Origin of the sequence: Alkalibacillus silvisoli (assembly GCF_039521975.1) — a bacterium.
Lineage (GTDB): Bacteria > Bacillota > Bacilli > Bacillales > Alkalibacillaceae > Alkalibacillus > Alkalibacillus silvisoli.
The window spans coordinates 1-57,671 of the sequence record NZ_BAAACZ010000024.1; the positions used below are offsets into that span (position 1 = coordinate 1).

The following is a 57,671-nucleotide window of genomic DNA, read 5'->3' on the forward strand; positions in this document are numbered from 1 at the left end:
GCTTCCTCGGGTTCTTCATCTTCCTTGGCTTCTTCAGAAAAATGAGACCCTTCTTCATTATCTTCTTCTGACTTTTGTTTACCTTCCTCTTCTTCAGTCGAAGCCTCTACTTCTGATTTTTCTGTTACCTGAGCTTGATCTTCATCCTTAACCTCTTCCGCCTTGACTAGATGTGGACTAAAGTAAAACATAGTGAGAAATATAATCGCTAGACTCATAGACTTAAATAGTTTCACCTGTCTCCCCCCTTATTTTATATTTTCACACTTATATATTATCGACAAAATTCTAATATATTTCAATATTAAACTGCATATTTTGTAAAAATATGCAATTCATGAATAATAAAGTATCTAACCCTGAATTTATAGTAATTAGGATTAGATACTTTATTTTTCTATTTATAATTGTTTACATAAAATTCAAGAATTTCCCCAGCCATATCACGTTGCTCACCATAAAGGGGGAATTGTGAAACGGGCGCTGGTGAAAACTCTATTTCACTTACTACATAGTTGTTTCTTGTGGGTTTTGAAGTAACATCGTTGGCAATAATATCCACTCCCCCATATCGCATACCTGGAATTGAGCTTAAAGCATTTATTGCTATTTGTTTATAATCCTTGTGACAAGCATCTGTAACATCAATACTATCTCCACCTGCTGATAGATTCGATTGTCCTCTCAAAGTAACTTCTTCATTTTTTTGCGGTATATCATTAAGAGTGTGTGAATTTATTTGAAGAATTTCTAATTTTTCTTCCTCTTCAGGTATCAAGTAATTCATTAAGTATGGGTTTTTTGCTCTTTTTTTATTCTTTTGTTTAATTAATTCAAGAATAGTTGATTTCCCATCTCCTAAGACATTCGCCCTTTTCCTATGTGTTACTGAAATAACTTTATTATCAATTACAAAAAAACGATAATCTTCACCATTAACAAACTCTTCTATTAGGATTTGATTAGTTTTTTTGTCTTTTCTATATGCAGAGAATGCTTTCTCTATTGAAGCAATTAAGGATTTATCATCGCTTATATTGGTAGTTATCCCTCTCCCTCTCGATAAACTTAATGGTTTAACAACTACAGGGTATCCTAAACTCTTAGCAAATTTAACAGCACTATTTATTTCATTTTTAGAGAAGGTTTTTGATTTGGTTACATTAATTGCATTATCTTCAATAAAGTCCTTAGCAATATCTTTTCTATCACACAACCTTTTACCTACCATGCTTGAAAAAGGTCCGTTCATTTGATTAAAACTTATACCTTTCCCATTTTTTAAATAGACGGTTAGTAAATTTTTTGTATGCCTTTTAACTTCCAGGTTCTTTTTTATTGCTACAAGTTCTAAAAGACCAGATTTAATTGAAATATCATTTTTATTCGCATCTTTTACAAACAAATATGCTTCTTTTTCATCGATTGAAAACTTATTTTTACTAAATGTTTTTTTTAAATTCTTAATCACCTTTTCACCTCATATCAATTACATTCCAACACTTTTCAGTTTAACTTAACGGACATATAGAACTCATTCCTTATTAATTTTTAAGAACTTTAGAATTCTCTTTTTGCTATATTGTTGCTTTAACTTATTTAATTCTTTTCTGTTCTTTTCCAGTTGTTTCTTAAGGTTTTTATTTTCTTTAACTAAAGCTTTAGATTCTTTTAAATTAAAACCTATACTTATTGGTTCATTATAATCTTCTATTTCAAAACTCTCTACAATAATATTTTTAGACTTTTTATTAGTTAATTCCATAATAAATTCATTATAATTTTCCTCATTTGCAGTGATCTTTAGCTCAACAGAAGTTGTTTTGAGAAACTCGACACTCCCATGTAATTTATACCTATTGAATAACTTTTTTAACCAGTTTATTGTTATATCCTCTTTAAAGCTACCAAGTAAATGAATCTTTTTAACTATAAAAGCTCCCGTTGGATGATTAGAAATTAATAATTCTTTAACGTTGTTTTCAAGTACTAATTGTTTTACTGGATCATATTCAAAATAAAATAGTGGTTTATCAGAAACATATCCTTTATTAATAGTTTCAGGGAAATAATAATCAATTAGCTCTTTGGGTATATCAGGTGCCTCACCAATCATTGGGTAAAGGTGGTTACGTATTGATGGTTTTGAATTCATTTCTAAAACCACTCCATAATTTTCATCATGGTTTACAATAAGGTCCACCCCGGCTTGTACTAACCCTGGAACAGCTTTCACTGCATTTACTGCAATATTTTTCATTTCTTCAGTTAACTCATGAGATGCTTCAATAGGGTCGCCACCTGAAGAAACATTATTTTTAGTCTTAAGGGCAACGAACTCACCTTTAGATGGGACACTTTTCATAGTATATCCTTTTGAACGTAACATTTTATGGACTTCTCTGGTAATAGTTATAGGTTTTTTATACATCCCTGGAATCTCAACTCTTTTTGCATTTTTATCAGCTAAGAGTTTCTCAATAGTATCTGTCCCGTTACCTACTACATTTGCTGGTAATCTTCTAAAAGCCCCAACTGCTTTTTCTCCTACAACAAAAACTCTATAATCTTCTCCAGTAATATATTTCTCAATGATGATATTTTCGGAACCTAGATCTTCAATTAAATACTTTATTGATTCGTTAAGGTCATGGTCACTATTAATGTTGCCAAAAACACCTTTTCCACCTTTTCCGTCTACGGGTTTTATCGTTACAGGATACCCGATTTCATGAGCAATTTTATTCAGTTCAGTAAAATCTGTTCCTTTATCAAAAGCTTTTCCTTCTGGTGTTGGGACACCTGCTTTTTTCAAATATTGTTTGGTTAAGTCTTTATCAACACAGATGTTAACTGCTTTGGTTGAAACTTTACTACTTCTAGTATGTCTAAAGCTAACAGAATTGTTTCCGTCACTGAGTGTATATTTCAACACGTATTTTTGGGAACCTTTATGGTAAAGGTTTGAAAAACTTAGTTGTAACCCTCTCCTCCAACCTTCTAGTGCAATACTATATATACTTACGCCGTATCCGTAAGCTGATTTAGGTATTGAATTTTCTAACTGTGGCAACCATTTATAGTTATCTTCCATATAATACACCCTTTCATTTTTAGCGTATTTCAAAACCAACATTTATCTGCTTGTCCCATTTAAGCTCTTTAACTTGTTCAACACTACTCTTTTTAGAACCTTGCCATAACTTTTGCTCGAACTCCATAAGTTTCTCATTACTAGAAGTCCAAGCAATTACTACAACGTTTCCGTTTTTTAAGTTTTTAACATATCCATTAATTCTAGATCTACTAGCTTCTCTTCTGGCCCATTCTCTATATCCTACACCTTGAACTTTTCCACTTATTATATAACGTTTTACATAAGTATTGTTTGAATCTAAATTTGTAATTTCAACAGATTGTACTAGGCGATCTTTTAGTAAATCACTTACCTTTTTATAATTGAAGTAGACTTTACTATTTATTGAAACATCTTTAGTTTCAGGATAATAATGATCTATAATCTTTGCGCAAACATTAATTGGCTCTCCCTTTAATGGGAAGATATGTTGCAAAAAAGAAGCTGTGGTGTTTATTTCTATTACATACGCTTGATTTTCCCTAACAATAATATCTAAACCTGCATGATCTAATTTGGGAAATACACTTATTGCTTTAATAGCTTCGTGTTTCACACTACTTGGAATTTGTTCATCTTTTAAGTTATTTGACTCTCCACCTATAGAAGTATTTGCAACAGTATTTAGGTATATTTTTTTATTCGATTCAAGTAATGAGTCTAAGCTATAATTTATTTTATCTAACTGCTTTTTTAATTGATTATCTATTTTGATTAATTTTCTAGAAAGATGGGGGTTTTGTTTCCTTAATTCATTTTTTTGTTCAATTAAGTTGTTGATTGAATCAGTACCATTACCTATCACATTAGGCGCTTCCTTTAAAGTACAAGCAACAACTTCTTCTCCAACAACATATACACGGTATTCCTCGCCTTCTATATGTTGTTCTACTAAAACATCATTATAGTCTAGCTCATTTCGAATATAATTAACAGCATATTCTAAGTCCTCTTTACTATTTACATCTGTAAATACTCCATTTCCCAGGCTGCCTAAAGTGGGTTTTATCGCTAATGGATAGCCCATGCTAAGTGATTCATTAATTATTTCTTCACTTGTAAAACTTGAATCAAAGTTTTTGCCACTTGGTACGTTTACCCCATTACTCGCTAAATGTTGCTTCGTCTCATCTTTACTACTCGCGATATCAACTGCTTTATTAGGTACCTTATCTCCTCTTGAACGGTAAAAATAATGTTTTTTATCTTCGGAAGATAATGAATAGATTTTACCAATTGGATTAAACCCTATTAGTTTAATGTCTGTGTCATGAGGTGTATCGTAATACCAAGTTAAATTTAATCCTCTTCTCCAACCTTCTAGTGCAAGAAGGTAAGAATCAATATTAAAAGATTTTATCCCCCTGATCATCGGTTTTGTTAACCAATCTGGAAAGTTCTCTCCCATTAAAATCCCCTCTTTATTTAGGTTTAATCATACTTTTCATTCTCACACTTGCATCCCTTAATTTTCCAGTAGTCTTCCACGAAGTACTATTAACAATCTTATCAATCTCTTTCTCAAGCTTATCCTTACGCTTTTGACTCTTATGAAGTTCACGCTCCATATTATAAATGGCCGACCCTAACGAGCTAAAACTTTTAGGATTATATGGCTCATCTATTTCAAATCCTATTTTAATTGGATCCTCAAAACGCTCTGACTCGATCTGACGGATTTTCACTTTCTTTGGTGGGTTGTTTAATAGTTCTCTAAATTCGCGTACTTTTTCTCTATTTGTTCCAGCGACTACGACATCGACTTCATCTTTCAGTGAGCGTTGGACGAAGCCGTGGAGGCCGAGTGCTTGGGCTTGTTCTTTCATCCATTGGTGGAAAGAGTTGCGTCGTACTTTTCCTTTTAACGTATACCTCTTTGCGTATAATTTGCCGTCTGGTGCATCGTTTACATCGACTTCAATTGCTGAACGGTCTGTTAGTGGTTCTAGTACCGCATTTAGATCGAAGTAGACCTTTGATTTACTTGTGTCAATTCCTTTGGTTTCTGGGAAGTAGTAGTCAATAATCGCCTTGGGAATGTCTCGCGCTTTACCTTCTGATGGGTAAAGAATGCCTCCGATTTGTGCTGTTGGGTTTAATTCGATTACAACTGGTGGAATCCCAGTTGTTTCGTCATAAATGATATCAACGCCACCATGGTATAAACCTGGTACTGCTTTTAGTGCTTTGACGGCTACTTCTTTAATCTCTGTTGGGATTGTGTCGGTTACATCAATCGGGTCTCCGCCTGATGATACGTTTGTTTTTTCGCGTAGATAGATGAGTTCACCTTCTTCTGGAATGCTGTCGTAGTTGTAGCCAGCTTTCTCAATGAACTCTGTAATTTCTATATCGACTTCAATTAGGCAACTGTGAAGTCTTGCGTTTTTACGGCGTTCTCTATTTTTACGATTGATCAGCTCTTCGATTGTATGTTCACCATCTCCAACGACGTTAGCTGGTACTCTGTTATATGCTGCAATGACTTCATCTTCAATCACGTAAACACGGTATTCTTCTCCTGTTATATAGCGTTCGACGATGATGTTCTGATACTCTAACTCGCCACGAACATATCTTAAAGCGTGGAAGAATTCCTCATCATTCTGAATATTGGTAATGACCCCGTTACCTAAACTACCATCAACTGGCTTGACAACGAGTGGGTATTGAACTTCAGTTTTCGATTGCTCTACCACTTCTTCATCTGAATGTTCTTCACTAAATAGTTTTCCGATTGGACAAGGTACGCTTTGATTAAGTAAATAACGCTTTGTTTCATCTTTATCTGATCCGATTTCAACGGCTTCGTTCGTTATTTTATCACCACGTGTTCTGAAGAAGTAATGGGTGTGTTCACCGTTGCTTAATGAGAATAAGCGTCCAGGTGGGTTAACACCAAAGATGACCATGTCTTTAAAATGCTCAGAGTCTTTCGTGTACCATTTTAAATTAAGACCACGGCGCCAACCTTCTAAAGCAACAGAGTAAGCGCATAATTTTGTTTTCCTCGCTTGCCTCACGACATCATTAGTTAAATGAGGTAATGTAATCATTTGTTGGTCTTTCATTATTCATAACTCCCTAGTTTTAAATTAAGATCTTCTCGCAAATTTCGTAATCGCACCAAATAACCGAATCGGGTATGATACGCGCCAAGAGAAGCTACTTTTATAGTTTTTATAGTTTTTCTCTAAGGTGTGCAGTTCTTGATTAATTAACTCTAATGACTGTTGTAATTCTTGTGCTCTCTCTAGTTGAAGGTGTTTAGCTGTTCTTATTTCAACTCCGATATTTAAAGGTCCGTTATATGATTCTTCTTTAACATTTTCTATTTCTGAACGCTCTGGGTCTTCATATATGGCATCTTTAAATTCATTTATAGCTTCTTCATCAGTTCCAGAAGCAACAATCTCAATGCTATCATCTTCAAGCATGATTACTCGTCCGAATAAATAACGTTCAAATAATTGCTTGCGTAATCCGAGATGGAATCCGTGGTTTCCGACATCTCCTGTTACAGTATACTTCTTAGCAAGTAATTTCCCTTCAGGAATTGGGGTCATCGCCGCTACTTTAGCTGTTCGTGTTAATAAAGGCTCTAACACGGTCTCAAGGTCGAAGTATAGACGGCTTTGATCGTCAGTTATTGGATCTGTTTCAGGGAAGTAATGATCAATAATCGCTTTTGGAATATCATTTGGCTTCCCTTTCATTGGAAATACAAGTCCACCAATTTGGGCTGTTGGGTTTAACTCAAGTACAACAGCTTTTGGGGTCTCTCCACTTTCATCAATCATTACGTCGACAGCGCCATGTTCTAGTCCAGGAACAGCTTTTACAGCGGCTACAGCTGTGTCTTTTATAGATTGTGGTAATTCATCTGTTACACTAACCGGGTCTCCTCCAATTGATATATTACTTTTATCTGTTAAATATAGCTTGTCTCCTTTAGGTAAAATAGACTGTAGAGAATAGCCTTTCTTCTCGATGAAGTGGCGCATCTCTGGGCTTGGTTTGATTAAACAACTAACGAGTCTAGGGTTTTGTTTCTTTTGTTCATTTTTTGTATCGATTAATTGTCTGATTGTCTTCTCACCATCACCAACGACATTGGCAGGTTCACGTAACATCGCGCCTACAACATCATCACCAACAACATATAAGCGGTGTTCATGCCCAGGAATATATTCTTCAATAATGAGATCACTTGTTTCAAGTTTATTCTGGATATATTGAACGGCATACTCAAGCTCTTCTTCTGAATTAATATTCGTCATAACGCCTCGTCCATAGCTGCCATCAGATGGTTTCACAACAAGTGGATAGCCAACTTTCCCCGCTACTTCCTTTGCTGTGTCAATTGAATCTAGCTGTTCGATTCTTTGACCTTGAGGTGTTCTGACCCCTTTATGTTCTAAGTGGACTTTCGTTTGTTGTTTATCTTTACCTATGTCGACTGCCGCATTAGATACGAGGTCACCTCTTGTTTTAAAGAAGTAATGGGTCTTCTCTTTTGAACTTAATGAGAAGAGGTGTCCTGGCTTTTCGACAAACCAAGTTCTAATATCTTTAAACTTCTCTGAGTCTTTAACGTGCCATTTTAAAGTAAGGCCTCTTCTCCATCCTTCTAAAGCCATTAAATAGGCGTCTAACTGAAACCCTAGTGCATTCTCAATCATATCTGGCTTTAAGTGAGGAAGCCATTCTTCATTAATCTTATCCATCTTGCTCCTCCTTGGGTGTTGCTAGTTGGTTGTTCCATTGGTTAAAGGTCGTGAAGATTTTCCCGTTTAGTAAATCTGCTTTAATTCGTGATTCGGCTTTTAAGTAATACTGACCTAGTTTCAGGTCTGTTTCCAGGTCGAATTCATCATAGTTACCTGGATATGGCGTAAACTCATTAAATATATAGTCGTCGTTTGATTTCATTAAATCAATTCGTATAAACGGTAACGGGATCTGTTTACTGACCGCTTCAACTTTATTGATAATCTCCTGTGTGACACCCTTACCTTCGAATAATCGATCATCATATTTAGCTAAGCTAACCCTCTTCCCATCTTTACTCCACCAACAGTATTTCACTTCTGGCACTCTCGTTATTTCTAATATGAGTGCAACTTCACCATAAAATGTATAGAATTTAAAATCTGTTGATGAATGTTGATCTTCTCCGATCAGCTCTTCTAAGTACCACTCATCTTTCAGTACGTCACCTTTAGATAAGTCTTGCCGGATTGAGGCTTTTAATTGCTCCCAATCATTTAACACTTCGCCTGTTTTAATGTTTAAGATTTGATTTGGACTCATGGCTAAATAGACGCCTCTAGACCCGGCTCCTTCTGTTGGCTTAATGACTGTTGGGTATTGTTCTAATAAAGTCTCATACCCTTTGTAAATGGGGCTTACCCAAGGTCTTTTTAATTGCAGATGATCGGCTAATTGATAGGCGTTCATTTTATCGTCAAGTTGTTTTTCGATTGCTTGTTCATCTTGTTGTGAACGGGCTGCCTGTAAATTAAGTAAGCCTGTAAATGACGCCATCTGACTTAAGTTAACGTCTTTATTTAAATTTCCGTAACGAATAATGTATTCTGGGATCTCTTCAATATTTAATTGATCGACAATCGTTTGGTATAAGGCTTGTCTAAAGTCGTTCTGTTCTTTGTGATAGGACCTAGCTAGTTTATTTAACGTGTCGGTATAGTTACGGTCTGTTTGTTGTTTGTTGTGTAATAATCTATTGGTATAATCAATCGTTTGACCGGTTTGTTTTAATTCTTTAAAGTTTAATGTTTGATTAGCTTCTGGGTGTTCGATTTGTAACCCGGCCACTTCATGTTTTAATGTTTCAATTTCGTTTAAGCTTTGAATGTATGCTTCTTTATAGGCTGTTAACTCTTTAGAGCGGTTGAACAGTTTGGAAGGCCAAGTTAACCATTTGGATATCTTGTACCAACGGCTCTTTTCGATCTGGTTAATTTGCTTTTCGAGTTGTTTGTTTTCATGGTTTAGTTTCTTTAGGTCTAGTTGGTCTTGAATCGGATCTTGACTCATGGCCTTCCCTCCTCTTGATTTAAATCCCTTCAGAGTCTGTCAATGCTCCGGCGATTCGTTTGTGGTGTAATGAATAGCCGAATGTTTTCTCAACATATTGGAATGCGGTTTGAACTTGCCTTTCATACCAGTCAGGGTCGTCCATCAGCTGATGAATCGTCTTCTTGACGTCATACCACTCGACATAAATAGCTGCTTCACCGAAAACGGGCTTATATATTGGCGGTAATATGACCGGTATACCTGCAGACATTGCTTCAAACATGACACGCCCGAATGCTTCCATTAAATCAGGGTGCGTATAATATAAAAACACATCAAGGTCTTTTAAAAACTCTTTGGGATCTTTCTTTCCAAATTGATAAATCGTCCAATTGTCTGGTTGATACCCTAATAATTCGACAGGTGATTTCGCACCACCTAAGATGTGTACTTCAAATGGGTCTGTCTCTGGATAAACGGATAACAGAACTTCTTTGTCAGTTGGCCATTTGACGTAATGATCACGCGAATGTCTACCAATTTTTATTTTATCATGGTTTGGTCTATTTGGGCGTTGCCATTCTGATAAATTGATGATGTTTAACCAATCTTCTTTCGATAAGTTAATATATTTAAGGTCTTCTTGGTGATATTTCTCTAGGCTATCTCGCATGACTGGGCCAATTGGGTACCAAATCCCTTTCTTACCGAAATAATCTTTTGTACGATTAGCGGTTTTCTTAATGTCGTAAAGCGTTCTAGCGCCTTCACTATACTCGTGCTTTGGCGTTTGATTCACGATCACTTTAAGCTGTTTAGCCTCAATCTCTGGTACGTACCTTTGCCATTCTTCTAAGATTGGCGGGTGCCTTACAATGAGTAAATCACAGCTCACTTGCTCTCCATAAACAACCATCGATACGTGCTCACCGTCGATTTGTTTTCTTACTTGTGGGTTCATCTGCTTTGATGAGGTGACATCAAATCGATTCAGTTGAACGAGTCCTGTTGTTAAGCCTAATTGTCTTTGTGCTTTCATTTCTTCGATGTTCGACATGTTCGTTCCACCTAAAAGGCGGAAGTCTGAAGCAATGATGACATCGAAATGACGTCTTTCTTGTTGTTTAGACTCACGCTCCGGTTTCATTGGCTCTGGTACCGGAAATGGGCGTAGTTTCATTGGGTATGGATAGTATAAGTCGTCTTCTTGTTCTTCATGGTATTTCGTTTGGGCTTCTTTATATTCTTTCCTAGCGCCCATGAAAAATCCTGGATACCCGAAGGCAGAACTACCTGTAAGTGAGCCTGATGATTGTCTTTGAAAAGAAAGTGGTCCTGATTTTAAATCAATAACAGCTTCTTTCCCGAATATAAGCTTTAGCCTTGTCTTAAATTCACCATCTGCCCCGAAGCGTACACTGTCCCAATAGCCTAATTGTTCTAATGCTTGTTTTTTAAACATGAGTGATGACATATTCGAAAAGATGTAAGTGCCTGGCTTACCTCTTCTATAAAACGTCATGTCATCTGTTAGCCTTGCTTGTTCTGATGTATTAGCCACAGCATTCGGGTGATCGATTAAATGTCTGACTTGGGTTTCGATCTTCTCAGGGTGTGACCAGTCATCCGCATCATTGATCGTAATAAAGTCACCCTTCGCAAGATTTAACGCTTCGTTTCTTGCGACATATGGTCCGCTGTTTTCCTTCGTTTGAAGCACGCGGACTCTAGAATCTTTCTTCTCGTATTGTTTAGCTACTTCATACGTCTCATCCTGGCTACAGTCATCAACAATAATCACTTCTAAGTTCTCATACGTCTGCTTAAGCATTGATTCGATTGCGACATAGATCGTATCAGCTGAGTTGTATGCTGGAATGATGACAGTTGCGAGCTGGTCATATAATTTCTTAGGTAAGTCTGGTGTAACATCGATTAATGAGTTGTAGTCTTGTTGATCTTGACTCTTTTGTCCGAGTAATGGTTTCATTCCAGTTTGTTTTAACGCTTTATTGATATAGACCATTTGGCGGCTAAAGTTTGGCTGTAAACTCGCTTTTGCTAATAGTAAATCGGCATGAACATTTTCCTTTAAAGCTTCATCTATTAATTGATTGGCTTCATCACGATCACCTAATAGAAATAGTGATTCAGCTTTAAGTACTTTCGCTCGTTCAGCTCGCTTGTTATTTTTATCCTTTTGAATGATTGGATTTAAGTAGTGGATCGCTTGTTTCGCTTGGGACTTATCATATTGATTAGCGTACCACAGCCCTAACTCAAATCCTGCTTGCATTCGAACCGCTTTTATATCGGATTTATTAAACATATATGTCAATTCTTCTAAAGCTTTAGCAGTAAAGCCCATTTCATATAATTGGTACTTTACTTTACGTATCTTTTGATTAGCTTTCTTTTCATTAATATTCGGATTAATGAATTCTCTTGGGCTCCGTTTTCTTGTGGCGTACTTTTTTGCTAGTCGGATATTGCGCTTAATAACAGGTGCTTTTTGAGCTAATAAGTGACTAACCACGTTATGCTTGACTGTGTTGTAATGTTTCTTTTTCGAATAATAGTCAACCGTTAACTGTTCATTTAACCGTCTCGCTTCTTCTAGTTGTTTATTAACATGGTTAGTCTCTTGTTTAGACATCTTCTTTAACACTCCTTTAAGCGCTCGGCATGTTTTTGATAGCCGAAATGTTTCTCAACATATTGAAAGGCGACTTGGGTTTGCTTTTCGTATTGTTCATCATTAGCCATTAAATCATCTACAATCGATAATACGTCATCTGTTTCAGCATAGATCGCCGCTTCTTTAAAGACTGGTTCAAACACTGGCGGTAATATAACGGGTACTCCAACAGCCATCGCTTCAAATATGACACGGCCGAATGCCTCCATTAAGTCTGGATGTGTATAGTAAGCGAACACATCGATGTCTTTTAAGAATTCTTTTGGATGTAATTCACCAAACTCATAAATCGTCCAGTTGTCAGGTTTCTGACCTAATAATTCAACAGGTGCCTTAGCCCCGCCTAAGATCTTCACTTCATATGGATCGTTCTTCGGGTATACTTTGAACAACTCTTCTTCTGTGATTGGCCATTTTACAGCATGGTCTCTTGAGTGGCGGCCGATGACAATTTTATCGTTGTTCGGTCGTTTGTCCCGCTTCCATTCATCTATATTAATAATGTTAATCCAATCTTCTTCTGCAAGATGAATTAAATTCAAGTCTTCTTGGTGGTGTTTCACTAAAGCTTCACGCATAACAGGACCAATAGGAGACCACGTTCCTGCATTTTTGAAATATTCCTTTAATCGTTTTACGCTTGTCTGAATTTCGTAAAGTGTTTCACCTGTTTCACTATAATCACGTTTAGGTGTTTGGTTGACAATAACTTGTACACTTTCAGCTTCAATGTCAGGTAAATACTTCTGAGGTTCTTCTAATATTGGCGGATGTCTTAGTACTAGTACATCACAGCTCACCTTCTCACCGTAAACGACGAGCTGGACTTCCTCACCGTCAATCTGCTCTCTTACTTTCGGGTTCATGTCTTTAAGCGAGTTTAATTCATATCTGGATAATTGGACGAGTCCTGTCTTTAAACCAAGCTCTCTTTGTGCTTTAATTTCTTCGATGTTAGACATGTTCGTCCCACCGAGCAGTCTAAATTCTGAAACGATCAAAACATCAAAGTGTCGTCTTCCATTTTGTTTCAGCTCTCGCATTGGCTTCATTGGCTCTGGTATTGGGAATGGCCTATTTATCATTGGAAAATCATATTTTAATTGGTTAGGGTTTTGTTCATGATATACAGCTTGAGCATCCCGGTATTCCTTCCTCGCTCCCATAAAGTAACCTGGGAAGCCAAATGCAGAATCACCCGTAAGTGAACGGCTTGATTGGCGCTGGAATGATAGTGGTGCTGTCGTTAAATATTTAACTGACTTCTCACCGTAAGTGAGCTTCACTCTCTTAACGAATTCGGCATCACCACCGAAACGGACTTGATCCCAGTAACCTAATTCGCCTAATACTTCTTTTCGAAACATAAACGACGACATATTAGGGAAAATAAACTGTCCAAACTTCCCTCGACGATAAAAGTCGAGTTGTTCTGTCGCGCGCGCTTGCTGTGAGAAGTTCCCCATGATATTAGGATTGTCGATTAAATCACGCACTTGTGTTTCAATCTTCTTCGGGTGTGACCAGTCATCAGCATCATTGATCGTAATAAAGTCGCCTGTTGCGATATTTAATGCCGTGTTACGGGCCGTGTATGCGCCACCGTTTTCGGCTGTTTGAGTGACTTTAATCCTGTCATCAATTGATTCATACCGCTTCGCTAATTCATATGTATCATCTTGACTGCAATCATCGACTATGATGATCTCAAGATTGCGCCACGTTTGTTTACGTAAAGATTCAACCGCTGTTTCGATCATGTTGCCTGCATTATAGACTGGGACAATGATCGTTACTTTCTTGTCCCCCCGAGTGCGTTCTAACTGCTCATCACGAACATCTAGACGGTCGTATAAATCATAGTCAGCTTGGCTGAAGTGGACTGTCTTTTCATCATGTTGCTGATAGAGGCGGTTAACCCAGTTAAGTTTATCCGCTTCTTCAGTATGGGCGTTTGCCATAGCTAAGAAGACATCGGGATTATTTTGCTTTAAAAAGGGCTTTAATATTTCTTTCGCTTGATTATACTCACCTATCCCTCTTAACGATTCGGCTTCTATAATCGCCATTCGTTCACGTTCTGTTTCATCTTTCGTTAATGGCTTAAGCTCTTCTATAATTGAGAGGACTTGTTGATCATCTTCTTCTGTATATTTATTGGCATGCCAAAGAGCCAGCTCAACTCCAGCTAGCTTTTTTAAAAATGGGTTATCATCTTGTTTAAATAATTCGTTTAGTTCATCTATTGCTTTGTCGTAAAAACCAAGCTCGTAAAGTTTGAACTTCGCACGTTCAATTTTACGAACTTGTTGTTGTTTTTTCCCTGGTTTTAATACGGATTTAACGCGTTGTTTTTGTTTGTCTGTTAGTATATTGCTTAGTTTTTCTTTTTGTGACGGTTTGAGCAAGGTGTAAAGTACCCAATCGATTACTTTTGAAATTGCTCGTTTGATCGCACGTATCACGTTAACCACTTCCAACTTAGATTTATATTAACCTTTTTGTTTCACTGATTCTTTATACTCCTCAACAATCTCTATCGCATCGCCGTCAGAAACGATTTGCCCTTGCTCCATCCAGATCGCTCTCGTACAGACTTTCTTTACAAATGTCATACTGTGAGAGACGATGATGACGGCTTTGGCGCTTTCCATCATCTCTTGGATCTTCTCACTCGCCTTTTCCTTAAAGGCCATATCACCTGTTGATAAGGCTTCATCGATAATGAAGATATCTGGCTTTAACTGAGCGGCAATACTAAAGCCTAAGCGCGCTGCCATCCCACTTGAGTAGTGTTTAATCGGCTTATCAATTGACTTACGAATCCCTGAGAAATCGATAATGTTCTCTAATTCTCTGTCAACGACTTCTTTAGGGATATTAAGGAGCATTCCGTTTAGATAAATGTTATCGCGACCTGATAATTGGGTATTGAACCCTGTTCCATATCCAAGTAAAGCTGACGTTTCACCTTTAAGCATGATGCTACCTTGGTCTGGTTTTAAAATATTCGTCAGTACCTTACAAAGCGTACTCTTACCTGCTCCGTTATGTCCGATAATGCCGACGACTTCTCCTTCACGTATCTCGAAGTCTAAATCCTTTAAGGCGTTAAATGGTTGTTTACCGAGCTTGTATTGCACAGTCGCATTGTCTGCTTTTACGATCACATTGTCTTTTACTTTAGCATTTGCTTTGACTAATTCAAAGTCACGCTTCCGCTTCGGACGTTCTGGTACGCTGTCACGATACATTTTCGCTACTTCTTTCGGGTCGCCATCTGCTTTAATAACCCCTTGGTCTAACCAAACTAATCGGTCACAGTTCCGCTTAGCATATCTTAAGCTGTGCGTTACGATGATGACCATCTTCGCATCCTTTACGAGTTCTTTCATTTTAGCGGCTGCTTTTTTACCGAACTGGGCGTCTCCTGTATTTAAAGCTTCATCTAATATTAGGATTTCTGGTTGTAAGTGTGATGTCACACTGAAGCCTAAGCGGGCCTTCATACCACTTGAGTAATACTTCATCGGCTGGTCGATAAAATCACCTAAACCAGAGAATTCATGGATCGTCTCGAGATATTCATCAATTGTATCTTTAGCGATGCCTAACATCATCCCGTTTAGATAAACATTTTCTCTTCCGGTTAATTCTTTATTAAAGCCCATCCCTAAAGAGAATAGGGCTGACACTTCCCCATCCGTATACACACTACCCTCATCAGGCTTTAATATACCAGAAATGAGCTTACATAACGTCGTTTTACCAGAGCCATTTGACCCGATAATCCCAAGAATCTCACCCTTATATCCTTTTAAATTAAGGTCACGAATCGGCCAGAATTCTTTTTGTTTCGGTTCGTCGTCATCACTCTTATTAAAGATGTCAAAGACTTTCGATTTATAGTCATCCTTCGTCCCAGCCCGAAACGAAACACCTAAGTCTTTCACTTCTAAAACGACTTCTTTATTATCTTGTTTTTCTTGTGTTACTTGTTCTTCTACCATAGAACAACCTCATTTACAGTGCTTTAATAATTTTGTGTTCATTCTTGCTGTAGAACTTAACCATGATATTAAATAAAATAAACGAAGCAATTAATATGATGGTTAACCCGAGAAAGTTAGGGTCCGTTTGATACATTAAAACGTTTCTGTAGGAGTCGACAATGATCGCGATTGGATTATAGTCAACGAGAAAATCAAGCACGATGACATTATTACCAATCTCTAATTCAGCGCCTCTTAAGCGACCACCTTCCCAGATAATGGGTGATGCGTAAAATAGTATTCTGGTGAAATGGGTTAACAAATGATCAATATCACGTACAAATACCGTGATGTACGCTAAAAGCATACCAAGGCTTAAAAGAAACACTAATTGGACTAAGATAATTAACGGTAAATAAATGGATTGCCAACCCGGCATGACGCCAAAGAAGGCTAAAAATGTTGCGACAATAATTAATCCAAATGCAAAATTAATCATTTGTGTAAACGTGATTGATATTGGAAATATGGTCTTAGGTAAATAAACTTGGTTAATAATCGAACCATGCTTCATAATTGATTTAGCGGATGAATTAATCGTTGTTTGCATCCAACGCCAAGCAACTAAACCAATGACTAGGAATACGGCAAAATTCTCCCCACCACGACCTAGCACGATTCCAATCAAGAAGTAGTAGACAACGACATTTAATAGTGGGTCTAACAACCACCAAAAGTAGCCTAAATAACTGTTTCGATTGTCTGCTTTTAACCCTGATTTGACGAGGTATATTAACAAGTCTTTACGTTTAAGCATTTCTTGAAAATAGTTTTTCATAAGCGTTCCTCACACATCCCATGACTTTATATCTTGTAATTGCGCTGTTGCTGCATTTTTCTTATATAGAAATAGACGTAATGTAAGAAATACCAGGCACTTTTAATAACATTCATGCCGAAGCGTTCGCGGTAGATCTTCCAGTTTAGTTTCGCTACTTTTAATTTGTTACTGGAGATCGAATTTGATACTTTCCGGTATTTACTTAATACTTCTTGTAATGCGTAAGCTTTAACGCCTTCTCTTGTAATATCTAGCCATAATAAGTAATCTTGTCTATTCCTTATTAAATCCATTTGAACATGACCTACTTTATCACGATCTAACATAACGGTTAAACAGCCGATATGACAAAACTTTAACAAATCCTTGAAATCTAAGTCACTTGGTACTTCATAAGGTGCACCGGACAAATGGCCATCTTCATCAATCAATTTATATTTCGTATAAGAAAAGCCGACACCTCGTCTTTTCATAAATTGATATTGTTTTTCCAGTTTTTCAGGTAGCCATGCATCATCACTATCTAAAAAGGCAATAAACCTTCCTTTAGCTAGATCCATTGCAACGTTTCTTGCATATCCAGCGCCTTTGTTCTCATCAAGCTTGTGTAACTTAATTCGTGAATCTTGTTGCTTTAGCGATTCAACTATTTTGACAGTCCGGTCTTTAGAACAGTCATCGACAATAATCATTTCCCAATTATCGATTGTTTGGGCTTGAACTGATCTTATTGCTTCTTCGATAAATTGTTCTGAATTATAAGCCGGAGTGATCACTGAAATGAATGAATCGACATATTCATATTGTTGTTCCATTTAAGATACACCTTCACTTTTACTTGTGTGGCTTAATTTCTTCATACCACTTAATAAGTTTATTCTCTTCTACTCCCCAATGCAACCCGTTTAAAACAGCAAGACGTCCGTTTTCTGCCATTTGTTTTGCACGTTCTGGTTCATGACGTAGTGTTTCAATGGCTTCTTTTATTTCATTTGCATCATCAGGGTTAACGGTAATCCCGCATTGATGTTCTGTTATAAATTGTTCCCACTTCTTAAAGTTTGAACAAATAATTGGCAAACCTGCTGCCATATACTCGAAGAATTTCGTCAGTTCCTTCTTTAAGTAATGATCCGTTGGTGGGAAGATTGCAACTCCTGCTAGCCATCCGTCATAAAGGTATGCCTCTTCTATTTCATCTTTCGGGACGTATTCATCAATCCCTTTAAAATGAATCCGATTCTGATTGTCACCTGCTACACCTTTTATTTGGTCTGCAAATGACTTTTTACAATAGCCGATGTAATGCAGTTCAACTTGATCATCTATAACAGGCAACTCCGCGTGCTGAAGAGCCCCACGCTCTAATGTCACATTACCTGTATATAATAGTTTATTAGTTTTAGTATTTCCTAAATCTTCTTTATTTAAAATACGCTTACTAATAATCGGATAATTTAAGATCTCCTGGCCTGTTGGATACTTGTCTTTATAATACTTTTCTGCAATGACTTTCTCCATTTTACGACTGAAGAACTTCTCTACTAGTTTAAAAGTTTTTGAGGCGATTTTCCGCAATGGCTTAGGTAAATATTCCTTTTGAAGCATGGCGGTTTCGTAATCTTCATGAATGTCATAGATTACGGTGTTTCGTTTATTTTTAAGTAACCATGCAACGGGTAGTAGCTCTGGGTCGTGAAAATGGTAATAGTCTGCATTTAATGCTTTTGCCTGTTTGTAAGTTTCAGCTGAGCCTGAAATCATTCGCTTAAATTTATTATGATGCTTAGTCAGTGAGATCGTTTTTAACTGATTTTCTTTTATATGTTGATTAGCTTCAGGGGCGATTAACGTGACATCATAGCCCGCTTCATGTAATGACTGGCATTGTTTATAGTAAATTCTCGGGTCTAACGGGTGATGGACCGTTGTTAGGTGTGCGACTTTTAAAGGCATGCATCAGCCCCCTTTCTAATCATTAAGCTCTTTATGCGTACGTTGTTGTTATTGTGAATCGCTTTCGGTTAACAAAGTCAATCATTAAATGTATTTAAAATCACATCTTCATAACGCGATACGATTTTTGGTGCGTTGAAGAAGTCTGCGCGTTCTTTACCTAATTCAATTCTCTCTTGTATTTGTTCTGGCGCTAATGTCAATACATTAGTCATCGCATCACTAATCGCATGCTCATCGCCAACCTCACATAAGTCACCATACCTACCTTCATCTAATACTTCTGAAGGGCCTGACTTACAATTTGTTGAAACAACGGGTGTGCCACTAGCTAATGCTTCAGCAATGACATGACTAAAGCCTTCATGAATTGATGTTAAGACGAATAAATCTGACTGGTTGAAGAAGATATACGGATTGTCTTGAAATCCGATGAAATGAACGCGATCTTGGATTCCTAAACTTTCAGCTAAACTGACTAACTCTTCTTCAAGCGGACCTTCACCTAAAATAACAAGCTGTGATTTTACTTGGTCGTTCGTTTTAGCAAATGCTTTTAATAACGTATGGTGATCTTTTTGTTTAACGAGTCGACCAGCTGTGACAACGACCTTTTCACCTTTATTAAAGATCGGCTTCAAGTGATTGGGTAGAGTTCCTGATTCAATTTCATTCGTCATATTCACAATATCTAACGGGTTATATACAACTTCTATATCGTTCGGTTTTATTTTATACTTTGTGACTAGGTTTTGTTTAACCCCTTCTGATAATGAAATAACTTGATCTGTTCGATTATAAAACCGACCATATATGAAGCATTTTAAGTTACCAAGAAACGACCCACCAACGTGGTCTGCTTCTCTTACAACAACTTTAGCCTCACTAAATGATAACATCTTAGCTAGGATTGCGACCATGTTGTAATTGGGAATCGTACTAAAGATAATGTCTATGCGTTCTTGTTTAATTAACTTAGCTAACGGCCTAATCCCGTTTCTTAACCTTTTCTGCTCTAGTTTAATAAATTTGACGTCTTCTTTTACGTATTGTTCATATTCACCATCATGGTTTAAGGTCACGAGCATGGGTTCGAACTTGTTACGATCAAGGTTATTCATGATGTTTAATAATGTTCTAGCAGCGCCGCCTTTTCCCATCGTATAGATGAAAAAGAGTATTTTTTTACGCTTCATAATTGTCCATCCTTTTTTAAGGGAAAAGTTTGATTAACGACCGACTGAATAATAAGTCACTTCACTTATTTCATCTTCTTTATAAATGTTACGTCCATCAAACACAATAGGATTCTCAATGGCTTGGAACGCTTCGTTGTTAAACAAGTCTTTAAACTCATCCCATTCTGTTAAGATTAAAATCGCATCAACGTCTTTAATCGTCTCTTCTGTATTATTTTGATAGTTAACGCGTTCATCGAGTACTTGCTTGGCATTATCCATCGCGATTGGATCATATGCTTTTATATGAGCACCTGCTTCTAGTAATTCTTTTGTCACGATGATCGATGCCGCTTCACGCATATCATCAGTATTAGGCTTAAACGCTAAACCTAAAACGCCAAATGTCCTACCTTCTAATTTTCCATCAAAATGATCTTTCACTTTATCAACTAATAGACGCTGTTGTTGTGTATTAACATCAACAACTTCGTTTAAAATCTTAAAGTCATAGCCAGCTTGTTTCGCAATATCGACTAATGCTTTTGTATCTTTTGGAAAACAAGAGCCTCCATAGCCAATTCCGGCGTTTAAAAATTTATTGCCAATACGCTCATCCATTCCCATTCCTGCTGCTACATCTTCAACATTCGCACCAACACGTTCACAAATGTTAGCCACTTCGTTTATAAAGCTTATCTTCGTTGCTAAGAATGCATTCGATGCGTACTTTATCATCTCTGCACTCGCTACGTCCGTTTTATAAACGGGCACATTAAATGGACGATTAATCTCTTCAATTGTGTCAGCTGCTTGACTGTCGTCTGCACCAATCACGATCCGGTCACCGTAAAATGTATCATGAATCGCAGAACCTTCGCGAAGGAACTCCGGATTCGATACAACACTTACGTTAACGCCTTCTTGTTTGTTCGCTTCTAAAATACTTAAAACGTGATGGTTCGTCCCAACTGGTACAGTACTTTTAGTCACGACGATGATGTCTTGTCGTGCTGTTTCAGCAATTTGTTTCGCGACGGTTTCAACAAATGATAGGTTAGCAGAGCCATCTTCATTCTCTGGTGTGCCAACTGCAATGTAAGCAACATCTTTATCTTTAAAGCCTTGCTTGTAATCCGTTGTAAATGTTAAATTACCGCTTCTAATATTAGCCTCAAGCAGCTCTTCTAAACCTGGTTCGTATATGGGGGATTCACCTTGCTTAAGCTTAGCGATCTTCTTCTCATCAATGTCGATACATGTCACGTGATGTCCCACGTCACTTAAGCATGTTCCTGTTACAAGTCCTACATATCCAGTCCCAACTACTGCAATATTCATAAGTTACACCTCTACCTTTACAAGATTTAAAATCGTTTCTTTTAATGATTGTAGCTTATCTTGTGCTTCTTGTTCTGTTTCACCTTTAACAGCGAAATAGAATTTAATCTTCGGCTCTGTACCAGATGGCCTTAGGCAGCACCAAGAATTCTGATCGAATATAAATTTAATCGCATTCGTCTTTGGCAGTTGAATCGTCTCTTCTTCATTTGTCTCGACATTCGTACGCTTTAATGTCGAATAATCTTCTTTATATTGTAGTTTTAAACCGTCAACATTAAGCTCATTTATTTGTTTAAAGTCTTGTAACATTTGGTTGATCTTCTCTTGCCCAGCCAGTCCAGCAAGTTTCACTGAATGAAGGTCTTCAAGATAGTAACCATGCTTTCTATAAAGCTGTTGTAAAGCTTCATATAGCGTATAGCCTTGCTTATTCCAGTAAGCAGCCATCTCAGCTGTCATAACCGTTGCTTGGACGGCATCTTTATCACGAGCAAAAGGCTTAATCAAGCAGCCGTAGCTTTCTTCATAACCGAAGACAAATTGCTTCTCATGTGTACTTTCGAATTGTTTAATTTTCTCACTTATAAATTTAAATCCTGTTAAAACATCCTGTGTTTCAACACCATAGCTTTTAGCAATCGCTCGGCCCATCTCTGAGGTGACGATTGTTTTCACCATGACACCTTGATTAAATTGCTCATGTCGTAAAATATAATCAAGTAGTAGCGCTCCAAGTTGATTACCGGTTAACACTTGGTACTCGTTTTCATTGTCTTTCACTGCAACACCTAAACGATCGGCATCTGGGTCAGTCGCAATTAATAGATCTGCTAAAACTTCTTCACCATACTCAATCGCCTTCGTAAATGCTTGGTGTTCTTCAGGGTTTGGTGAGGCGACTGTCGTGAAGTTGGGATCAGCTATGACTTGTTCTTTAACAAGTGTTAAATTTGTAAACCCTTGTTGTTTTAAACCACGTTCAACTAGTGATGTAGCCGTTCCGTGAAGCGGTGTGAAGACAATATTTAAGTCATCTTTAGGCATGTCATGGTCATAAGCCATTGACTCAAGCTTCTTTAAATAAGCTTGGTCGACTTCATCTTCTAACCATTTTAGTAGGTTTTGTGCGTTCAGTTCTTGTTCTGATAAAACAGGAATATTCAACTCATTGTCTACACTTTTTACCAGTTCCATCAACTCTTCTGAAGGTTCTAATGGTAACTGACCGCCATCTTCGTTATACACTTTAAAACCATTATATTCTGGCGGGTTATGACTTGCTGTAATCATGACTCCGTTAGCTGTTTTTAAATGTCTTACAGCAAATGATAAAAGTGGTGTTGGACGAATATCTGTAAATAGGTAAGTCTTAATGCCGTGAACGCCCATCACTTTTGCGATTTCAAGTGCGAATGATTTCGACATATGACGCGGGTCATGGGCGACGACAACGCCCTTCCTTTTCCATTCTTCGCCTTTCTCTTCAATATGTAATGCAAGCCCTTTAGCTGCTTTACGAATCGTATAAACGTTCATTCGGTTGATTCCTGGACCTAACTCCCCGCGCATACCACCTGTTCCAAATGAGATCGGCTTATGGAAGGCTTCTTCTTGTTCTGTATCATTCAAGTTTTGTAATTGTTGTTTTAATGTTGATTCTAATTGTTCAAAATTCATCCATCTTTGGTAATGCTCTTTCCATTCCATTTAGATGACACCCCTATTCCTTTTTGCTTATCATTCCCAAACTTTAATTATACTATTTTCTGTTGGGTTATGTAATTAGCTTTGTTAAAGTCCGTAGTTGTTATTGTGAACCGCTTTCGTTAGACGCTTTCACCCACGGGCACAAGTGTAACAACTGCTCAAACTTCCCTACGGTCGTTTGTCGCAGTGTTTTCATTACCAGAACACGGGCTCTGGGGCCACCTCGGCAAAGAAAACATCTAAGTTACCAACAAAACCCCCATGATTATAGCCATTGGGGGTCTTTTGCTTTTATGACATTTCATCCTGTCCGAAAGCCCCCACTTCAAAACTCCAAGTAACTGGGAGATGAGGCTTCATGTAATGAAAGTTTTCACTTTATTTGACTCGTTCTTTTTCGACAATTTCTTCTAAAAATGGTAATAAGTCTTCACGAATATCTTCACGTTCTAAAGACATTTCGATCATTGTTTTTAAGAAGCCTTTGATTTCACCAACGTCATAACGGCGTCCAGCAAAGTCATACGCATAGACAGACTGTGATTCGTTAAGGCGCTGAATCGCATCAGTTAATTGAATTTCATTACCTGCTCCAATTTCTTGGTCATCTAAGTAACCCATAATCTCCGGGTTTAAAACATAACGACCCATGATCGCAAGGTTTGAAGGCTCTTGTCCTATAGATGGCTTTTCAACAAATTGCTTAACCTTGTATAAGCGGCCGTCTTTTTCTAATGGGTCAATAATACCGTAACGGTCTGTTTCACCATCTGGGACGGTTTGAACACCGATGATTGATTTTCCTGTTTCGTTGTATTGGTTAATCAACTGTTTTAAACCTGGTGTTTCTGAGCGAACAATATCATCACCTAATAAAACGGCAAATGGGTCATCGCCGATAAATTTACGAGCGCACCATACAGCATGGCCTAATCCTTTAGGCTCTTTTTGACGGATATAGTGGATATCGACGTTTGATGATTTTTTAACTTTTTCTAGTAAGTCATATTTTTCTTTCTGTTCAAGTGTTTCTTCAAGTTCTAACGAATGGTCGAAATGGTCTTCAATTGCTCGTTTACCTTTACCTGTTACGATAATAATATCTTCAATTCCTGAATCTATTGCCTCTTCAACGATATACTGAATGGTTGGCTTATCGACAATTGGAAGCATTTCTTTCGGTAATGCTTTAGTCGCTGGTAAGAAGCGTGTCCCTAACCCAGCAGCTGGAATGATCGCTTTTTTAATTTTAGACATGTTAAAACCTCGCTTAATTTATGTTTTTAACGTTTCAATATTTTAACAGACCTAATTGCATCAGACAAAGTATGCTTAATATATTAATTCGCTTCCATATGATTATTTATGACATTTTGGATGCGATTTCTTTCTTCACCTGAAACGATATAATACCATATGCCATCGATACGATCGCCACTTCCGCTTATTTCTTCACGGACCGTTTCATCGCGAGTGCCTCGATAGTTCATGAACAGTTGACGCATTTCATTCATTTGCATATTCGTTTCAACGTTATCTCCAGCAGCTTCTAATACATTATCAATTCTTGTAAATGAATCAAAAGACATTACTTCTTGCACCATGGCATCAATGATCATTTGTTGGCGGTCGTTTCGGCCTAAATCACCACGCGGGTCTTCACTACGCATACGCGAAAACTCTAATGCCTCAGAACCACTTAGATGAAGCTCACCTTCAGGGAATTCATATCCCCCTTGTGTGAAGGCCATATTGTTATTAACAGATACGCCACCTAAAGCATCAACACCGTCTTGTAAACCTTCCATGTTAACATGAGAATAGAAATGGATTGTTGTATCTAAAAAGTTTTCCACTGATTGAACAGCTAAGTCTGAACCACCAAAAGCATAGGCATGATTGATTTTGTCCATGCCACGACCTGGAATTTCTACTCGTGTATCACGTGGAATACTAAACATAAGCATTTCATTCGTATCAGGGTTTAACGAAGCGAAAACAATCGTATCAGAACGACCTGTATCACCTTCACGCGAGTCGATTCCTAATAATAAGACGTTAATCGTATCGCGATCTTGCAAACGATTTTCAACCTCTTCTCGCTTTTCTTGATCTGATTCGAGTGGTGTATACATCGAAGAAACTGTGTCACTTAACTGATTATATAAATATAAACCATAACCACCTATTAATAAGACTAGAACACCGATAATAGATAGTGTGATTTTAAGTCCTTTTCGTTTTCCTTTTGTTTTCTTCTTTTTTTCCATACGACTGCTCATAAATACTCAACCCTTCTGTAAAATTTAACTATTGACATTATACTACATAATTTAGCCTATAAAATTAAAATCTGATTAAATTTTTCTAAGAAAGTACTTATATTAATTGGTTCATTTTAGTGGAAACGCTGTTAATGAGGTGATTCGCTCTTAAATCGAGAGTTTCGCTCTTTTAATGAGATTTTCGCTGTTAAATTGAGATTTTCGCTCATTTAATGAGATTTTCGCTCTTAAATCAAGATTTCCGCTCTATTGATTAATCGGCAGCGGCATCCCTAAGTAATATCCTTGTGCCATTTCAATGTTTAACTGTCGTGCTGCTTCTAATGTTGAGGTTGTTTCAATGCCTTCTAGTATTAATTGTGTATTGGTGATTTGACAATATTGCTGTAGGGATTCGAGCGTTTTTTGTTTTAACGTTGAGCGGTGAATCTCTTCAGAGAAGCCCCGGTCCACCTTCAAGATATCCGGATCAAGGTCCAAAATTGTTATAAATGAAGATGCGCCATTTCCTATATTGTCTAATGCAATTTGATACCCCTCTTCTTTCAACAATTGGACAGATTGTTGCAGCTCTTTAGGTGTTATGACTACTTGTGGCTCGTTGATTTCTATTACTAATTTTCCCCGGTCTAAGTTGTTGTTCTCTACTTCACGGTTAATAAACTGACAAAAGTCCTTATTTAATAAAGTAGCTGGGAAAATATTGATATATAATTTTAAGTCTTGGTCATGGAGTGTCGATTGAAACGTTTGAATAGCTTTTTGAATTGATAGTTTTTCCAATTCGTACAGCCATCCCTTATTTGAAGCTTGTCGAAAAGTGGTTAGTGGGTTGGGTGTTAAACTAGACCTAAATAAAGCCTCAAATCCTATTATGTCAGAACTTTGTATATTACAAATTGGTTGGAAGGAATGATTAAATTGTCGCTCTTGTAATATCACTCTTTTTTCATTACTCATAATACCTTTCACCCCCACTAATCAGTTATTTCGAATTACTTTTATTTTAATTCATTTTACTTACACATACAACATAACTAGACAAAATTTAACAGGTTTGTAGTCATAGAATATGAAAAATCGACAACCCACTAAAAACTATAGTAATATTATAGTATTGAAGGAGTTGATACTAATGGATAAGAGAAAGCTTCAGATTGGCTGCCTCATATATATAGTGTTTGGTGTTTTTATTACAACCATGTATTTTACTTTTACAGATGGTGATTTGTTTCGAAGTTACTTTGACTGGACAGATTTGTTTGATGCGTTTTTTGGTTCTGTTCATGCATTTGACAACAACCCCTTCAACACATAAAAAGCCTTGGCACACCTTAATTTGGCGCCAAGGCTTTTTTGTTTAACTATTTATCCCACTGCGGAATTTTTCAAAAACCACACCTTATCCATTATGCTTCTTTGTTTTTACGCTTGGTAAATTTCGCTGATAAGTCATCGAACAGTGTGTAGACAACTGGAATCAGCAGTAATGTAAAGAGCATTGATATAGTTAAGCCGAAGATAATAACAACGGCTAATGGTTGTTGGGCTTCTGCACCTTCACCTAAACCGATTGATAACGGAATCATACCTAACACGGTTGTAAGTGTTGTCATTAAGATCGGGCGTAGACGGTTCGCACCTGCTTCAAGAATGGCTTCGAAGCGCTCTTTACCTTTCCCTCTTAAAATATTGATATAGTCAACGAGCACAATCGCGTTGTTCACCACGATACCGGCGAGCATAATTATACCTATAAAGGCCGGAATGCTAAATGGTAAACCTGTTACAAACAACCCGAAGATCACACCAACAATAGTAGCTGGTAGAGAGAACATAATGACAAACGGGTGTAGGAAATTCTCAAACTGTACTGCCATTACTGCATAGACTAGGAAGATTGAGAATAATAGTGCGATAGCTAAGTCTTCAAAGGCTTCAGCCATATCTTCCGCTTCTCCACCCATCGAATAGTTATAACCATCTGGTAGATCAACACCGGATAATAAGTTTTGAATATCTCCTGTTACGCTACCTAAATCACGATCGACAATTCCACTTGTTACGTTTACGGTACGTTGTTGGTTTTGTCTAGTTAAGCTTGCTGGTCCTTCTTCTTGTACGAGCTCTGCAATGTCTGATAAGGCTAAGCTAGCACCTGTTGGCGATTGAATCGTAATATTTTCGATGTCTTCTATTGTTTGGCGTTGGTCTTCTGGTGTTAACACACGGACATCTAACTCTTCTCCACCACTACGGTATTGTGTTGCTACTTGCCCTAAAAGCTCCATTTGTACTTGGCCCATTACTTGTTCATACGTTAAGCCGTATTCACTAGCGACATCACGATCAACGAGAACCTGCATTTCTGGGCGGCCTTCTTCAGCTGATGTCATCGGATTATGAATACCTTCTACATCTGAAATTATATCCACAAATTCATCAGCGATTTCTTCTAGTACTTCGTAATCATCACCTGTAATTTCGATTTGGATTGGGTCGCCACCACTAATATTTGCACCCATAGCATTGACATTAATTTCAGCACCAGCGATTTCTTGTGCCTTTTCATCCCAATCTTGCACGACCTGTTCAGTTGTGCGGTCACGCTCGCCACTTGGAATGAGCTGGATCATGTAGTTGGCGTTATTAGCGCCACCTCCACCCATACCCATTCCGCCGCCACTACCAATCGTGACGAAATTCGATTCAATAATGTCTTCATCTTCTGCGACAATTTCATTAATTTGTTCAGCACTTTCAGTTGTCGTTTCTATATTCGTGCCTGTCGGTGTTTCCATTGATATTTCAATTTGACCTTGGTCGGCTTCAGGAATAAACGCTGCGCCTAACTGTGGCAATAAGAATAAACTTCCGACAACTAATGTAAATGTCCCTAGTATCATCGTTTTTCTAAATTTCAACACGCCGCGTAATACTTTTTGATAAACGCGAATGATTCGATCTAATAAGCGGTCAAACCAGTAACGTCTTCCACCTTGGTCAATCGCTTTGGTTAATAGTTTGGACGATAACATCGGAATCAAGGTGACCGATGCGGCTAGTGATGCGATTAACGCAAAGGCTACGGTTAAAGCTAACGGTGTGAATATTTCTGATGCTATTCCATCGACAAATACGATCGGTAAAAATACAACTAATGTCGTCGTCGTCGATGCAATAACGGCTGGTGCAATTTCTGTTGCACCTCTTCTGGCGGCTTCTTTTATACCATAACCCCGTTCTCGATAGGTGTATATGTGCTCGAGTATCACGATCGAGGAGTCAACCATCATCCCGATACCTAGCGCGAGTCCACCCATTGTAAGAACATTAACAGTCTCACCTGTAAAATACATAAGCGTAAAGGCTGTAATCACCGCTATTGGAATTGAAAGCCCAATAACAAGGGTTGCTCTAAAGCTCTTTAAAAATAGTAAAAGTACTATAACAGCAAACGCTGCACCAATTAAAATATTTTGAAACACAGAGTCGATGGACGTCCGAATAAAGTCAGCTGTGTCAAAAACGACATCTAACTCTACAGCCTCAGGTAAATCACCACGAATATTATCCATTGAGGCAATAATTTCATCTGAAACGCCGACTGTGTTAGCATCTGTTTGTTTTAAAATGTTCATCACAACAGCATTTTGTCCGTTGACTAACGTCTTTTCATTAGAATCGAGCGTTCGTTGTTCAACGGTTGCAATGTCTTCTAAACGGAGAAAATCACCTTCTTGTGTTTGAAGTAGGGTTTCTCTAATCTCATCAATCGATTCATACTCACCAGGTATACGTAGTTGCAATTCTTGTGTACCACGTTCAATGACACCAAGTGATGCCGATTGGTTCGCATTTTGGACGGCTTCCATGACTTCTTGTGAGGATAAGCCGAATTGATTGAGTCGTTCATGATCTAATTCAACTTGAATCTCTTCTGCTTCGCCACCTTCTATGGTTACTGAACCAACTCCTTCTTGACGTTCAAAGTTCGGTTCAACTTCTTCCTCAGCAAGGTTTTGAAGAGTAGCTTGATCATCTCCTGTTAGACCTACCCACATGACAGGCATTTGCTGCGGATCAAAGCGCAGCACACTTGGTTCATTCGCTCCACTCGGAAGCATACCCGAGACTTGATCAACTGATTCTCGAACATTGAGTAACGCTTGATCAAGGTCTGTGTCCATTGAGAACATAATCATAACCAATGAACTTCCAGGCTGTGATTGAGCTTGAATCGTATCAACACCTTCAATCGTGCTGAGGGAGTCTTCAAGTGGTCTTGTGACGAGCTCTTCAACTTCTTGCGGTGCAGCCTCATCATAAGATGTAGCGACTACCGCAATTGGTAAATCAATATCTGGATATAAATCGACCGGTAAGTTACGGAATGAAATAAAGCCCATCGCTAGTATGGCGAGGACAATCATAATGACACCAACCGGTCGTTTGATCGATGTATTTACTAAACGCATAGGTTAGTCCTCCTCAACGATGCGTACCGTTTGGCCATCATCTATTGTTAATTGCCCACGTGTAATTACCGCATCCCCTTCTTGAAGCATATCTTCTTCTTTTGATTCGATTGCTGTATAAGCTGATTGCATTGAAATCACATCAACATCAATGCGAGTCGCTTGTTCATCTTCAACTAAATAGATAAACTGATCAGCACCTCGTTCAACAATTGCTTCTGTTGGTACAATAAATGTATCGGTTTCGATCACATCATCAATTTTAATTTGCGCCGTTAACCCAGAAGGTATAGCATCATCTGGTTGTTCGACTTCAGCTTCTATATCGAATAGACCATTCTCACCAGCTGTACTTGCAATGTAAGTAATCTCAGCTTCACCTTCTTCATTAGCCTGCGAAATTTCGAAATCTACTTCATCGGCAACTGAGATTAACTCACGGTTAGTCGCTGTCAATTGAAAATGGAAAACAAGTGGGTCAGCACCAATGATGACCGCTTGAGGTTCTTCTGTTGTCACCATGCGTCCTTCTTTTGCGTCAAGTTCTTGGACTAGACCGTCTATTGGCGATTCTATTTCCATCAATCCATATTGTGACGTGTATTCAACAATCACGTCACCCTCTTCGACTTCATCACCACGACTTACAAATACTTCTTCCACTTCACCAGCCGCCTCTGCCATAACAGGAGCTTGGTCATTAGGCATTGAACGTGCTGTGAAGTTTTTCGTTACTGAAAAATCATCAACTGTTACCTCTTCTGTTTCAACTGACGTAACCGTTTCTACCTCTTCATCTTCTGTCTCACCATTACAAGCCGTTAATACAAATAAAGAAACGACCATCATTATTAAAAACTTTTTCACCATGAACTTTCACCTCTACACGTTCAATTTTTGTCTTAATTGTTTAACTTCACTTCTAAGTTCGTTATACTGTTCTAAATTCATTAATAAGGAATCTAAAACGATTGGCTCGACCTCGTCTTTATGAATTTCTTTATCCAGTGCATCAAGAGCCTTTAACACCTTACTCTGATATTTAGTCATCTTGCTTAATACTTTCTGCCTAATTTTCGTTATAATGATCGTTTGGTCCTCCATAAAATCAGGTGTTCGTTTAATCGGTGTCCTCTCTTGATTTTTGATCATTTGTTCACACATTTCATCAAGTCTTCTAAGAATGAATTCGGGTAGCTTTTCAACATCAATCGAGTCTTCATCGACCATAAGCCAATTGGTATACCCTTGCAAAATGCCATCGATCATAACAAGAATATCTAATAAGTATGGATCAATCTCATCATCGTACATAGATTTAACATTTTGTTGTAACCAATCATAATTTTGCTGTTTAATTTCAGTTATAAACCCATCCATATCCTGTTCGATTGGGACTTGTTCACGCATAATCATTTTAATTAATGGTTTATGCTTTAAGAAAAAGTCAAAGAAAACAGCTAACTGGCTCTTAAATGATTCTCTCGGGCAATCGGTTTGAACGTTTTTCTCCACCATCGCCTCACCTAAGACAGCGTAATAATAATCATAGATCGCTCTAATTAAATCATTTTTCGATGTGAAATAATTATAAAAAGACCCCTTTGCTACATTTGCTTGGTCAACGATTTCCTGTACTGATGTGACGTGGAAACCTTTTTCAGCAAAAAGGGTAATACTTGCTTTTATTATTTTAACTTTTTTCTCTTGCATACTCACTCATCCTTCACGTAAGTTAAAATGACCAGTCAGTCACTATATAAATGTACCAAATATCCCCCTTCGCTTACAAGTGTTCTCTATAATGTTCACAATATTTTCAATCCTTGATATTTGTTGATACTTCGACACGGAATGGTAGGCAGACACTGACAAAGCTTTCATAATAAAAACCAGCCGATAATCTTTGACCTCGACTGGTTTAATTCTTATATGATCTTCCTTTGGTTTAGCGCCTTTAACCAATGTCGTCTTTTTTATGGAAGTAGCCAAGTAGAAAGCCTGCATACATTAATTGCTTATTGTAATTTGTTTTCGTCATTTCGAATTGGACTTCTTCACCAGTTGTAAATTGAATGGTAGAGAAGAAATCATTATTTCCTTTATAATAAAATTCTTGAATATATCTGTAAGAAACCCAGTCTGAACGGCTTCTTTTCTGCAACGTTGTCGGTATGAACAAGCTGTTGTAACCCATTTCGATTGGAATCGGTAATCGACTGCGTTTATTAATGAGATCCTCAACAGCCCTCCTTCTCCCTTCTAACGTTGTCAGCCCTTTTTTGAGGCACGAAGCATTTAAGATTTCTTCTGGATTTTGTTCACATAAATACTTAGCATCATTTTCCAGAATCCAACTTTTATATGTAGGATCGTCATGATGTTTGATCGCCATGGTGCCATCATTAATAATATAGTGTTGTCTTTGTTCCATTATATTCCCCATTTATTTCTCCCTTTCTTACTGTATTATGAAAATTATTAATAATGGTAATTAACCAATACTATTTTACTATATTTGATTGTATTTTAGTAATTTTTTGACTATTTTTATGATCTTTTTGACTATTTTCTTAAAATTTGTCATTTCAAGTCGATATTATTAGTGAGGGATTGTGAGGTGAAAGTATGGATATTGCTAAGGCATCAATTGGCATGAGTCAAGTACATGCGAAACAACAATTCGGAGTTGGCTTGGCTAATGAGGTCAAGGAGCAACTCGAACAACAAGGAGAAGCTTTTGATCAGATGCTTGAATCTAGTCAAGTTCCCACTCATCCTAACTTAGGTCAGAACATTGATTTAAAAGGTTAACGAAAAAGGTCCAAAGTTCTTTAACTTTGGACCTTAACCTATTTTAGTAATTATCCGTTTCATCTTCATTATCTTCAGGGTCATACTCATCATCAAATTCATCTTGCATTGGTTCCTCATCATCACCTGGATTTTCATCATCGAATTCTTCACTTTGTTGCATATCCGATTCCTCCTCAGGTGCATCAATGCCCGGATCATTATAGTCATCATCATCTGTCGTCCCACACCCAACTACTAACGCAAACGTCATTAGCATGACCATACAAAGTTTCCAAAACTGTGTATTCATCATCGTACCTCCTAATTTTTATATGATCAAACATTATTGTTTCCATAAAAAGTTATTTTATTAAAGGTATATGATTTATTAAAGAGATTCTTTGGATTGAGTGGGGGCGATGGTGCGGGTGGGTGAGCGCGATGGTGTGCGCGATGGTGTGCGCGGGCGCGAATTAGGCGTTCGCCTGATTAATTGGGCGTTCGCCTGATTATTATGAGTTTCGCCTGATTATTGAGAATTTCGCCCGATTATCGAGAATTTCGCCTGATTAGCTAGTGGTCAAATCGATAACTTAGGTTATAGCCTAGTTTTCGCATGAAAAAAGAACCTTGCTACAAGCAAGGTTCTTCGTTTCATTTTTACTGTTGGTCTGGGTCGACGATGGCGAACATGATTTCTGCTTCGCATGCCACTTCTCCATCAACAGTGGCAACTGCTTTTCCTTTACCGACAGGGCCTTTAAGTTTAACCATTTCGACTTCTAGTTTTAAAGTGTCACCTGGTTTTACTTGACGCTTGAATCGGCATTTATCAATTCCTGTAAACATGCCTAGTTTTCCTTGGTTTTCTTCAAGTTTTAAAATGGATACGGCACCTACTTGCGCTAATGCTTCAACGATTAGGACACCTGGCATTACCATGTAATTTGGAAAATGTCCTTGGAAAAACGGTTCATTTGCTGTTACATTTTTATAGCCTACTGCTCGTTTTCCATCTTCTAATTCAGTCACTTGATCGACTAATAAAAAAGGGTATCGATGTGGAATAATTTGTTTAATTTGCTCAATATCTAACATAACCATCCTCCTAGTTAAGCTATAACGGCTTTTTACTTACCTTGTATATAGTCATATAAATCTTGCCACATAGAGCGGTCAAAAACCTCACTCGGTTCATTACCTTCTCCAATTACACCAAAACCAATCATCGTCCCCACAATTAAGGCGACAACACTTAATACGACGACGAGTATAAAGCGTAACCAAACTGGAAGATAGCGGATACGGCCTTTTTTCTGCTTCTTCTCTTTCTTTCTAGCTGCTTTAGCCGCTTTACGTTTTGATTGATTTTTCTCTTCTTTATTATTCTCTTTTGGTTTAAACATTTTAGTACCACGGATCTTACGTGACTTTTGATTCTGGTTTTCCTCTGAAGCCATACTACAACCTCAATTCTAATGCTATCTCATATTTCCGATTAGACCCATCATTTGATCACCAATTGATAATGAACGTGCATTAAATTGGTAGGCACGTTGAGCTTCTAAAAGATCGGTCATTTCTTTAGCCATATTAACATTAGAGCCTTCTAATGCGCTAGGTGTAAGATTAGCCGCTTCAGGTGCAACTGCTTCTACTAACTCACCAACAGGAACCTCTAAATCTTCTTCATTAATTCTAAATGAATTCGCATCAACTGGTTCCATTACTCTTGTGTTGTCAATATCGACTACTTGTAACGTGGCTTCTATGGCTGATTCCCCACCGCGTGTGACTTCGATTTCACCTTGTTCGTTAATTGAAATATCCTCAAAATCGCCCTCAAACACAATAGGGCCATCTTGACCTTCGACTGGATAACCCGCGTTCGTGGTTAACATCATGTCCCCATTAGCTTGTTCAGATAAATAAAAGTTACCAGCTCTTGTATATCGTGTTTCTACTTCACCATCTTGAGTCGGTGCATTAACTACAAAAAAGCGAAAATCATCGCCAATCGCCACATCTAATGGGCGGTCAGTTTGCTCTGGCGTTCCGGTTGTCATATTCATATTTATACTGGACATTTTTGCACCTGAGCCAACCCTGATTCCTTCTGGTGTTAGCCGAGGTGAGTCCTGGTCATAGCCTAATATATTATCAACCTGTTGATACATAAGAGAGGAAAACGCACCTTGACGCGACTTATAACCATGATTATTTATGTTAGATAAATTGTTAGATGTTAGGTCCATGCGTTGTTGCAGTTGACCCATTGTCGCTGCCGCATTAAACATATTTCGCATCGATTAAGCCTCCTCTAATAAGGTCTTATCTTAAACGGCCGATCTCATTAGCCGCTAACTCCATACTTTGATCGAACGTTCTTACAACTTGTTGGTTCATTTCAAACATACGGTGTGCACGTGTCATATCTGCCATGACGGCTTGTGGGTCAACATTGGACCATTCTAAATGACTTTGCTGGACTTGAAAATTAACACCATCAGCCGCTCGTGCATCAACAGCTTCAACATCACCATCATTATTGAACAGATTATCGCCCTCTTTAACGAAATCATTCGCATTCGGGTGATAAGCAATGCCTAACATGGATTGATCGAATGGAGAAATGACTTCACCAGTTTCTAGCACCTCAAACGCTTCAGTACCTGTTTGAATTGGTGCCCCCGCTTCATCTAGGACATAATAGCCTTCGTTAGTCGTTAAAAAGCCCTCAGCATCAACTGTGAAATTACCATTCCTTGTATAGCGAACTTCACCGTCTTCATTTTGAACCTCAAAAAATAGGAAACCCGTTTCATCAGGTATTTCACCATTTTGTAAAGCTAAGTCCGTTTGAAGTCCTGTTTCACGAACGTCACCTTGTTCAAACAATGGGACATCTTCTTGTAAGTACGTACCTGAATTGATCGAACCGACTATATGGTTTCGTGGAATCGATAGCCCATTTTCAGTTGGTATGTTTCTGTTTTCCATATTTTGAATTAACATCTCGGGAAACGCACGAAACGTTGAGCGGTCTTGTTTAAAGCCTGGTGTAAGCGCGTTTGACATATTGTTACTTAAGGAATCTTGATGGCGTTGATTCGCAATCATTCCTGCACCAGCTGTATTAAAACCTCTTAGCATGGTGTTGCCTCCTTTAAATCGTTTATTTAAAGATGGATTTAGACGATTTTATCTTTTGGTAATTTATCAATATTTTCAAGCATAATACCTGTACCTTCAGCAACGCAGCTCATTGGATTTTCTGCGATGAAGACAGGAACTTTTAACTCGTCTGCTAGAAGTTGATCAATTCCATTCAACAAACCACCGCCACCTGTAATGATGACACCACGATCAATAATATCTGCTGAAAGCTCTGGTGGTGTTGATTCTAGGACTGTTTTAGTTGCCTGTACAATCATGCTGACAGATTCAAGTAAGGCTTCTTCAATCTCATCCGACTGAACCGTAATTGTCCGTGGCAGACCTGATACTAAGTCACGTCCGCGAATGTCCATTGACTCATCACGGTTCCCTTTAAAAACAGTCGCGACATTCACCTTAATATCCTCAGCTGTGCGATCACCAATTAGTAGTTTGTATTTGCGTTTTATGTACTGTAAGATATCTTGGTCAAATTTGTCTCCAGCTAATTTAATGGATTCAGATGTTACGATATCACCCATTGAAAGTACAGCAACATCCGTTGTACCACCACCAATATCAACAACCATATTACCGCTTGGTTGGAATATATCCATGCCAGCGCCAACTGCTGCTACTTTCGGCTCTTCTTCTAAGTAAATCTTTTTACCGCCAGATTTCTCCGCTGCTTCTTTAATCGCTTTTTGTTCAACTTTTGTTATGTTTGTTGGACAACAGACTAAAATGCGTGGCTTAGAGAACATACCGCGGACATTTATTTTCTCGATGAAATAACGTAGCATAGCTTCAGTAACATCAAAATCTGCAATTACTCCATCTTTTAAAGGGCGGATTGCTTCGATATTCCCAGGTGTACGCCCGACCATACGGCGAGCTGCATGGCCAACTTCTAACACTTTACCTGTATTACGATCCATCGCAACAACCGATGGCTCATCTAAGACAATGCCCTTTCCTTTCACATGAATCAAAACATTTGCTGTACCTAAGTCAATCCCAATATCTCTAGCGAACATGTAAAATAAATCCCCCTGACTGATCCCATCATTTTGACGTACGAAAATATAATTAATCTATTGTAATATTTTATCACTTTTTTTCTAAAGTGTCATGTTATTTTTAGCCATTGTCGAAAGTTTATGAAAGGGACAACAGTGACGGATTGGTGGGAGGCGAAACTAGGTTTGGCCTTGATTAGATGATGTCACTTTTTGTCTTTTCGGCGAAATAAGTCGAAATGTGCGAGTGAGTAGTGCACTTCACGCAAAGAAAAACTCAAATTATATAACAAAGCACCACTTTGAGTGTAACACCTCCAATAGCAAGAAGAACTTTTCTATCCTATTCTTATGTGTTATAATTGTTATTACAATTATAACTAGGATGTGATCTTTTGGAACAATTTGAAAGGAAAGTTACTAAGGTTGGAAATAGTTTCGGAATCACCCTTCCTACCGAATTACTTAAAAAAGTTGGCTTAACACAAGGGGATGATGTCCAAGTTGAGGTGAAAAATGGGAAAATTGTTTTGAGGAAAAAAGAGCCGGTAACGCTTCCTGAAGGTGTAGATGCAGAATTTATGGATATTTTAAATGATGTCATTATTGAGCATGACAAAGCGTTTAAAGGGTTAGTGAACAGGTAATGGATGACCTTATCTATCTAACAACAAAACAAGTCATTACTATTAACACAGTACAAATTCGCCTATATTCTCCAGATGAGCCAATGGGAGTTAAAGACCCAAGCTTACTTGATTCAGCTATTAATCGACCAAAACAATCAGTACTTGGTAGCGATGCTTACCCCTCAATTTATGAAAAGGCAGCCGCACTTTTTGAATCAATTGTAAAAAACCACGCTTTCCATAATGCCAATAAACGAACCGCACTTGCCTCACTAATTATTTTCTTAAAAACAAACCATTACCACTGGACTATGGGAACCGAAGAAGAGCAAGACTTTACAGTTGATGTCGTAAATCATAAGTACACGTTTAAAGAAATTGTTTCAACAATAGAAAGTCATACAGAAAAAATGTAAACCCATTTCTTATGCGTTTTAACACCCGATTGTGCTTAGCTTTTCGCCACGGCCATCGACACTGTAGATACATGTTTCCCCACGATGATTTGAAAGACCGCGTTTCCTTTGCCTTTTTTTAAGATGTGAAAGCTTCCATATAGGCTCTCAAAAACCCTGTTTAATTAGATCACAAATAAGGATCTTCTCGTGTATTTCTGAAATTGTGCCGCTACCCCAACAATTATTATAGAGCTGGATTAAAAATCACCGCCAATATGGGTTATTAGCGGTGTGTAACAATTTAGCATTCAGAATCAATGGGTAGCCGTTATTTTCTCTTCTTGCTTAACGATTATATCAAAATGTTTTAAAGCTAAGTCTGATACGTGGTGGCAAGCTTTGAAAGTCTGTTCAATCAATACTTCTGCAATGGCGTAAGTCCGTTCATCTTGCTCATCATCTGCCATCTCTAATGCTGTAATACCTTCTAGAATATTCGTCATGAGTACAGCCACTTTCTTCGGGTGAAGAAGCATCATATCATCACTCGATTCAGATAGTTGTGATAGCATTTTAATAAGGTCATTCATACTTTGTTTAACTGGATTGATTAATGGCGATACATGGTCTGATAACTGGTTGAGTCTCTTGCCCATTTCATCTAAAAACTGTTCGTGTACGCTATACTTCTTCATCAGCCGTAATACTTCAAGGCCTAGTATGTTAGCTGTGCCTTCCCACACAGTTAATACTTGGGCATCGCGAAGTAACCTTGGGGTGACAAAATCTTCAATAAAGCCATTTCCACCATGCATTTCAATTGCTTCATGTGAGAAATCAATCGCTTGTTCTGCTGTTTCTTTCTTCAAGAGTGCAATGTAAAGACGTAGCATGGCCCGCTCTTCTTCTGTTGGTTCTGAACCTTTTGCCATAACCGAATCAAATTGATTGACTAAGTCAAATGTAGCTGTCATTTCGACTTCGAGCTTAGAGGCTAGGCGGACTAACGTTTCTTTGACCATTGGGTAGTCTTTAAGTTTATTACCAAATGCATTTCGCTCAAATGCATAATCACGTGCTTCACAGTAAGCCCTTCGCATAATGCCAAGTGAGGCTACTGCGTTACAAACCCTTGATAGATTAAGAGCTTCCATCATATATTTAAAGCCTTCAGATTGTTCGCCTACTAAGTACGCCTTTGCCCCGTTAAATTCGACCTCAGCTGATGGGACTGCGCGAACACCTAGTTTATCTTTTAAGCGGCGGATTGATAATTGATTGTTATGACGATTTTCTTCCCATGGGACTAAAAACAGGCTTAATCCACGTGTGCCTTCTAAAGCGTCTTCCGTACGCGCTAAAACCATCGCAACACCGCACATACCGCTGTTACTGGCAAAATATTTTTCACCGTATAACCGGTAATAATCACCTTCTTGATGTGCTTCTACAACATTAGCGCCAACATCTGAACCACCTTGGCGTTCTGTTAAAAACGTCGCCCCTTCATATAACTCGGTATCTCCTGTTGCAATGACATGAGGTAAGAAACGCGCTCTTAGTTCGTCATTAGCATAATGATCGATTAAATAAGCTGTCGCCATGGTTAAGGTGACAGGACAATAAAAACCTGGTTCGGACTGGGATAAGACGTAACCTTGGGCGTAAGAATACATGTAATTACCGGTATCTTCAAGCTCTGGTATCTCTTTATGAACATAGCCGACGATTCCTGTTTCATACGTTTCTTTGACCGTTTCAAGATAACCATCATTAACCCAAACCTCATTCACTTCTTCGCCCATTTTATTATATTTTATTAGGCGTGGTTGCCCGTCTCTGTCTGTATGAACAGCCCGTTTTTCAATATCTGTTGCTACACGTTCACCGAATTTCGTTAATTGTTCATTTGCATAGTCGAAAAGGTGGGCGGGTAATTGCTTTTTTAATATTTTTTGTAATAACGGGTCAGTGGTGTAAAAATTTTGACTCACAGTGATGCCTCCTGACTTTCGCGTAATTGATTACGTAATAGCTTTCCTGTCGCATTACGTGGTAGCGCTTCCAACCTTTCATAAAATCTAGGAATCTTATAACTTGCTATTTTGTTTTCTAAAAAGGCTTTAAGTGTTGATTCTAAGTCAGCTACATCATCATTTACTACGACAAATGCTTTCGCTGATTCACCCCATTCTTTATGTGGAACACCAACAATAGCTATATCTTCAACGGCTGGATGTTGCATAAGTACTTTTTCAACTTCAGTTGGGTAAATGTTAGCTCCACCAGATATAATGACGTCTTTCTTACGGTCAATAACCCAGTAGTAACCATCCTCATCTTGTCTTGCAATGTCGCCTGTATAAAGCCATCCATCTTTAATCGATTCTTTAGTTTTCTCAGGTGCTCTATAGTATTCTTTCATCGTCCCTTCACCAAGTATGATGATTTCACCTGGTTCACCTTGAGCGACATCTTTTCCTTCATCATCCACTAGGCGAATCTCACAATTTAAAGCAGCGCGTCTTCCGATACTACCAGATTTCTCAGCGTGTTCTTCTGATTGAAGCAACGTGCCATTGGGTCCTGCTTCTGTTAAACCATAGACACAAACTAGTTTATTAGTATTAAATTTATCTTTAACTAATTTAACTTCATTCGTACCCAATGGCGCTCCTCCATAGACCCAGTACTCCATTGACGATAAGTCATATTCTTCTATTTCAGGGTGCTTCGCTGTCATGAGGTAGGCGACAGGTGCTCCGAAGAAATGAGTTACCCTTTCTTTAGAAACCATTTGTAGCAATAAGTCTGGTGTGAAAGTTGGTGCTAATACGTGTGTCGCTCCTACATATAAACCTGCTACCATAAAGAGGTGAAGTGGTGCAGAGTGACTGAGTGGCATCATGTGTAATACGCGACTGTCTTTACTCATTGGCATTTCGATACAGATCATAGTGGCAACAGTTAAAATATTTCGGTGTGTAAACAGAACCCCTTTAGGATCACCTGTTGTACCCGATGTATATAAAATTGAAGCATCATCACCTTCTTTTGCATCACATTCGACTGGCGTTGCTTCACCTTTTAACAATGTGTCAAAAGAAAGCCAATCACCTTCTGCTTCACCAGTTTTAATCAATGTTAAATGTTTATCTTCAGCCAAGTTTTGAGATTGTTCAAATAAAAGCTCATGAGTTACCAAAAACTGTGCTTCACTATGATCTAAAATATACTGAATCTCTCGTTGGGCTAGCTTGGCGTTAATAGGAATGACGATCCCTTTAATTCTTAAAACGGCTACATAAAGTGACATAAACTCAGGTACATTCGGCATGTGGACCACAAGTTTATTCCCTTCTTTAAATCCTAGTTCTTTTAATCTGTTGGCGATACGGTTAACTTGTTCATCCCACTCTTGATACGAAATCCGCACATGTGGTGACACTAATGCCTCATGGTCTGGGTATTTACGAGATTGATAAGCTAACAGTTCAGATATATTCATTGACTATTCCTCCTCTAATTTGTTTAACTCATCGTGAAACACTTGCATGAGCTGTTCCATTTCACCTTTCATTTCGTTTAATTCTTCAATTCGCTTTGAGACTTCTTTAATTTTGTCCTCACCATATTCGACTGTCCGCTTCAATTGTTCTTTTCCAGTCGGGTCCTCTTCAAACAGCAATACCATTTCTTTAATCTCATCTAAATTAAAACCATACTTTTTACCACGAAAAATGAGTTGCAACTGTGTTTGTTCCTTTTTCGTAAATTGTCTATGACCACTTTGGTTGCGTTTCGGTTTTAACAGCCCAACTTCTTCGTAATAGCGGATCGTACGAGTTGATACATTAAACTGTTGGGCTAAATCAGAGATCGAATACATGGCAACTGTCACACCTCCTTATATTTTTCTGAATTTTCCTATATTTTTAGTTTACCATTTACGTTAACGTTAAGTTCAACTAATTTTTGTCATGTTTTAGTTAGTTTTTGATTATATATTAATAGAGTGTTTAATAGGGGGATTCATATTGAAAAAATACTTAATCTATAGTGGCGTTGTTGTCGTTTTTTGTCTAATTACGATTGGAGCTTTTTCATTTTTGAATGGACAAGTTAATCATTCAGATGATGAGGGTTCACTGAATTTTGTTTTAAGTGGGGAAAGTGAATATTGGGAGTTGTCCCATTATAAAATAGAGATTAAACCACAAGAGCTTTTAGCTGGTCAGGGCGAATTGAAGTTTAAACATGGTCATGAATATGATGAGACAGATTATTTCTATTACACAGTTATTGCGAACGTTAATGGCAATACTGAAACTTTGGCTAGTTCCTCTATTCATATGAAAGACGGCGAGAAAATTGGAATTGATGAGTTTGTAATGGGAGAAAATCATGTCGGAGGTTTCTTTTATAATGAAGAGGGAGAGTACGTTACAGAAGAAGATATTTGGCAAATATATATCATAATGGAGTGGCATGATTCAAATGGGGAAATGGTTTATGATCAAATGTTGTTGTATCAATCAAACGTTTGATTAAACACGAAAAAAGCCTGTCACTGTTAATTAGGTTATGGCTAAACTTATGTAACCTATAGATACACCTTAGTGACAGGCGGTTAGGTCGTACAACACAACACTATTAAACGCTGCTTTTTTCTCTATATTTCTTCTTCGTCGCTTCACCACCTCTCAGATGCCTGATTGACTTGTGGTAGTCAAGTACATCTTTCACTTGTTTTGCTAAGGCGGGATTAATGTTCGGTAAGCGCTCGGTAAGGTCTTTATGAACCGTACTTTTTGATACGCCGAACTCTTTTGCGATAACGCGCACCGTATTACGCGTATCCAGTAAATGCTCTGCAATCTTGATCGTTCTCTCTTTGATGTAATCGTGCAAATCACTCGCCTCCTGTGATGTTCACTCTTAGGGTGTAGATAGTACATTTTATTCACCGCCGTATAGGAATATGATATAAATAGGCAGGAGAGAAATCTTTTACTAAAAATGAGAGGGAGTAGCTTTTAAACATCATAAAAAGAGCACCGTTGATTTAGCCCACCTTAACAACACAAAAAAGCCTCGCTAAGTGCGAGACTTTTTTGATGGGTGATGGCTTACTGTTTTACTGGAATCCTGGATTTACAGGTTCACCATCTTCAATTAGTTGGAAGTGTACTTTACTCACATCAGATTCTGAATAAACATTTTCACCTGATAAACCAATGTTATCACCTTGACTTAGTTCATCACCTTCTTCAACTTCAACCTCGGAAAGGCTGGCGTAAACTGTCATGCGCTCTTCACCGTGTTCAACTTCAACTGTTTGACCTAATAGATCATCGTCTTTTACTTCGACAACGGTTCCACTAAGTGATACAATCACCTCAAACGGTTCACCGTCACTTGAAGTAATATCAACACCTTGGCTTTGGTAGTATTGATTATTGTAGAAAATTAATGCATCTTCTTGATCCTCTGCAGATGCTTCAACATCATAGAAGTTAGTTATGATTTCTGTGCGGTCACCTAAAAGTACTGGCAATACGAGCTCTTCTTGGTCCGCTACTACCGGTTCAGCCTCATCACCTTCAGCAGCTTCTTGTTGTTGATCGATGAGGTCATTTTGTTCAACTTGCCAATTATAGTCTTCTTGCTCAGCCTCATCTGTGCCAGCTAACTGATAAATCAATACCCCTGCTAACACGACAGTCACTAAAGTAATGTAAAGTGTTGGATAAAACCAACGTTGACGTGAGAGCTTTTTCCACTTCGATTCGCGGAAAGTCCTTCTTTCCTTTTCATTCATTTTTCATCACCTCAGCAACCATTCTGAACCGATTAGCAAAATTATATACATAGAAGTTGAAATTTTTTCTAAAATTTGTGAGTAACCACTACATTTTAGGACAAAATAAGCTTTTGGCCTGAGGTGAGCGCTGATAAACTCGTCCGAGCGCTGATAAACTCGTCCGAGCGCTGATAAACTCGCCCGAGAGCTGATAAATTCGCCCAAACGCTGATAAATTCGCCCGAGCGCTGATAAGTCCATCGCGAGCGCTGATAAACTCCCGCGAGCGCCGATAAATTCCCGCGAGCGCTGATAAATTCCCGCGATCACTAATCATCCACACTCCCATAACAAAATAAATCCCACCCTCCATAACTGAGAGTGGGATTTTTCTTATAATACATGTTCTAGCGTTTCTATTTCTACACCTTGGTAATAGTGTTTCACAATATCATGGTATGTGTTCCCAGATTGTGCCATGCCATTGGCTCCGTATTGGCTCATTCCAACACCGTGGCCGAATCCATTTGTTTTAAAAATGATATGATCGGCTTTGGCTTCAATGGTAAAGTCATTTGATCTTAAATCTAATTTTTCCCTGATTTCTCTTCCACTAAAAGTTTCGCCATTAACGGTGATTTCTTGAATTCGATTACTTTCGGTGCGTGTAGTATTTGTTACTTCAAATGAGTTACCTTCTAATCCGAGCTGTTGCAACACTTCTTGATAAGTAAAAATTTCTTGGTCGCGGTAAACGGGTGACTGCTCATCCCAAGGGCTTGAAACACTTCTTAAATATGGGATTTCATTTTGCCAATAATCTTCTGCATTTTCAGTATACCCATTACTAGTTGAAAAGAAGGCAGCCGTGATCGGACTTCCATCATATGTGATCACTTCACCAGCAGTTTCTTGAACGGCTTGGTCGATTTTATTCATATTACCTGAATAATCAACCCCCCAAACTTCTCTTAATTCATCTTCTGATTGAAAAACTTGATGTTCTACTGTATCTGTTACGTGGTGTTCTTGTTCAGGGTCATCATGAAGGATTCTTTGTACAATATATGTTCTTGCTGCTAATGCCTGTGCTTTTAATGCCTCCATTTCAAAGTCAGCGGGAATTTCAGAAGCTACAACTAATGCCACATAATCTTCAAGTGGTACAGATTCTATTTGATCTGTTGCTTCTCGCAACACTTCGACCATAATGTCTGAATTCTCACCACTTGCGCTCACATACTCTGTAGATTCATCGATCGAAATATGTTCATTTTCTGTCGCAGCTTCAGCAAAGGGTATGACGATTAATGTTGGAATAACAGTAATCACAGCTAATAAGATAATTCCTAGTATCAATCCTTGTCGCCTCAATGTTTAATCCTCCTTCAACATTTCAATATTCACATCTAGTAATATCTTTATTCACTGTGTTGAATTAATAGAACTAAAAAAAAGAGAAGCGTTTAATCAACGCCTCTCTCTTATACTATTAACTAGATTGCATCATAGAATCATTTGAAGGATTATGCTTTTGTTCATAAACACGTTCAATGTTAGCGCCAAGACCTTTCAGCTTTCCAACAAAATCGACATAACCGCGGTCTAAGTGTTTTAATTCTGTTACAGCTGTTCGACCTTCTGAAACTAACCCTGCTAAAATCAGTGCTGCTGCTGCGCGTAAATCTGTAGCTGAAACTTCAGCACCTTGTAATGTTACAGGACCTTCGATAATGGCACTTCGACCTTCGATTTTGGCTTTCGCATTCATTCTCCTAAACTCTTCAACATGCATAAAACGGTTTTCAAATACTGTTTCAGTGAGCACACTCGTGCCATGCGCTCTCATCGTTAACGTCATTAATTGAGCTTGCAAATCCGTTGGAAACCCAGGGTATGGTAATGTCTTAATATCAATTGGTTTTAGTTCATCTGTTCCAATAACTCGAACACTATTTTCATACTCCTCGATTTTAACACCCATTTCCTTCATCTTTGCTATTAATGAACGAAGATGAGCAGGAATTGCACCTTCTACAATTATATCACCACCAGTGATCGCACCAGCTACCATAAATGTCCCTGCTTCGATTCTGTCAGGAATAATGGTATGTTCTACACCTTGTAGTGAAGGTACACCTTCAATTCGAATGGTCTCGGTACCAGCACCAATGACTTTACCACCCATTTGGTTAATAAAGTTAGCTAAGTCAACAATCTCAGGTTCACGAGCACAGTTTTCAATAATTGTGGTGCCTTCTGCTAGTGCTGCAGCCATCATTAAGTTTTCTGTTGCCCCAACACTAGGGAAATCTAAATAAATTCGAGCTCCGTGTAAACGGCCATTAGCAAATGCTTCGACATAACCATTCCCAACCTCAATAGTTGCCCCCATTGCTTCTAATCCTTTAAGGTGTTGATCTATTGGTCTAGATCCAATTGCACACCCACCTGGCATCGCCACTTTTGCATGACCATACCTTGCTAATAAAGGTCCTAATACTAAAACGGACGCGCGCATTTTACGAACATATTCAAATGGTGTTTTAGTTTTCAGTTCATTTGCTGCATCTATATATAACGAATTTTCCTCACGTAGTATATTCACATTCATATATCTTAATACTTCACTTATTGTATCTACATCAGCCAAAGCTGGTACTTGCTTTAGTGTTGTCTTGCCCTTACTTGCCATAATCGTTGCTGCGATGACGGGTAAAACAGCATTTTTAGCACCTTCCACTTTAACGGTGCCAGTCAATCTATTACCTCCAGATACGATGATTTTTTCCAATATCTTTCCCTCCGTGTCGATAGTCCGTATGTTATTTAATATTCAATAACGAGGATAGGTGTGCCGATTGTTACGGTATTTTTTTGTTTCTCCTCTTCGCGAATGGCTAATTGAATATTCATCTTCTCATTTTCTAATGGAATATAAGAACTAATTTGATCAGTATAGCCACTAAAAACGGATAACTGATCTTCTATAATACTATTCGTCAAATCTAGTCGAAAATCCTGTTTAAATTTTTCTAAAAACAAATTACGATCTATTTTATCATTAATTAGCGATTGAAAGCATGAGTAAACATACCCATTTTCATAAAATGGCTCTAACGGCAAATTTGATAAATAATTTAATGTTTGATCGTAAATATCTTCACTCCACTGATCACTACTAATTCGATAAACCAACTGTAATGTATTAGGGCTAACCTCGACTGTATATAAATATTCGTCAAGTGTTTCCTCTATATGAGGGTGTTTATCCTTAATTTGGTTATTTAAAACCTTTTTTCTATCTAAAATTTCTTTCTTTTCCCCATTTAGCTTCATCGTTATTTCAAATGACTGAACATCCCAGTCTTGTTCAATAACATAATCCGCTAAAACTTCAAAATCTGTAGTCATAGCTGCTTCATTACTAGATTGATAGAATACTGATTGTCCTATTAGAACAATCATTACTAATGCCATTATGATCCGCATGGACAGCTCCCCCTTTTTAATAACAGGATGGTCCATGCGATTGATTTTTAAACATAAGTTATTTCGACAGTTAATTTATCTATTAAACTATTTGTTTTGGTGATGCTTAGTTCGGTGTACTTTTATGATAAGGGCTTATCTCTTATCGTAAGTCACACCAAGCTGATACCATTAGAATGGTTTACAAAAAGTAAGATAGTTGTTGCGACCAATTGATAAAGTCTAAGAAGAAATTACTAACAGTCGTTCCAAGTGCAACAGTTAGGAAAATTAATAAGATCTTACTTTCTGTCTCTTTATTCTTTTTAAATAAGACTTGGATATTAATTGATTCTAATGCTTTCCAAGCTAAAATTATGAAAATAATATGTGACGCCATGCCAACTAAGGCATCAACTGCGTTATCTATAAACATCTTAACACCTCTTCACCTTATTATGTATTACAATTTATGACACTTTTGTGCATTGCCCAGGAAATATCGACACGGTAATTAGTATTTCCCTATATTTACGGTTCTATTTCCACCTTTAATTTAACATTAGGTCCATTAATCACTTTATTAGGGGATATTGAAAAAAGATCTGACCGTAGGCGGCCAGATCTTCTTTATTTGTTGACAACTTCTAAACGGTTCGTTGCACGGTTAAGTGCTAGTTTTGCACGTTTAAAGTCTATTTCTTCTGATTTTGTTTGATTTACGCGCTCTTCTGCACGTTGTTTCGCAGATTCAGCACGATCTACGTCAATTTCAGAAGGTTTTTCTGCAGCTTGTGCCAAGATTGTGACTTGATCAGGGCGTACCTCTAAAAAGCCGCCACTTACAGCTACAAATTCAGTTTTGCCTTGTTTCTTTAATCGAACTGCACTAATGGTTAGAGGAGCAACTAATGGGATGTGACCTGGTAAGATCCCCAATTCGCCACCTTCTGCTCTAACGCTTACCATTTCAAATGATTCTTCTAGTACAGGGCCATCAGGAGTGACAACACTCACAGTTAGTGTTTTCAATCTTACCCCTCCTTGGGCACTAATTAAGCGACAAGATAATGCCGCTTAATGTCCCATTATTGTTCCAGTTGATTAGCGTTTTCAACAACTTCTTCAATACGTCCAACTAGACGGAACGCATCTTCTGGTAAGTCATCATGCTTACCATCTAAGATCTCTTTGAATCCTTTAACTGTTTCTTGAACAGGTACGTATGACCCTTGCTGTCCTGTGAACTGCTCAGCTACGTGGAAGTTCTGAGATAAGAAGAACTGAATACGACGTGCACGGCTTACAGTTTGCTTATCTTCTTCAGTCAACTCGTCCATACCTAGGATTGCAATGATATCTTGTAATTCTTTATAACGCTGTAACGTTTTCTGTACTTCACGCGCCACATCATAGTGCTCTTCACCTACGATATGCGGGTCAAGGGCACGAGACGTTGATGATAGCGGGTCTACCGCTGGGTAAATACCTTGCTCTGATAACTTACGCTCTAGGTTAGTTGTTGCATCTAAGTGAGCGAAAGTTGTTGCTGGAGCCGGGTCTGTATAGTCATCGGCAGGTACGTATACAGCTTGGATCGATGTGATCGAACCTTTCTTAGTTGATGTAATACGTTCCTGTAATTGACCCATTTCTGTTGATAGTGTTGGCTGATAACCAACGGCTGATGGCATACGACCTAATAGGGCTGATACTTCTGTTCCGGCTTGAGTAAAGCGGAAGATGTTGTCAATGAACAATAATACGTCTTGACCTTCTTCATCACGGAAGTATTCTGCCATTGTTAGACCTGTTAATGCTACACGCATACGTGCACCTGGTGGTTCGTTCATCTGACCGAATACCATTGCTGTCTGCTTAATTACTCCAGAATCGCTCATTTCATAGTAAAGGTCGTTACCTTCACGTGTACGCTCACCAACACCTGCGAATACTGAAATACCGCTGTGCTCTTGTGCGATGTTGTTAATAAGCTCTTGGATTAAAACGGTTTTACCTACACCTGCACCACCGAATAGACCGATCTTACCACCTTTTACATAAGGTGCTAATAAGTCTACTACTTTAATTCCTGTTTCAAGGATTTCAGTTTCAGTCGCTAAGTCTTCAAACTTAGGAGCTTGACGGTGAATTGGGTCACGACGTGTATCTTGTGAAACAGGTTCAGCTAAGTCAATTTCACCACCTGTTACGTTGAATACACGACCTAGAGTATCATTACCTACAGGTACACTGATTGGAGCACCTGTGTTTTCAACTTCCATACCACGGACTAGACCATCACTAGAGTCCATCGCGATGGTACGAACTGAATCATCGCCAAGGTGTAAAGCAACTTCAAGTACTAATTCCGTTTCACTTTCACCTTTTACGATTAGGGCGTTATAAATTTCAGGTAATTGGCCGCTGTCGAACTTTACGTCTACTACCGGTCCCATAACCTGTGTTATACGTCCGTTACTCATCCTTTTCCCTCCTAACTGCTCATATCCAAAAACGTTCTATTCAAGTGCTGCTGCACCACCGACAATCTCTGAAATTTCTTGAGTAATGGCTGCTTGACGCGCACGGTTATATGAAAGCGTTAATTCATCAATTCGGTCTTCCGCGTTGTCAGTTGCGTTACGCATCGCTGTCATTCTCGATGCGTGTTCACTTGCCTTACCGTCTAATAAGGCACCATACACAAGGCTTTCAGCGTATTGTGGCAGTAGTGTTTCTAATATTTGTTCTTGGTTTGGCTCATACTCGTACATGCTGCTTTGTTTTTCGCCTACATCAATATCAGTAAGTGGTAAAACCTTCGTTTCTTTTACTTCTTGATTAATGGCACTAATAAAGTGGTTGTAGAATAGGTTTAACTCATCAACACCTTCATCAGCAAATAAATTCACAGCATAGTTTGCAATGTCTTTGATCTCAGCAAAACTTGGTTGGTCTGGTAGTCCTATAATTTCATGCGCAATTGGTAGTTCGCGCTTTTTACAGAAATCACGGCCTACTTTACCGACTGGAATCACGACATAATCATCTTTTGATGGATGGCGCTCTTCAATTGTTTGAAACAGCTTACGTAACACGTTCGTGTTGTAAGGACCTGCTAAACCACGATCTGATGTGATTACGATATAGCCTGTCTTTTTAACAGGTCGTGAAATTAGCATGGGATGGTCGACATCTGTGTTACCACTCGCAATACTTTTAACGACTTCTTGAATCTTTTCCATGTATGGTACGAATGATTTTGCATTTTCTTCTGCTTTATTAAGCTTTGAAGCTGACACCATTTCCATTGCTTTTGTAATCTGTTTCGTATTCGAGGTCGAACTAATTCGCGCCTTTAAATCACGTAAAGATGCCACAACGTCTCACCACCTTTTCTAGAGACTTGTTTCCTTATTATTCAGAAACGACAAATGTATTTTTGAAATCACTAATTACTTTGTTAAACTCATCAGCATCAGGTAAGTTACCTGTTTCACGGATGTGGTTTAGAACTTCAGAACCGTGTTGCTTCAAGTAAGCGTGTAGTTCTTGTTCAAAACGTACTACATCTTCTACTGGAATGTCGTCTAAGAAACCGTTAACTAGTGCATAGATAATCGCAACTTGGTACTCAACACGTTGTGGTTCGTGTAAGCCTTGTTTTAGGATTTCAACTGTACGTTGACCACGATCAAGTTTAGCTTGTGTTGCTTTATCTAGGTCTGAACCAAACTGAGAGAATGATTCTAGCTCACGGAATGATGCTAAGTCTAGACGTAGTGTACCGGCTACTTTCTTCATCGCTTTAATCTGAGCTGAACCACCTACACGTGATACGGATAGTCCTGGGTTAATCGCTGGACGTACACCTGAGTGGAATAGGTCAGATTGTAAGAAGATCTGTCCGTCTGTAATTGAGATGACGTTTGTTGGAATATATGCACCAATGTCACCAGCCTGAGTTTCAACGAATGGTAATGCAGTTAATGAACCGCCACCTTTATCGTCACTTAGCTTCGCTGCACGCTCAAGTAAACGAGAGTGTAGGAAGAATACATCCCCTGGGAATGCTTCACGGCCTGGTGGGCGACGTAGTAATAGTGAAAGCTCACGGTATGCTGCCGCTTGCTTAGATAAGTCATCGTATACAACAAGTACGTGCTTGCCGTTGTGCATGAATTCTTCACCCATTGATACACCAGCATATGGTGCTAGGTATAGTAATGGAGCTGGTTCAGATGCACCTGCGTTAACAACGATTGTATAGTCAAGTGCTCCGTGCTGACGTAGTGTTTCAACAACACCACTTACTGTAGAGTCTTTTTGACCAATAGCAACGTAGATACAGATTACATCTTCTTCTTTTTGGTTTAAGATTGTATCAATTGCAATGGCAGTCTTACCTGTCTGACGGTCACCAATGATTAACTCACGCTGACCACGACCGATTGGTACCATTGAGTCGATTACTTTAATACCTGTTTGTAAAGGCTCATCAACTGACTTACGATCCATTACTCCAGGTGCCTTCGATTCGATTGGACGAGTTTTAGTTGATTCAATTGGACCGTTACCGTCAACTGGTTGTCCTAATGAGTTAACAACACGTCCAATTAGTTCATCACCTACAGGGACTTGCATAATACGGCCTGTGCGGCGAACTTCATCACCTTCACGAATTTCTGTAAATGGTCCTAGGATTACAACACCAACGTTATTTTCTTCTAGGTTTTGCGCCATTCCCATAACACCGTTAGAGAATTCTACTAGCTCACCCGACATAACGTTATCTAGACCATGAACACGTGCGATACCGTCACCAATTTCGATTACAGTACCGACATCATTTACTTCTATATTTGAGTCATAGCTTTCAATTTGCTGCTTAATAAGCGCACTTATTTCTTCAGCTTTGATGCTCATCCATTTCACCCCTATCTTTACTTGTTTGCAGATACGACACTCTGTTCAATGCGTTGAAGCTTTCTTTTAACCGTACCATCATAGATCTGGTTACCGATTCGAACTTTTAATCCACCAAGAATGGACTTTTCAACAATGTTATTAATGCGAAGGGTGTCTTTGTTTAACTTTTTCGCAAAAACATTTTGAATTTGTTCTTGTTCTTCATCTGATAAAGCACGAACAGAATATACGTCAGCTTCTGCAATGCCCTTTGCTTCATTTTTCATATTCACAAAAGACTTAACGATTTCATTTAATGAGCTAACACGGTTTTTATCTGTTAAGACAAGTAATAAATTGATTGTTTCTTGAGAAAAGCTTTTGAATACTTCACGAATGAAGCTTTTCTTGTCATCTTTTGATACACGTGGATTCTCAAAAAAAGCTTTTAACTCTTGATCATCTTTAAAAACTTGAACGACTGTGTTTAACTCTTCTTCTAATTGAGGTAAGTTAGACTTTTCTGTTCCAAGTTCAAACAAAGCTACTGCATATCGGTTCGCAACTGTTGAATTACTCATTTGCTCTCGCCTACTTTTTCTAAGTATTCGTTAATAAGCTTTTCTTGTTCATCCACAGTTAATTCTTTCTCGATCACTTTGCTTGCAATTTGTACAGATAATGTGCCAACTTGTTCTTGTAATGCTTGTACAGCACGCTCTTTCTCTTGTTCGATTTCGTGGCGTGCACTTTCTTTAATGCGCTCTGCATCAGCTTTTGCCGCCTGAATTAGTTCACTTTCTTCGGACTTAGCTGTTTGTTTAGCGTCTTCAATAATCTTCTGCGCGTTTTGACGTGTGCCTTTCAGCTCATCTTGCGCTTCTTTCATTAAGCGTTCAGCTTCTTGCCTATTCTTTTCTGCTGAATCTATTTCAGTAGCGATATGCTGTTCACGCTCTTGCATGACATTCATTAATGGACGCCATGCAAACTTCGTAATTAGTGCTAATAGAATGACAAACATCACTAATTGCACTATCATATCACCAGCGTTGAATCCAATTTCTGCGTTTAAAATAAATAAACGTGGGTCTAGCACAGCCTTCACTCCTTTCGCCTAATCATCCCTAAAAAAGGCTTAAAAGGAAAAACGATGTTCACGCCTAATGTTAAGCGATGTTACGTTTCCTTTTATTGTCTCATTTAACAAACTAACATAAAGGAATGGCGAAGTTTCTAGAAGTCACTTCGCCATTATGTTCATGTCATGCAACAAGAAACTTATTACATAACCATAAATGCAATAACTACCGCGATGATCGGTACTGCTTCTACTAATGCAACACCAATGAACATTGTTGTTTGAAGAGCACCACGTAGTTCTGGTTGACGTGAAATACCCTCTACTGTACGACTTACGATTAAACCGTTACCAATACCAGCACCTAGTGCCGCTAAACCTACCGCTAATGCAGCTGCTAAAAATTCCATTTTATAATCCTCCTCTAAGTATCTAATTACTTTTAATTAAATGATTTCTATAATGCTTAATGGTCATGGCTCACTTTATGTGACATATAAACCATAGCTAACATAACGAAAATAAATGCTTGGATTGCACTAATGAATAGTTTAAATCCTTGCCATAGAAGCATTGGTAAGAAACCTGCTGCTGCTTCTAATGCACCTGATGCCATTAAACTTACTAGAAGCGCTAATAGCACCTCACCAGCGAAGATATTACCATAAAGACGCATACCTAACGTCAAAGTGTTGGCAAACTCTTCAACAATTTTTAATGGAAACAAAATTGGAATTGGTGAAAAGAAATCTTTCACATAACCTTTTCCACCTTTAAGCTTAACCCCGAAATAATGTGTTAAAGCTACTACCATTACAGCAAGCGTTAACGTCACCCCTGGGTCAGCTGTTGGTGATTTCCACCATAAATCACCGTTGTACTCTACCATGAACATTATACCGAGAATATTCGCAATAAAAATGTACATAAGTAGTGTGATAGCCAACGGAAGAAACTGTCTACCAGTTTTCCAATCCATTGTGCTCGAAATCATGCCTTTAACGAAGTCGACGACCCATTCCATAAAGTTCTGGAAGCCCGTCGGTTTTCGTTGCAAGTTGCGACTACCGATCACTGCTATTATAAAAACAATTACGGACGCAACCAATGTCATAAGGACGTTTGATAGGTTAAAATCTAGCCAACTTATCCCAAAGACATCTTCGATCATAGGAGAACCGTGATCCACATCATTCACCCCTTTTCGTAGTGGTAGTCTCTTTGTGATGGATAATAAAATCTATCATAATGACAATGTAAGGTGTCATTAAACCTACAATGGCAGCGATTAAATGAAAATATTCGGGAAATCTTAAGACAACCACAACGAGTAATGCCGCTCCTGCAAATCTTGATAACGTTCCAAACGACTTCGCTGTTTGGTTGTTAGCCGCTTTTTCACCGACAACATCAATCTTCTTTTGAATTAAGTATAAGTTAAAAAAGCCGATTGCTTGTCCCAATAGAAGACCAGCGAAGATTGTTTCATAGTCTGAAAACCCCCACCCTGCTACTGCAATTGCTAACAGGTAGAGCATCCATTTTCGTTGACGGTTGACCATGATTTTGTAATCAGTCATGATGCGTCGTCTCCTAAAAACTTATTAACTAGTGTGATCGTACCGTACACACCAGCGGCTAACCCTAAAAATAACCCTATTAATAAAAATAGAGGACTTGTCTGAAAATAACTATCAAGCCATCTGCCGAGAAAAATCCCAACAATCGTTGCGCCTGATAAATGACTGAGAATCGCGGTTGTAATCGCCATCCCTCTTAGTGGATGTTTCATAAATCTTACCTACCTATCACAGAATTTCAGACAATTCACAGGAATTAATGGTCTAATAGACAAAAACAGCTGTTTCCCTACTTTTTTCGCCTTTTTAAACCTAATCATTCCACACTAAATTAGCATACAATAGCACCCTATATAAGTCAATTAATTTTGTGATGATTTTAAGGCAACTTTTTGACAAAATTATAGACTTATGGAATCATGATTTCTTTTGTTTGATAATAAGTCTCCTCACCATCAAAAACCTCGATTACTGCCTCATAAATTCCACTCTCAAAGTCATCTTTGTCCAGTGACTTTTCAAACGAACCTTGTGAGATGTTTTGTTCTTCAATTAGAGTGCTTTGGCTGATTAACTGATCGTCAAACAGTTTAATTGTAAGGGCTTTCAAATCATCTGCCACATATAACTTTAACCGCAATTCCTCTGTGTCAAAAGGTGGTGTTTCGATTTCTAGTCCTGTAATCCTTGGGTAGTCAGCTGTATCATGAATGAATAAATAGGGGAGATTCTTTTCATCCCCATTTAATTTTAATGAAAGATACCCTTCATGAACACCCTTTTTTAATAATTTTTGCTGGAAATTGATAGCTATTTCAAACGAATGTTGCGAAAAACCCTCTAAAGTTGTCGTTAAGGGGAGATTCCATGATAATCCTGTCTTTCGTTTCGGTACTTGCCATGTCACAGTTAAGGGTTCTGAGTCTTCATTATTAATTGTAATCGTATGAGTTGAGTCTAAGTCTGAATCGTCTATCATCCCGAAGTTTAATGCTTGGTTTTCGATTCTGTAGTTTTTCTCGAGTAATTGGTCAACTTCAATAAACCCTCCACCTTGTGTACTTGGCGTAGCGTCTTGTTCAAATGGTGATGTTGCTGTTAACAGTCGTTCTTTTAATATTTGTGGAGATGCATTAGAGTCTTGTTCTTTTAGTAATGCTAATACACCCGATACATATGGAGCTGCCATACTCGTTCCTTGAAAAGAGGCATACCCATCAGGTACTGTACTTAAAATGTCAACGCCTGGTGCTGTTATATCAGGCTTGATTGTCCAATCTGATGTCACAGGTCCCCTTGCACTAAACGATGCGATGTTGTTTTCATCTGTTTCATAGATTGTACTCACCCACGTTTCATTGTCTAGTAACATTTCTGCTTCCTCCATAGTCATATAAGCAACTGGAAATGGGGAAGGTACCCAATCCCAAGTGTTAGGGTCGTCTTCTTCTTCGTCACTATAAATGATGGTGGCTTTTGCACCTTGTTCGTAGATTTGATTAATGATTTCAGCATATTGGTTATTTTGTTTACTCACTACGACAATACGATCATGAATGGATGAAGTTAAGTCGTCTAAGGATGTGATATGTTCAAGTGGATAAGACTGGGTGAGGTTCCATGGCTCACTATATGGAATTTGTCTGATGGCGATTGGGTCATGTTGAAATACTTCAAAGAAAGGCTGTTCAACTTCTGTGTAAGCTGCACCAACTGATATGGCTTTTTCAGCAGTAGCTGGTGCGGCGACTGTCCAATCTTCAGGCCCACTATTACCATTAGCCGCAACAATCAGTGCACCTAAGTCAAATGCTTGATTAACCGCTTCAGCCATCGGGTAGTCTGGGCTATTGACATCTGCACCAAGTGACAAATTAATAATATCCATTCCATCTTTAACGGCTTGCTCTAAGGCTGCTAGCACTTGAGCTGATGTCCCTGCACCACCTGGTCCTAAAGCTCTGTATGCATAAATTTCAGCATCTGGCGCAACACCTCGTATGTCCCCATCAGCTGCAATAATTCCAGCTACATGCGTCCCGTGATTGGTTGGCATCCCTTCTTCTGCCGTTGTTTCCATAGGATCTCCATCAAAATCAACCGCATCAAACCCACCTTGATAATTTTGTTCTAAGTCTGGGTGATTGTAATCAATTCCTGTGTCAATGACGCCAATTTTGACCCCTTTTCCGGTATAAGGAAACGATTCCTCATGATAATCTGGAAAGGTTGTAGGAGATTGAGTATTTGAAATTTCTGGTGCGGAGTAATTAACTGCTTTTGAATAGGTTTGAACCCAATCTTCTTGATGCAATTGTTCTATATGACGCTCATCACCTTGTACTGCAACTGCCTGAAGGAGTGTATCGTATGTATATAAAATCTCAATGAAAGGGTAATCGCGTTCGATCAATTCAACTACTGTATCTTTTGATTCGTCTATTTCGATAATCCAAACGTCAGAATCAGCATGAACATGCCGATCAGCTTGAACTAAAATTGTCATTATGAAAATCGTCATCATCAATAAACGCATACTAATCCCTCCGATTTCATTTAGTGTATACATAAATAGGAAATTAATGCGCATAAGACTGCTTGGGCTATAATCAGGCGATATCCTCGATACAATTAAAATGATGCGTATTTAATAAAAAAGTGACAGCGTTTAAGCTGCCACTTCACTTAATATTAATTACTTCGTTCCAAAAAGTCTGTCTCCTGCATCTCCTAAGCCAGGGACGATATAGCCTTTATCATTTAGCTTCTCATCTAAGCCTGCAACGTATATGTCGATGTCTGGATGAGCTTCTTGCACCAATTCAACGCCTTCTGGTGCAGCGACTAAACACATTAAGCGAATATGTGTCGCACCGCGTTTTTTCAATGAATCGATCGCTGCAATAGCTGAGCCACCCGTTGCTAACATCGGGTCTGTTACAATCAGCTCGCGATCATGAATGTCTGAAGGTAGCTTAATATAATACTCAACTGGCTTTAACGTTTCAGGATCGCGATATAGACCAACATGGCCAATTTTCGCAGCTGGAATTAAATCGACAATGCCATCAACCATTCCTAAGCCGGCACGCAAAATAGGGATAATCCCCATTTTTTTACCTGCTAGTACATTTGATTTTGCTTTAGCTACAGGTGTTTCAACTTCAACT

The 57,671-nt window shown here is 38.3% G+C and carries 54 protein-coding genes and 1 pseudogene (1 of these 55 running past the window's edge); 5 read left to right on the top strand and 50 right to left on the bottom strand.

Features of this window, described 5'->3' with window-relative positions:
- From ABDZ63_RS12835 to ABDZ63_RS12925, 19 genes and pseudogenes are all read right to left on the bottom strand, one after another.
- Positions 1–236, bottom strand: a pseudogene (locus ABDZ63_RS12835) (hypothetical protein); the annotation flags it as partial.
- A gap of 161 nt (positions 237–397) precedes the next feature.
- On the bottom strand, positions 398–1,471 hold the full coding sequence (locus ABDZ63_RS12840; RefSeq protein WP_343784074.1) for an ATP-binding protein: 1,074 nt from the start codon (positions 1,469–1,471) through the stop codon (positions 398–400).
- Between the two features lie 63 nt (positions 1,472–1,534).
- A complete protein-coding gene (locus ABDZ63_RS12845; RefSeq protein ID WP_343784076.1) occupies positions 1,535–3,094 on the bottom strand; it encodes an ATP-grasp domain-containing protein in 1,560 nt (519 codons plus the stop codon).
- A gap of 19 nt (positions 3,095–3,113) precedes the next feature.
- Entirely contained in the window at positions 3,114–4,544 is a 1,431-nt protein-coding gene (locus ABDZ63_RS12850) for an acylphosphatase (protein ID WP_343784078.1), read from the bottom strand.
- Positions 4,545–4,557: 13 nt separating this feature from the next.
- Positions 4,558–6,207: an acylphosphatase gene (locus ABDZ63_RS12855; RefSeq protein WP_343784080.1), complete on the bottom strand. Its 1,650-nt coding sequence runs from the start codon at positions 6,205–6,207 to the stop codon at positions 4,558–4,560.
- A 24-nt stretch (positions 6,208–6,231) separates the two neighbouring features.
- Positions 6,232–7,863 (bottom strand): acylphosphatase, encoded by a 1,632-nt coding sequence (locus ABDZ63_RS12860; protein WP_343784082.1) that lies wholly within the window; start codon positions 7,861–7,863, stop codon positions 6,232–6,234.
- Positions 7,856–9,196 carry an ATP-grasp fold amidoligase family protein gene (locus ABDZ63_RS12865; protein ID WP_343784084.1) on the bottom strand — a complete coding sequence of 447 codons (1,341 nt, stop codon included), beginning with the start codon at positions 9,194–9,196 and terminating at the stop codon, positions 7,856–7,858. Before ABDZ63_RS12865 ends, ABDZ63_RS12860 begins: the two co-directional genes overlap by 8 nt.
- A 19-nt stretch (positions 9,197–9,215) precedes the next feature.
- Positions 9,216–11,834: a glycosyltransferase gene (locus ABDZ63_RS12870; protein ID WP_343784086.1), complete on the bottom strand. Its 2,619-nt coding sequence runs from the start codon at positions 11,832–11,834 to the stop codon at positions 9,216–9,218.
- 5 nt (positions 11,835–11,839) lie between these two features.
- Positions 11,840–14,341 carry a glycosyltransferase gene (locus tag ABDZ63_RS12875; protein WP_343784088.1) on the bottom strand — a complete coding sequence of 834 codons (2,502 nt, stop codon included), beginning with the start codon at positions 14,339–14,341 and terminating at the stop codon, positions 11,840–11,842.
- 27 nt (positions 14,342–14,368) lie between these two features.
- Positions 14,369–15,886 carry an ABC transporter ATP-binding protein gene (locus ABDZ63_RS12880; protein WP_343784090.1) on the bottom strand — a complete coding sequence of 506 codons (1,518 nt, stop codon included), beginning with the start codon at positions 15,884–15,886 and terminating at the stop codon, positions 14,369–14,371.
- Positions 15,887–15,899: 13 nt separating this feature from the next.
- Entirely contained in the window at positions 15,900–16,706 is an 807-nt protein-coding gene (locus tag ABDZ63_RS12885) for an ABC transporter permease (protein ID WP_343784092.1), read from the bottom strand.
- A gap of 26 nt (positions 16,707–16,732) precedes the next feature.
- Positions 16,733–17,524, bottom strand: coding sequence for a glycosyltransferase family 2 protein (locus ABDZ63_RS12890; RefSeq protein ID WP_343784094.1), 792 nt, complete (start codon positions 17,522–17,524; stop codon positions 16,733–16,735).
- A gap of 19 nt (positions 17,525–17,543) precedes the next feature.
- A complete protein-coding gene (locus ABDZ63_RS12895) occupies positions 17,544–18,665 on the bottom strand; it encodes a glycosyltransferase (RefSeq protein ID WP_343784096.1) in 1,122 nt (373 codons plus the stop codon).
- A gap of 77 nt (positions 18,666–18,742) precedes the next feature.
- Positions 18,743–19,861 carry a glycosyltransferase gene (locus ABDZ63_RS12900; RefSeq protein ID WP_343784098.1) on the bottom strand — a complete coding sequence of 373 codons (1,119 nt, stop codon included), beginning with the start codon at positions 19,859–19,861 and terminating at the stop codon, positions 18,743–18,745.
- Positions 19,862–19,894: 33 nt separating this feature from the next.
- A complete protein-coding gene (locus ABDZ63_RS12905; protein ID WP_343784100.1) occupies positions 19,895–21,184 on the bottom strand; it encodes a UDP-glucose dehydrogenase family protein in 1,290 nt (429 codons plus the stop codon).
- 3 nt (positions 21,185–21,187) lie between these two features.
- Complete coding sequence (locus ABDZ63_RS12910) at positions 21,188–22,894, bottom strand: phospho-sugar mutase (protein ID WP_343784102.1); 1,707 nt, start codon at positions 22,892–22,894, stop codon at positions 21,188–21,190.
- Between the two features lie 378 nt (positions 22,895–23,272).
- The gene (gene galU, locus ABDZ63_RS12915; protein WP_343784104.1) at positions 23,273–24,151 is read right to left on the bottom strand and encodes a UTP--glucose-1-phosphate uridylyltransferase GalU; all 879 of its coding nucleotides are present in this window, start codon (positions 24,149–24,151) and stop codon (positions 23,273–23,275) included.
- A gap of 83 nt (positions 24,152–24,234) precedes the next feature.
- A complete protein-coding gene (locus ABDZ63_RS12920) occupies positions 24,235–25,176 on the bottom strand; it encodes an LCP family glycopolymer transferase (RefSeq protein ID WP_343784106.1) in 942 nt (313 codons plus the stop codon).
- 249 nt (positions 25,177–25,425) lie between these two features.
- On the bottom strand, positions 25,426–26,139 hold the full coding sequence (locus ABDZ63_RS12925; protein ID WP_343784108.1) for an EAL domain-containing protein: 714 nt from the start codon (positions 26,137–26,139) through the stop codon (positions 25,426–25,428).
- 175 nt (positions 26,140–26,314) lie between these two features.
- Here ABDZ63_RS12925 and ABDZ63_RS12930 point away from each other — a divergent pair, with 175 nt between their 5' ends.
- Positions 26,315–26,497, top strand: a complete 183-nt coding sequence (locus ABDZ63_RS12930; protein ID WP_343784110.1) for a hypothetical protein — start codon at positions 26,315–26,317, stop codon at positions 26,495–26,497.
- A gap of 91 nt (positions 26,498–26,588) precedes the next feature.
- Here the strand turns inward: ABDZ63_RS12930 and ABDZ63_RS12935 are convergent, their stop codons facing one another.
- From ABDZ63_RS12935 to ABDZ63_RS12950, 4 genes are all read right to left on the bottom strand, one after another.
- The gene (locus ABDZ63_RS12935) at positions 26,589–29,657 is read right to left on the bottom strand and encodes an efflux RND transporter permease subunit (protein ID WP_343784112.1); all 3,069 of its coding nucleotides are present in this window, start codon (positions 29,655–29,657) and stop codon (positions 26,589–26,591) included.
- A 3-nt stretch (positions 29,658–29,660) separates the two neighbouring features.
- Positions 29,661–30,527 carry an efflux RND transporter periplasmic adaptor subunit gene (locus ABDZ63_RS12940; RefSeq protein WP_343784114.1) on the bottom strand — a complete coding sequence of 289 codons (867 nt, stop codon included), beginning with the start codon at positions 30,525–30,527 and terminating at the stop codon, positions 29,661–29,663.
- Between the two features lie 12 nt (positions 30,528–30,539).
- On the bottom strand, positions 30,540–31,370 hold the full coding sequence (locus tag ABDZ63_RS12945) for a TetR/AcrR family transcriptional regulator (protein WP_343784116.1): 831 nt from the start codon (positions 31,368–31,370) through the stop codon (positions 30,540–30,542).
- 244 nt (positions 31,371–31,614) lie between these two features.
- Positions 31,615–32,091, bottom strand: coding sequence for a competence protein ComK (locus ABDZ63_RS12950; RefSeq protein WP_343784118.1), 477 nt, complete (start codon positions 32,089–32,091; stop codon positions 31,615–31,617).
- A 194-nt stretch (positions 32,092–32,285) separates the two neighbouring features.
- Between ABDZ63_RS12950 and ABDZ63_RS12955 the strand changes: the two genes are divergently transcribed.
- Positions 32,286–32,471 (top strand): YjfB family protein, encoded by a 186-nt coding sequence (locus tag ABDZ63_RS12955; protein WP_343784120.1) that lies wholly within the window; start codon positions 32,286–32,288, stop codon positions 32,469–32,471.
- Between the two features lie 43 nt (positions 32,472–32,514).
- Here ABDZ63_RS12955 and ABDZ63_RS12960 read toward each other — a convergent pair whose 3' ends face one another.
- The 6 genes from ABDZ63_RS12960 to mreB all read right to left on the bottom strand — a co-directional run bounded on the left by ABDZ63_RS12960 (position 32,515) and on the right by mreB (position 36,646).
- Positions 32,515–32,763, bottom strand: a complete 249-nt coding sequence (locus ABDZ63_RS12960; protein ID WP_343784122.1) for a hypothetical protein — start codon at positions 32,761–32,763, stop codon at positions 32,515–32,517.
- A 350-nt stretch (positions 32,764–33,113) separates the two neighbouring features.
- On the bottom strand, positions 33,114–33,551 hold the full coding sequence (gene fabZ / locus ABDZ63_RS12965) for a 3-hydroxyacyl-ACP dehydratase FabZ (RefSeq protein WP_343784124.1): 438 nt from the start codon (positions 33,549–33,551) through the stop codon (positions 33,114–33,116).
- 32 nt (positions 33,552–33,583) lie between these two features.
- The gene (locus ABDZ63_RS12970) at positions 33,584–33,913 is read right to left on the bottom strand and encodes a DNA-directed RNA polymerase subunit beta (RefSeq protein WP_343784126.1); all 330 of its coding nucleotides are present in this window, start codon (positions 33,911–33,913) and stop codon (positions 33,584–33,586) included.
- A gap of 21 nt (positions 33,914–33,934) precedes the next feature.
- The gene (locus tag ABDZ63_RS12975; RefSeq protein ID WP_343784128.1) at positions 33,935–34,759 is read right to left on the bottom strand and encodes a flagellar hook-basal body protein; all 825 of its coding nucleotides are present in this window, start codon (positions 34,757–34,759) and stop codon (positions 33,935–33,937) included.
- A 25-nt stretch (positions 34,760–34,784) separates the two neighbouring features.
- Entirely contained in the window at positions 34,785–35,606 is an 822-nt protein-coding gene (locus ABDZ63_RS12980) for a flagellar hook-basal body protein (RefSeq protein WP_343784130.1), read from the bottom strand.
- Between the two features lie 38 nt (positions 35,607–35,644).
- Positions 35,645–36,646 (bottom strand): rod shape-determining protein, encoded by a 1,002-nt coding sequence (gene mreB / locus ABDZ63_RS12985; protein ID WP_343784132.1) that lies wholly within the window; start codon positions 36,644–36,646, stop codon positions 35,645–35,647.
- Between the two features lie 377 nt (positions 36,647–37,023).
- Between mreB and ABDZ63_RS12990 the strand changes: the two genes are divergently transcribed.
- Both ABDZ63_RS12990 and ABDZ63_RS12995 read left to right on the top strand, forming a co-directional pair.
- The gene (locus ABDZ63_RS12990) at positions 37,024–37,275 is read left to right on the top strand and encodes an AbrB/MazE/SpoVT family DNA-binding domain-containing protein (protein ID WP_343784134.1); all 252 of its coding nucleotides are present in this window, start codon (positions 37,024–37,026) and stop codon (positions 37,273–37,275) included.
- The gene (locus tag ABDZ63_RS12995) at positions 37,275–37,673 is read left to right on the top strand and encodes a type II toxin-antitoxin system death-on-curing family toxin (protein WP_343784136.1); all 399 of its coding nucleotides are present in this window, start codon (positions 37,275–37,277) and stop codon (positions 37,671–37,673) included. Before ABDZ63_RS12990 ends, ABDZ63_RS12995 begins: the two co-directional genes overlap by 1 nt.
- 296 nt (positions 37,674–37,969) lie before the next feature.
- Here ABDZ63_RS12995 and ABDZ63_RS13000 read toward each other — a convergent pair whose 3' ends face one another.
- Genes ABDZ63_RS13000 through ABDZ63_RS13010 form a run of 3 tightly spaced genes read right to left on the bottom strand, consistent with a single transcriptional unit; the run spans position 37,970 to position 41,544 of the window.
- Positions 37,970–39,649: an acyl-CoA dehydrogenase family protein gene (locus tag ABDZ63_RS13000; RefSeq protein WP_343784138.1), complete on the bottom strand. Its 1,680-nt coding sequence runs from the start codon at positions 39,647–39,649 to the stop codon at positions 37,970–37,972.
- On the bottom strand, positions 39,646–41,163 hold the full coding sequence (locus tag ABDZ63_RS13005; protein WP_343784140.1) for a class I adenylate-forming enzyme family protein: 1,518 nt from the start codon (positions 41,161–41,163) through the stop codon (positions 39,646–39,648). Before ABDZ63_RS13005 ends, ABDZ63_RS13000 begins: the two co-directional genes overlap by 4 nt.
- Positions 41,164–41,166: 3 nt before the next feature.
- Positions 41,167–41,544, bottom strand: a complete 378-nt coding sequence (locus ABDZ63_RS13010; RefSeq protein ID WP_343784220.1) for a MerR family transcriptional regulator — start codon at positions 41,542–41,544, stop codon at positions 41,167–41,169.
- A 148-nt stretch (positions 41,545–41,692) separates the two neighbouring features.
- Here ABDZ63_RS13010 and ABDZ63_RS13015 point away from each other — a divergent pair, with 148 nt between their 5' ends.
- Positions 41,693–42,202, top strand: a complete 510-nt coding sequence (locus tag ABDZ63_RS13015; protein WP_343784142.1) for a hypothetical protein — start codon at positions 41,693–41,695, stop codon at positions 42,200–42,202.
- 106 nt (positions 42,203–42,308) lie between these two features.
- On the opposite strand, the gene spoIIID is transcribed toward ABDZ63_RS13015, so the two are convergent.
- From spoIIID to upp, 18 genes are all read right to left on the bottom strand, one after another.
- Positions 42,309–42,566: a sporulation transcriptional regulator SpoIIID gene (gene spoIIID / locus ABDZ63_RS13020; protein ID WP_343784144.1), complete on the bottom strand. Its 258-nt coding sequence runs from the start codon at positions 42,564–42,566 to the stop codon at positions 42,309–42,311.
- Between the two features lie 226 nt (positions 42,567–42,792).
- Complete coding sequence (locus ABDZ63_RS13025; protein ID WP_343784146.1) at positions 42,793–43,476, bottom strand: peptidoglycan DD-metalloendopeptidase family protein; 684 nt, start codon at positions 43,474–43,476, stop codon at positions 42,793–42,795.
- Positions 43,477–43,851: 375 nt separating this feature from the next.
- Complete coding sequence (spoIID, locus tag ABDZ63_RS13030; protein ID WP_343784148.1) at positions 43,852–44,832, bottom strand: stage II sporulation protein D; 981 nt, start codon at positions 44,830–44,832, stop codon at positions 43,852–43,854.
- 118 nt (positions 44,833–44,950) lie between these two features.
- Positions 44,951–46,252 (bottom strand): UDP-N-acetylglucosamine 1-carboxyvinyltransferase, encoded by a 1,302-nt coding sequence (gene murA, locus ABDZ63_RS13035; protein WP_343784150.1) that lies wholly within the window; start codon positions 46,250–46,252, stop codon positions 44,951–44,953.
- A 35-nt stretch (positions 46,253–46,287) separates the two neighbouring features.
- A complete protein-coding gene (locus tag ABDZ63_RS13040) occupies positions 46,288–46,950 on the bottom strand; it encodes a YwmB family TATA-box binding protein (RefSeq protein ID WP_343784152.1) in 663 nt (220 codons plus the stop codon).
- Positions 46,951–47,131: 181 nt separating this feature from the next.
- Complete coding sequence (locus tag ABDZ63_RS13045; RefSeq protein ID WP_343784154.1) at positions 47,132–47,365, bottom strand: DUF1146 family protein; 234 nt, start codon at positions 47,363–47,365, stop codon at positions 47,132–47,134.
- A 194-nt stretch (positions 47,366–47,559) separates the two neighbouring features.
- A complete protein-coding gene (locus ABDZ63_RS13050; protein WP_343784156.1) occupies positions 47,560–47,961 on the bottom strand; it encodes a F0F1 ATP synthase subunit epsilon in 402 nt (133 codons plus the stop codon).
- Between the two features lie 56 nt (positions 47,962–48,017).
- On the bottom strand, positions 48,018–49,415 hold the full coding sequence (atpD, locus tag ABDZ63_RS13055; protein WP_343784158.1) for a F0F1 ATP synthase subunit beta: 1,398 nt from the start codon (positions 49,413–49,415) through the stop codon (positions 48,018–48,020).
- Positions 49,416–49,451: 36 nt separating this feature from the next.
- Positions 49,452–50,312 (bottom strand): ATP synthase F1 subunit gamma, encoded by an 861-nt coding sequence (gene atpG, locus ABDZ63_RS13060; protein WP_343784160.1) that lies wholly within the window; start codon positions 50,310–50,312, stop codon positions 49,452–49,454.
- Between the two features lie 37 nt (positions 50,313–50,349).
- Complete coding sequence (gene atpA, locus ABDZ63_RS13065; RefSeq protein ID WP_343784162.1) at positions 50,350–51,858, bottom strand: F0F1 ATP synthase subunit alpha; 1,509 nt, start codon at positions 51,856–51,858, stop codon at positions 50,350–50,352.
- 17 nt (positions 51,859–51,875) lie between these two features.
- Positions 51,876–52,421: a F0F1 ATP synthase subunit delta gene (locus ABDZ63_RS13070; RefSeq protein ID WP_343784164.1), complete on the bottom strand. Its 546-nt coding sequence runs from the start codon at positions 52,419–52,421 to the stop codon at positions 51,876–51,878.
- Positions 52,418–52,939: a F0F1 ATP synthase subunit B gene (atpF, locus tag ABDZ63_RS13075; protein ID WP_343784165.1), complete on the bottom strand. Its 522-nt coding sequence runs from the start codon at positions 52,937–52,939 to the stop codon at positions 52,418–52,420. Before atpF ends, ABDZ63_RS13070 begins: the two co-directional genes overlap by 4 nt.
- A gap of 185 nt (positions 52,940–53,124) precedes the next feature.
- On the bottom strand, positions 53,125–53,331 hold the full coding sequence (gene atpE / locus ABDZ63_RS13080; protein ID WP_017186789.1) for a F0F1 ATP synthase subunit C: 207 nt from the start codon (positions 53,329–53,331) through the stop codon (positions 53,125–53,127).
- Between the two features lie 56 nt (positions 53,332–53,387).
- Positions 53,388–54,110, bottom strand: coding sequence for a F0F1 ATP synthase subunit A (gene atpB / locus ABDZ63_RS13085; protein WP_343784168.1), 723 nt, complete (start codon positions 54,108–54,110; stop codon positions 53,388–53,390).
- A 1-nt stretch (position 54,111) separates the two neighbouring features.
- On the bottom strand, positions 54,112–54,501 hold the full coding sequence (locus tag ABDZ63_RS13090) for an ATP synthase subunit I (RefSeq protein WP_343784169.1): 390 nt from the start codon (positions 54,499–54,501) through the stop codon (positions 54,112–54,114).
- On the bottom strand, positions 54,498–54,713 hold the full coding sequence (locus ABDZ63_RS13095) for an AtpZ/AtpI family protein (protein WP_343784171.1): 216 nt from the start codon (positions 54,711–54,713) through the stop codon (positions 54,498–54,500). Before ABDZ63_RS13095 ends, ABDZ63_RS13090 begins: the two co-directional genes overlap by 4 nt.
- 197 nt (positions 54,714–54,910) lie before the next feature.
- Positions 54,911–57,037 (bottom strand): S8 family serine peptidase, encoded by a 2,127-nt coding sequence (locus tag ABDZ63_RS13100; RefSeq protein ID WP_343784173.1) that lies wholly within the window; start codon positions 57,035–57,037, stop codon positions 54,911–54,913.
- A gap of 159 nt (positions 57,038–57,196) precedes the next feature.
- Positions 57,197–57,671, bottom strand: partial view of a uracil phosphoribosyltransferase gene (gene upp / locus ABDZ63_RS13105; RefSeq protein WP_343784175.1) — the 3' portion only. It continues 155 nt past the right edge of the window; 475 of the gene's 630 nt are visible here — the last part of the coding sequence; its start codon lies beyond the right edge, outside the window; it ends in the stop codon at positions 57,197–57,199.

Coding starts and splice junctions, on each gene's coding strand:
- ABDZ63_RS12865 (WP_343784084.1), bottom strand. CDS start 9,196: ATGAGTCAAGATCCGATTCAAGACCAACTAGACCTAAAGAAACTAAAC.
- atpE (WP_017186789.1), bottom strand. CDS start 53,331: ATGGAATTTTTAGCAGCTGCATTAGCGGTAGGTTTAGCGGCACTAGGT.
- ABDZ63_RS12955 (WP_343784120.1), top strand. CDS start 32,286: ATGGATATTGCTAAGGCATCAATTGGCATGAGTCAAGTACATGCGAAA.
- atpD (WP_343784158.1), bottom strand. CDS start 49,415: ATGAGTAACGGACGTATAACACAGGTTATGGGACCGGTAGTAGACGTA.
- ABDZ63_RS13100 (WP_343784173.1), bottom strand. CDS start 57,037: ATGCGTTTATTGATGATGACGATTTTCATAATGACAATTTTAGTTCAA.
- mreB (WP_343784132.1), bottom strand. CDS start 36,646: ATGTTCGCTAGAGATATTGGGATTGACTTAGGTACAGCAAATGTTTTG.
- ABDZ63_RS13095 (WP_343784171.1), bottom strand. CDS start 54,713: ATGAAACATCCACTAAGAGGGATGGCGATTACAACCGCGATTCTCAGT.
- galU (WP_343784104.1), bottom strand. CDS start 24,151: ATGTCTAAAATTAAAAAAGCGATCATTCCAGCTGCTGGGTTAGGGACA.
- ABDZ63_RS13040 (WP_343784152.1), bottom strand. CDS start 46,950: ATGCGGATCATAATGGCATTAGTAATGATTGTTCTAATAGGACAATCA.
- ABDZ63_RS12995 (WP_343784136.1), top strand. CDS start 37,275: ATGGATGACCTTATCTATCTAACAACAAAACAAGTCATTACTATTAAC.
- ABDZ63_RS12930 (WP_343784110.1), top strand. CDS start 26,315: ATGGATAAGAGAAAGCTTCAGATTGGCTGCCTCATATATATAGTGTTT.
- ABDZ63_RS13005 (WP_343784140.1), bottom strand. CDS start 41,163: ATGAATATATCTGAACTGTTAGCTTATCAATCTCGTAAATACCCAGAC.
- ABDZ63_RS12940 (WP_343784114.1), bottom strand. CDS start 30,527: ATGGTGAAAAAGTTTTTAATAATGATGGTCGTTTCTTTATTTGTATTA.
- atpA (WP_343784162.1), bottom strand. CDS start 51,858: ATGAGCATCAAAGCTGAAGAAATAAGTGCGCTTATTAAGCAGCAAATT.
- ABDZ63_RS13010 (WP_343784220.1), bottom strand. CDS start 41,544: ATGTATTCGATCTCTGATTTAGCCCAACAGTTTAATGTATCAACTCGT.
- ABDZ63_RS12845 (WP_343784076.1), bottom strand. CDS start 3,094: ATGGAAGATAACTATAAATGGTTGCCACAGTTAGAAAATTCAATACCT.
- ABDZ63_RS13045 (WP_343784154.1), bottom strand. CDS start 47,365: ATGTTTATAGATAACGCAGTTGATGCCTTAGTTGGCATGGCGTCACAT.
- ABDZ63_RS12895 (WP_343784096.1), bottom strand. CDS start 18,665: ATGCCTTTAAAAGTCGCACACCTAACAACGGTCCATCACCCGTTAGAC.
- ABDZ63_RS12885 (WP_343784092.1), bottom strand. CDS start 16,706: ATGAAAAACTATTTTCAAGAAATGCTTAAACGTAAAGACTTGTTAATA.
- ABDZ63_RS13070 (WP_343784164.1), bottom strand. CDS start 52,421: ATGAGTAATTCAACAGTTGCGAACCGATATGCAGTAGCTTTGTTTGAA.
- ABDZ63_RS12960 (WP_343784122.1), bottom strand. CDS start 32,763: ATGAATACACAGTTTTGGAAACTTTGTATGGTCATGCTAATGACGTTT.
- ABDZ63_RS12920 (WP_343784106.1), bottom strand. CDS start 25,176: ATGAGCAGTCGTATGGAAAAAAAGAAGAAAACAAAAGGAAAACGAAAA.
- ABDZ63_RS12945 (WP_343784116.1), bottom strand. CDS start 31,370: ATGCAAGAGAAAAAAGTTAAAATAATAAAAGCAAGTATTACCCTTTTT.
- ABDZ63_RS12975 (WP_343784128.1), bottom strand. CDS start 34,759: ATGCGAAATATGTTTAATGCGGCAGCGACAATGGGTCAACTGCAACAA.
- ABDZ63_RS12905 (WP_343784100.1), bottom strand. CDS start 21,184: ATGAATATTGCAGTAGTTGGGACTGGATATGTAGGACTTGTAACAGGA.
- fabZ (WP_343784124.1), bottom strand. CDS start 33,551: ATGTTAGATATTGAGCAAATTAAACAAATTATTCCACATCGATACCCT.
- ABDZ63_RS12970 (WP_343784126.1), bottom strand. CDS start 33,913: ATGGCTTCAGAGGAAAACCAGAATCAAAAGTCACGTAAGATCCGTGGT.
- ABDZ63_RS12935 (WP_343784112.1), bottom strand. CDS start 29,657: ATGCGTTTAGTAAATACATCGATCAAACGACCGGTTGGTGTCATTATG.
- ABDZ63_RS12980 (WP_343784130.1), bottom strand. CDS start 35,606: ATGCTAAGAGGTTTTAATACAGCTGGTGCAGGAATGATTGCGAATCAA.
- ABDZ63_RS13025 (WP_343784146.1), bottom strand. CDS start 43,476: ATGAATGAAAAGGAAAGAAGGACTTTCCGCGAATCGAAGTGGAAAAAG.
- ABDZ63_RS12890 (WP_343784094.1), bottom strand. CDS start 17,524: ATGGAACAACAATATGAATATGTCGATTCATTCATTTCAGTGATCACT.
- ABDZ63_RS12900 (WP_343784098.1), bottom strand. CDS start 19,861: ATGAAGCGTAAAAAAATACTCTTTTTCATCTATACGATGGGAAAAGGC.
- ABDZ63_RS12860 (WP_343784082.1), bottom strand. CDS start 7,863: ATGGATAAGATTAATGAAGAATGGCTTCCTCACTTAAAGCCAGATATG.
- ABDZ63_RS12925 (WP_343784108.1), bottom strand. CDS start 26,139: ATGAGTAATGAAAAAAGAGTGATATTACAAGAGCGACAATTTAATCAT.
- ABDZ63_RS12910 (WP_343784102.1), bottom strand. CDS start 22,894: ATGGAATGGAAAGAGCATTACCAAAGATGGATGAATTTTGAACAATTA.
- ABDZ63_RS12950 (WP_343784118.1), bottom strand. CDS start 32,091: ATGGAACAAAGACAACACTATATTATTAATGATGGCACCATGGCGATC.
- ABDZ63_RS12870 (WP_343784086.1), bottom strand. CDS start 11,834: ATGTCTAAACAAGAGACTAACCATGTTAATAAACAACTAGAAGAAGCG.
- ABDZ63_RS12880 (WP_343784090.1), bottom strand. CDS start 15,886: ATGGTAGAAGAACAAGTAACACAAGAAAAACAAGATAATAAAGAAGTC.
- ABDZ63_RS12850 (WP_343784078.1), bottom strand. CDS start 4,544: ATGGGAGAGAACTTTCCAGATTGGTTAACAAAACCGATGATCAGGGGG.
- ABDZ63_RS12855 (WP_343784080.1), bottom strand. CDS start 6,207: ATGAAAGACCAACAAATGATTACATTACCTCATTTAACTAATGATGTC.
- ABDZ63_RS13090 (WP_343784169.1), bottom strand. CDS start 54,501: ATGACTGATTACAAAATCATGGTCAACCGTCAACGAAAATGGATGCTC.